General features: G+C 45.3%; 45 protein-coding genes and 1 tRNA gene (2 of these 46 cut by a window edge). 29 read left to right on the top strand and 17 right to left on the bottom strand.

The window, feature by feature from the left end:
• Positions 1-2,413: the 3' portion of a glycoside hydrolase family 9 protein gene (locus DXN04_RS29770; RefSeq protein ID WP_116857067.1), read on the top strand. The gene continues 563 nt to the left of window position 1, outside the view; the window shows 2,413 of its 2,976 coding nt (coding positions 564-2,976); its start codon lies off the left edge, out of view; the stop codon is at positions 2,411-2,413.
• A gap of 43 nt (positions 2,414-2,456) precedes the next feature.
• Here the strand turns inward: DXN04_RS29770 and DXN04_RS29765 are convergent, their stop codons facing one another.
• Positions 2,457-3,443 (bottom strand): YhdH/YhfP family quinone oxidoreductase, encoded by a 987-nt coding sequence (locus DXN04_RS29765; RefSeq protein ID WP_116857066.1) that lies wholly within the window; start codon positions 3,441-3,443, stop codon positions 2,457-2,459.
• Positions 3,444-3,505: 62 nt separating this feature from the next.
• The gene (locus DXN04_RS29760; RefSeq protein ID WP_116857065.1) at positions 3,506-4,447 is read right to left on the bottom strand and encodes an NADP-dependent oxidoreductase; all 942 of its coding nucleotides are present in this window, start codon (positions 4,445-4,447) and stop codon (positions 3,506-3,508) included.
• 98 nt (positions 4,448-4,545) lie between these two features.
• Between DXN04_RS29760 and DXN04_RS29755 the strand changes: the two genes are divergently transcribed.
• Positions 4,546-5,412, top strand: a complete 867-nt coding sequence (locus tag DXN04_RS29755) for an AraC family transcriptional regulator (protein WP_116857104.1) — start codon at positions 4,546-4,548, stop codon at positions 5,410-5,412.
• Between the two features lie 139 nt (positions 5,413-5,551).
• Here the strand turns inward: DXN04_RS29755 and DXN04_RS29750 are convergent, their stop codons facing one another.
• Both DXN04_RS29750 and DXN04_RS29745 read right to left on the bottom strand, forming a co-directional pair.
• The gene (locus DXN04_RS29750; protein WP_116857064.1) at positions 5,552-6,901 is read right to left on the bottom strand and encodes an MFS transporter; all 1,350 of its coding nucleotides are present in this window, start codon (positions 6,899-6,901) and stop codon (positions 5,552-5,554) included.
• Positions 6,898-7,332, bottom strand: coding sequence for a MarR family winged helix-turn-helix transcriptional regulator (locus DXN04_RS29745; RefSeq protein ID WP_116857063.1), 435 nt, complete (start codon positions 7,330-7,332; stop codon positions 6,898-6,900). The genes DXN04_RS29750 and DXN04_RS29745 overlap by 4 nt, the downstream gene beginning before the upstream one ends.
• A gap of 102 nt (positions 7,333-7,434) precedes the next feature.
• Between DXN04_RS29745 and DXN04_RS29740 the strand changes: the two genes are divergently transcribed.
• The gene (locus DXN04_RS29740; RefSeq protein WP_116857062.1) at positions 7,435-8,274 is read left to right on the top strand and encodes a dienelactone hydrolase family protein; all 840 of its coding nucleotides are present in this window, start codon (positions 7,435-7,437) and stop codon (positions 8,272-8,274) included.
• A gap of 121 nt (positions 8,275-8,395) precedes the next feature.
• Positions 8,396-9,661, top strand: a complete 1,266-nt coding sequence (locus DXN04_RS29735; protein ID WP_116857061.1) for a chloride channel protein — start codon at positions 8,396-8,398, stop codon at positions 9,659-9,661.
• Here DXN04_RS29735 and DXN04_RS29730 read toward each other — a convergent pair.
• On the bottom strand, positions 9,658-10,944 hold the full coding sequence (locus tag DXN04_RS29730) for a hypothetical protein (RefSeq protein WP_147320098.1): 1,287 nt from the start codon (positions 10,942-10,944) through the stop codon (positions 9,658-9,660). The genes DXN04_RS29735 and DXN04_RS29730 overlap by 4 nt on opposite strands.
• Positions 10,945-11,109: 165 nt before the next feature.
• Here DXN04_RS29730 and DXN04_RS29725 point away from each other — a divergent pair, with 165 nt between their 5' ends.
• Positions 11,110-11,895, top strand: a complete 786-nt coding sequence (locus tag DXN04_RS29725; protein WP_116857059.1) for a glycoside hydrolase family 16 protein — start codon at positions 11,110-11,112, stop codon at positions 11,893-11,895.
• A gap of 115 nt (positions 11,896-12,010) precedes the next feature.
• Here the strand turns inward: DXN04_RS29725 and DXN04_RS29720 are convergent, their stop codons facing one another.
• Positions 12,011-13,816 (bottom strand): AMP-dependent synthetase/ligase, encoded by a 1,806-nt coding sequence (locus DXN04_RS29720; RefSeq protein WP_116857058.1) that lies wholly within the window; start codon positions 13,814-13,816, stop codon positions 12,011-12,013.
• A gap of 93 nt (positions 13,817-13,909) precedes the next feature.
• On the opposite strand from DXN04_RS29720, the gene DXN04_RS29715 reads away from it, so the two are divergent.
• A tRNA-Glu gene (locus tag DXN04_RS29715) sits at positions 13,910-13,981 on the top strand.
• A gap of 141 nt (positions 13,982-14,122) precedes the next feature.
• On the opposite strand, the gene DXN04_RS29710 is transcribed toward DXN04_RS29715, so the two are convergent.
• Positions 14,123-14,422, bottom strand: coding sequence for a DUF6934 family protein (locus DXN04_RS29710; RefSeq protein WP_116857057.1), 300 nt, complete (start codon positions 14,420-14,422; stop codon positions 14,123-14,125).
• Between the two features lie 410 nt (positions 14,423-14,832).
• Between DXN04_RS29710 and DXN04_RS29705 the strand changes: the two genes are divergently transcribed.
• From DXN04_RS29705 to DXN04_RS29675, 7 genes are all read left to right on the top strand, one after another.
• Complete coding sequence (locus tag DXN04_RS29705; protein WP_116857056.1) at positions 14,833-16,398, top strand: carboxylesterase/lipase family protein; 1,566 nt, start codon at positions 14,833-14,835, stop codon at positions 16,396-16,398.
• Between the two features lie 451 nt (positions 16,399-16,849).
• A complete protein-coding gene (locus tag DXN04_RS29700; RefSeq protein WP_158569232.1) occupies positions 16,850-18,736 on the top strand; it encodes an NHL repeat-containing protein in 1,887 nt (628 codons plus the stop codon).
• 555 nt (positions 18,737-19,291) lie between these two features.
• A complete protein-coding gene (locus DXN04_RS29695) occupies positions 19,292-20,194 on the top strand; it encodes an ADP-ribosylglycohydrolase family protein (RefSeq protein WP_116857054.1) in 903 nt (300 codons plus the stop codon).
• Between the two features lie 490 nt (positions 20,195-20,684).
• Complete coding sequence (locus tag DXN04_RS29690) at positions 20,685-21,479, top strand: SDR family NAD(P)-dependent oxidoreductase (RefSeq protein WP_116857053.1); 795 nt, start codon at positions 20,685-20,687, stop codon at positions 21,477-21,479.
• A 149-nt stretch (positions 21,480-21,628) separates the two neighbouring features.
• Positions 21,629-22,210, top strand: coding sequence for a Crp/Fnr family transcriptional regulator (locus DXN04_RS29685; protein ID WP_116857052.1), 582 nt, complete (start codon positions 21,629-21,631; stop codon positions 22,208-22,210).
• Positions 22,211-22,315: 105 nt separating this feature from the next.
• Positions 22,316-24,265 carry an LTA synthase family protein gene (locus DXN04_RS29680; protein WP_116857051.1) on the top strand — a complete coding sequence of 650 codons (1,950 nt, stop codon included), beginning with the start codon at positions 22,316-22,318 and terminating at the stop codon, positions 24,263-24,265.
• 157 nt (positions 24,266-24,422) lie between these two features.
• The gene (locus DXN04_RS29675) at positions 24,423-24,875 is read left to right on the top strand and encodes a hypothetical protein (protein WP_116857050.1); all 453 of its coding nucleotides are present in this window, start codon (positions 24,423-24,425) and stop codon (positions 24,873-24,875) included.
• 90 nt (positions 24,876-24,965) lie between these two features.
• Here the strand turns inward: DXN04_RS29675 and DXN04_RS29670 are convergent, their stop codons facing one another.
• Positions 24,966-25,421, bottom strand: coding sequence for a MaoC family dehydratase (locus tag DXN04_RS29670; RefSeq protein ID WP_116857049.1), 456 nt, complete (start codon positions 25,419-25,421; stop codon positions 24,966-24,968).
• 378 nt (positions 25,422-25,799) lie between these two features.
• On the opposite strand from DXN04_RS29670, the gene DXN04_RS29665 reads away from it, so the two are divergent.
• Positions 25,800-28,943, top strand: a complete 3,144-nt coding sequence (locus DXN04_RS29665; RefSeq protein ID WP_116857048.1) for an AsmA-like C-terminal region-containing protein — start codon at positions 25,800-25,802, stop codon at positions 28,941-28,943.
• A 191-nt stretch (positions 28,944-29,134) separates the two neighbouring features.
• On the top strand, positions 29,135-29,671 hold the full coding sequence (locus DXN04_RS29660; RefSeq protein ID WP_116857047.1) for a YciE/YciF ferroxidase family protein: 537 nt from the start codon (positions 29,135-29,137) through the stop codon (positions 29,669-29,671).
• Positions 29,672-29,773: 102 nt separating this feature from the next.
• Here the strand turns inward: DXN04_RS29660 and DXN04_RS29655 are convergent, their stop codons facing one another.
• Positions 29,774-30,283, bottom strand: coding sequence for a hypothetical protein (locus DXN04_RS29655; RefSeq protein WP_147320097.1), 510 nt, complete (start codon positions 30,281-30,283; stop codon positions 29,774-29,776).
• 135 nt (positions 30,284-30,418) lie between these two features.
• On the opposite strand from DXN04_RS29655, the gene DXN04_RS29650 reads away from it, so the two are divergent.
• Positions 30,419-30,763: a hypothetical protein gene (locus DXN04_RS29650; protein ID WP_116857045.1), complete on the top strand. Its 345-nt coding sequence runs from the start codon at positions 30,419-30,421 to the stop codon at positions 30,761-30,763.
• Between the two features lie 31 nt (positions 30,764-30,794).
• Here DXN04_RS29650 and DXN04_RS29645 read toward each other — a convergent pair whose 3' ends face one another.
• The gene (locus DXN04_RS29645; RefSeq protein WP_233525720.1) at positions 30,795-31,451 is read right to left on the bottom strand and encodes a sterol desaturase family protein; all 657 of its coding nucleotides are present in this window, start codon (positions 31,449-31,451) and stop codon (positions 30,795-30,797) included.
• A 52-nt stretch (positions 31,452-31,503) separates the two neighbouring features.
• Here DXN04_RS29645 and DXN04_RS36015 point away from each other — a divergent pair, with 52 nt between their 5' ends.
• Entirely contained in the window at positions 31,504-32,040 is a 537-nt protein-coding gene (locus DXN04_RS36015; protein WP_116857044.1) for a hypothetical protein, read from the top strand.
• A gap of 32 nt (positions 32,041-32,072) precedes the next feature.
• Here DXN04_RS36015 and DXN04_RS29635 read toward each other — a convergent pair whose 3' ends face one another.
• Positions 32,073-32,510, bottom strand: coding sequence for an Hsp20/alpha crystallin family protein (locus tag DXN04_RS29635; protein ID WP_116857102.1), 438 nt, complete (start codon positions 32,508-32,510; stop codon positions 32,073-32,075).
• 245 nt (positions 32,511-32,755) lie between these two features.
• On the opposite strand from DXN04_RS29635, the gene DXN04_RS29630 reads away from it, so the two are divergent.
• Genes DXN04_RS29630 through DXN04_RS29615 form a run of 4 tightly spaced genes read left to right on the top strand, consistent with a single transcriptional unit; the run spans position 32,756 to position 39,131 of the window.
• The gene (locus DXN04_RS29630) at positions 32,756-32,950 is read left to right on the top strand and encodes a hypothetical protein (RefSeq protein ID WP_116857043.1); all 195 of its coding nucleotides are present in this window, start codon (positions 32,756-32,758) and stop codon (positions 32,948-32,950) included.
• Between the two features lie 40 nt (positions 32,951-32,990).
• Positions 32,991-34,409 (top strand): hypothetical protein, encoded by a 1,419-nt coding sequence (locus DXN04_RS29625; RefSeq protein ID WP_116857042.1) that lies wholly within the window; start codon positions 32,991-32,993, stop codon positions 34,407-34,409.
• Entirely contained in the window at positions 34,402-36,528 is a 2,127-nt protein-coding gene (locus DXN04_RS29620) for a hypothetical protein (RefSeq protein ID WP_116857041.1), read from the top strand. Before DXN04_RS29625 ends, DXN04_RS29620 begins: the two co-directional genes overlap by 8 nt.
• A gap of 17 nt (positions 36,529-36,545) precedes the next feature.
• Positions 36,546-39,131, top strand: a complete 2,586-nt coding sequence (locus DXN04_RS29615; protein ID WP_116857040.1) for a hypothetical protein — start codon at positions 36,546-36,548, stop codon at positions 39,129-39,131.
• A 50-nt stretch (positions 39,132-39,181) separates the two neighbouring features.
• Here DXN04_RS29615 and DXN04_RS29610 read toward each other — a convergent pair whose 3' ends face one another.
• Together DXN04_RS29610 and DXN04_RS29605 are read right to left on the bottom strand one after the other, a co-directional pair.
• Positions 39,182-41,581 (bottom strand): PAS domain-containing protein, encoded by a 2,400-nt coding sequence (locus tag DXN04_RS29610; RefSeq protein WP_116857039.1) that lies wholly within the window; start codon positions 41,579-41,581, stop codon positions 39,182-39,184.
• Positions 41,582-41,608: 27 nt separating this feature from the next.
• Complete coding sequence (locus tag DXN04_RS29605) at positions 41,609-42,055, bottom strand: response regulator (RefSeq protein WP_116857038.1); 447 nt, start codon at positions 42,053-42,055, stop codon at positions 41,609-41,611.
• A gap of 268 nt (positions 42,056-42,323) precedes the next feature.
• Between DXN04_RS29605 and DXN04_RS29600 the strand changes: the two genes are divergently transcribed.
• The 5 genes from DXN04_RS29600 (at position 42,324) to DXN04_RS29580 (ending at position 48,868) form a co-directional block, all read left to right on the top strand.
• Positions 42,324-43,721: an ATP-binding protein gene (locus DXN04_RS29600; RefSeq protein WP_116857037.1), complete on the top strand. Its 1,398-nt coding sequence runs from the start codon at positions 42,324-42,326 to the stop codon at positions 43,719-43,721.
• A gap of 24 nt (positions 43,722-43,745) precedes the next feature.
• On the top strand, positions 43,746-45,437 hold the full coding sequence (locus tag DXN04_RS35710) for an FAD-dependent oxidoreductase (RefSeq protein ID WP_116857036.1): 1,692 nt from the start codon (positions 43,746-43,748) through the stop codon (positions 45,435-45,437).
• A 6-nt stretch (positions 45,438-45,443) separates the two neighbouring features.
• The gene (locus DXN04_RS29590) at positions 45,444-45,710 is read left to right on the top strand and encodes a UBP-type zinc finger domain-containing protein (RefSeq protein WP_116857035.1); all 267 of its coding nucleotides are present in this window, start codon (positions 45,444-45,446) and stop codon (positions 45,708-45,710) included.
• A 110-nt stretch (positions 45,711-45,820) separates the two neighbouring features.
• Positions 45,821-47,953: a type IA DNA topoisomerase gene (locus DXN04_RS29585; RefSeq protein WP_116857034.1), complete on the top strand. Its 2,133-nt coding sequence runs from the start codon at positions 45,821-45,823 to the stop codon at positions 47,951-47,953.
• A gap of 27 nt (positions 47,954-47,980) precedes the next feature.
• Positions 47,981-48,868 (top strand): DUF4349 domain-containing protein, encoded by an 888-nt coding sequence (locus DXN04_RS29580; protein ID WP_116857033.1) that lies wholly within the window; start codon positions 47,981-47,983, stop codon positions 48,866-48,868.
• 39 nt (positions 48,869-48,907) lie between these two features.
• Here DXN04_RS29580 and DXN04_RS29575 read toward each other — a convergent pair whose 3' ends face one another.
• Both DXN04_RS29575 and DXN04_RS29570 read right to left on the bottom strand, forming a co-directional pair.
• On the bottom strand, positions 48,908-50,041 hold the full coding sequence (locus DXN04_RS29575; protein ID WP_116857032.1) for an acyltransferase family protein: 1,134 nt from the start codon (positions 50,039-50,041) through the stop codon (positions 48,908-48,910).
• Positions 50,031-52,229 (bottom strand): alpha-N-acetylglucosaminidase, encoded by a 2,199-nt coding sequence (locus DXN04_RS29570; protein ID WP_199415169.1) that lies wholly within the window; start codon positions 52,227-52,229, stop codon positions 50,031-50,033. The genes DXN04_RS29575 and DXN04_RS29570 overlap by 11 nt, the downstream gene beginning before the upstream one ends.
• 345 nt (positions 52,230-52,574) lie before the next feature.
• Between DXN04_RS29570 and DXN04_RS29565 the strand changes: the two genes are divergently transcribed.
• Together DXN04_RS29565 and DXN04_RS29560 are read left to right on the top strand one after the other, a co-directional pair.
• Positions 52,575-53,051, top strand: coding sequence for a MarR family winged helix-turn-helix transcriptional regulator (locus DXN04_RS29565; protein ID WP_199415168.1), 477 nt, complete (start codon positions 52,575-52,577; stop codon positions 53,049-53,051).
• Between the two features lie 3 nt (positions 53,052-53,054).
• Positions 53,055-54,065 (top strand): phosphotransferase, encoded by a 1,011-nt coding sequence (locus DXN04_RS29560; protein ID WP_116857029.1) that lies wholly within the window; start codon positions 53,055-53,057, stop codon positions 54,063-54,065.
• Positions 54,066-54,119: 54 nt separating this feature from the next.
• Here the strand turns inward: DXN04_RS29560 and DXN04_RS29555 are convergent, their stop codons facing one another.
• On the bottom strand, positions 54,120-54,836 hold the full coding sequence (locus tag DXN04_RS29555) for a 3-ketoacyl-ACP reductase (RefSeq protein ID WP_116857028.1): 717 nt from the start codon (positions 54,834-54,836) through the stop codon (positions 54,120-54,122).
• A gap of 151 nt (positions 54,837-54,987) precedes the next feature.
• Between DXN04_RS29555 and DXN04_RS29550 the strand changes: the two genes are divergently transcribed.
• Positions 54,988-57,258, top strand: coding sequence for a GH92 family glycosyl hydrolase (locus tag DXN04_RS29550; RefSeq protein ID WP_116857027.1), 2,271 nt, complete (start codon positions 54,988-54,990; stop codon positions 57,256-57,258).
• A 100-nt stretch (positions 57,259-57,358) separates the two neighbouring features.
• Here the strand turns inward: DXN04_RS29550 and DXN04_RS29545 are convergent, their stop codons facing one another.
• Positions 57,359-57,671 carry the final stretch of a phosphocholine-specific phospholipase C gene (locus DXN04_RS29545; protein WP_116857026.1) on the bottom strand. 2,099 nt of this gene lie beyond the right edge of the window, so 313 of the gene's 2,412 nt are visible here — the last part of the coding sequence; its start codon lies off the right edge, out of view; its stop codon occupies positions 57,359-57,361.

Below are 57,671 nucleotides of genomic sequence, written 5' to 3'. Positions count from 1 at the left end.
GGAAACTGCTGCTGCCATGGCGGCTGCAAGCATGGTATTCAAAACTGATGATCCCACTTACAGCGCAACGTTGCTCACACACGCCGTCCAGTTGTATAATTTTGCTGATACCTACCGTGGGGTATATTCTGCTTCCATCACTGATGCTGCAGGTTATTACAATTCCTACAGTGGTTACAACGATGAACTGGTATGGGGCGCAATCTGGCTCTACCGCGCTACAGGCGATGCTGCATGGCTCACTAAAGCTGAGACTTACTACGCCAACCTTTCTACGGAATCACAAACAGCGATCAAATCTTACAAATGGGGACTTGCATGGGATGATAAATCTACCGGCTGTTATGCCCTGCTGGCCAAGCTTACAGGCAAAGCCCAATACAAAGAAGATATTGAAAGGCACCTTGACTATTGGACAGATGGCTACAATGGATCACGCATTACATACACTGCCGGCGGCCTTGCCTTCCTGGATGTATGGGGTGCGCTGAGATATGCTATCAACACCGGTTTCCTGGCTGCTTACTACAAAGATGCGGCGACTACTACCGCCAAAGGCAGTAAGTACTACTCTTTCGCACAGTCACAAATGAACTATGCACTGGGCAGCAATCCCAACAACCGTAGCTATGTATGTGGCTTTGGTAATAATCCTCCCGTAAAACCACACCATCGTACGGCACATGGTTGCTGGACTAATAACCTGACTGGTCCTCCGGCCGAATCAAGACATACCCTGTATGGTGCACTGGTAGGTGGTCCTAACAACGATGATTCTTACACCGATGACCGTGGTAACTATGTGAATAACGAAGTAGCTACCGACTACAATGCAGCATTCTCCGGTCTGGCAGCAAAGCTGGTACAGGAGTATGGTGGTACGCCGCTGGCCAACTTCCCGGTGGCGGAAACACCTACAGGCGAATTCACCATCGAAGCTAAAATCAATGGCAGCGGTACGACCTATACCGAATGGTCCGTGTGGGTAAACAATCATACCGCATGGCCTGCGCGTATTGCATCCAAACACGTATTCCGCTTATTTATTAACATTTCAGAAGGGCTTAGCGCCGGTTATAAGCCTACTGACTACGTCGTTTCTTCCAACAATGCAGATGTAACTTTTACACAATTACAAGCCTGGGATACGGCTCAGCATCTCTATTATACAGAGGTTACTTACAACCCTGCGCTTAAGATCTGGCCGGGTGGTCAGGGTGAGTCTAAAAAAGAATCCCAGATCCGTATCCGTCTTCCTTACGAAGCCCCTGCCAGTGCATGGAGTGCAGCAAACGACTGGTCTTCACAAGGTGTAGATGCTACCCTGAAAGAAGTCAGCAATATTCCGCTATATGTAGATGACAAACTCGTATATGGCAGCACACCTACACCAGCTGTAGTAGTGCCTGTGACAGGCATCACCGTTACACCGGCTACCGATACACTGAATATCAATACCACTGCACAACTTACAGCCACTGTACTGCCATCCAATGCGACCAACAAGTCCCTGACCTGGTCATCTGCCAACACTGCGATTGCAACTGTAAGCAGTACCGGCCTGGTGACGGGCCTCACATCTGGCAGCGTAGCCATCTTCGCCACTACCGCTGATGGCGGGTTCCAGGATACCAGCTATGTGTATGTGAGGAATGTGGTAGCACCTAAGCAGTATTCAATTACTACAGCAGTATCAGGAACAGGTAGCGTGACCCTCAGCCCTGCAGGCGGCACTTATACGGAAGGTACTGTAGTGACACTGACCGGAACAGCAGGTAGTGGTTATGTGTTCAACAACTGGAGCGGCAGTATCTCTGACACGCTCAATCCTGTTACTGTTACAGTAAATGCTAACCTGTCCATCACGGCCAACTTTAAACAACGTGTTAATACAGGCAGCTGTGATAATCCTTCTGTCGTAACATTGCCATTTGCGAAAGATGGTGCGGGTGAGTTCTGTTATGTGATATCAGGCAATATTTCTTATATCAATTCATGGAACCTGGCTAAACTGGAGATCAATGGTGTGGATTATACCAATACATGGTTTAACAGCATGCCGGCAAGGGTGAATGGTAATTACTATGTGCATTATACAGGCTCTTATGGCTGGTCACATTTTGAGGCGGCAGGTACTGAGACCAATGCCAGACAGACGATGGTTGCAGCTACCACTTCAACTATCTATCCTAACCCTGTCACCCGGCATAGCTTTGCCATCCGTGTAGCAGATAAAGCAATTACGGATGTAATTGTGACTATCACAGATATGTCTGGCAGAGTCCTGTTGAGAAAATCAGCGAAGGCAAATGAAACAATAACCCTTCCCTCATCAATACCTACAGGTATTTACAGCGTGGAAGTAAGCACTAAAACAAAGAAAGTGATGAGCACTAAACTGATGATTCAGTAAAAAAAAGAGCTTCTGCTGTTAAAGGCAGAAGCTCTTCATTCTTTTATGCAAGACGTACAACAGTTCTCCCCTGTACCTTTCCTGCCAAGATCTGGTGGATGCTTTCTTCTAATTTCTCCAAAGGAATTTCATTCGCCAGTTGGGTTAACTGTGCAGGTTTCCAGGTAGTCGCCATAGCTTCCCATACTGCTTTTCTTTTAGAAATTGGATACGCTACAGAGTCTATACCCAGCAACTGTACACCTTTCAGAATGAACGGGAATACTGTCAATGGCAGTGGTCCGCCATTCACCATACCACAGGCTGTTACTGCAGCGCCATACTGAAGGCTCTTTACTACGGTAGCCAATACATTGCCACCTACGGTATCGATACCACCTGCAAATTCCGGTTTCAGCAAAACCTTCCCGCTGGCATCATCCATTTGCGCGCGGGGCAATACTTCTACTGCACCCAGTGATTGCAGGAATTCGGCCTGCTTGTTACTCACAGCTGTTACCTTGTAACCCAGTTTGCTCAGGATGGCTACGGCAATAGACCCTACCCCACCACTGGCCCCTGTCACCACAATCTTACCATCGGCAGGCTGTACACCTGTTTTTAGTAATGCCTGTACGGACAATGCTGCTGTGAAGCCTGCTGTACCATAGATCATGCTTTCCAGGAGTGAGAGTCCCTGTGGCAGGCGCACTATCCATTTGGCAGGTACACGGATGTACTCCTGGAAACCTCCGCTTGTATTCATACCGAGGTCGAACCCGGTTACAATTACCTGGTCACCGGGTTTCCAGTTCTCATCAGTAGAGGATATGACCTCGCCGGCAGCATCTATACCGGGAGTGTGCGGATATTGCCTGGTCACGCCTTTGTTGCCTGTAGCAGATAAGGCATCTTTATAGTTGAGCGAGGAATAATGTACTTTGATGGTGACATCGCCCGGAGGCAGGTTGTCTATAAGTTTATCAACAACAGATATAACAAATTTCCCGTCGGCTTCTATCACCTGTAACGCTTTGAATGGTTCCGTCATAATGATCCTTTTTTACAAAATACGAAATGCGGCTTAGCCATTCTATGACGGTGAACAGTTGGCTATTTAATTGATACCACAATTTTTCCGCGGGTTCTGCCTTCCAGCTGTTGCTGATGAGCCAGTTCCATCTGGGAGAAATCGTACAGGTTCAGGTTAGGTTTCAGGATACCTTTGCCCAGCCAGTCTGCCAGTACTTTCATATCTGCACCATTGGACTGTACGAGATAGAAGAAGGCGTTTACATCATTTTCTTTGGCCAGTTGTTGCATCGGCTCCGGTATACCATTCGGAATTTTAATATAGGTCCCTCCTTTCTTTACCGTGCGGATAGTAGCAGCAAAATCCTGGCTACGTACATTGTCCATCACGAGGTCGGCATCTTTGATTATCTCGTCTTCCTGCTGAGATTTGTAATCGATATGCTCGTCAGCACCGATGCTAAGAATATAATCTTTATTGGCAGCAGAAGAGGTGCCGATTACATATGCACCCAATTGTTTAGCAATCTGCACAGCAAAATGACCAACCCCACCAGCAGCAGCCGTAATCAGTAATTTCTGGCCTTTGCCCAGTTTGCCTTGATGCAATAATGCCTGGTAAGCAGTGAGGGCGGCCAACGTAGTAGCAGCGGCAGCTTCATGGCTCACATTGGCGGGTTTCAGGGCCAGGTGGGCAGCCGGTGCCGCTACATATTCAGCATAAGCCTTGCCATGGCCCGGGAAGTTCACCATTCCAAATACTTCATCTCCTACCTTGAATTCTTTGACATCATCTCCAACAGCGGTAATCACCCCACTGATATCCCAACCCAGGATCACAGGCAGCTGGTCCTTCAGTCGACCCGCAATACCAGTACCTCTATGTGTCTGAACATCAACAGGATTTACACTCAGTGCTTTTACCTGCACCAGCACTTCGTCTGCTTTGATAACCGGCACAGGCAGTTCAACATAGGTCAATTTTTCACTCTCATTAAAACCGTTGATTATGATCGCTTTCATTTTTTCTGTGTTTTGGATTAATTTACAATGCAAAGATGCCGCGAAGTGAGGGGCCAGGCATTGTAAAATTCAAGGTATTAAAAGTATGTTTTGAGGTTATGTTAATAGAAAATACCATACATCCATTTACAGTAAGTGTCGAAGCACTCGAGGCATGGAGCCGCCGGCCGCATAAACATAACTTTTTTGAACTGGTATATATAGAAAAAGGTACAGGCAGGCAGTGTATCAATGATCATAATATTGCCTATGCCGAGGGAAATATCTTTTTATTACCTCCGTTTGACTGCCATTCTTTTCAGATCCATACCCCCACACGGTTTGTATTCATCCAGTTCAATGCCCTCTTTTTTCAGAAAGACAGCAAGCAGCTAATGGACTATTCTGACTGGTTCAATAACCTGCATTACATAATCAGCACTTACAACCGCCTGCCGGGAGATATTATTCACAGTGCGAGTGACAAAGCGCTGTTGATTAACCTGATTAAAGGGATAGAACATGAGTATCTTTCAAAACAGGATCCATACTGTTCGATTATCAGGGCGAATATGTTTGCCTTACTAAACATATTAATGCGGAATTTTGAAAGTACATACAGGGAGAATAACCCGGTGGGTGATAAAGTAGCCGGAGACATGCTGCAGTATATACAATACAACCTGTTTGACAATGATAAACTGCGGGTAGATGCGCTGGCAGGTGAATTCAATCTCTCCGCCAATTATGTAAGTGAATATTTCAAAAAGAAAACGGGAGAAAGTCTGAAAGAGTTTATTCTCAAATCCCGTGTGAACGTAGCTTATAGTCGTATACAGCATTCCGGTCAGTCCATGAAGGAAATAGCCTGGGACCTTGGCTTTACGGATGCGAGTCATCTGTCTAAAATGATTAAAAAATACTTTCCCCCTGGAAATCAGAATGCAGCCGACAATACTGCCAGCTGCATCCCTTCATCATTATAAATCCCCTGTCCATTCATCGACCGTCTTAATAGTTGCCTGGCGGGCGAAGTTCTTTTTCATCAGCAGTGCCACTTCCGGATGAATGTCTGTGCCTTCATGTGTTTCTGTAAAGAGGTATCCATTACCAGTAATACAGTGTTCATATTCGTTTCATTTTTTTGAAGATAGCCGGTAGCATAAAGAGAATGATGATAGCGCAGGCCACCAGTCCATAGACAGTGAGCTGGTGCAATCCCTGGTCTGTAGCACCATTATGAAACTCATGCTTGAGGCGGGAACCGGCTACAATAGCACCGATATACCCTACGGTGCGGAAGAGGCCAAAGCTCGTCCCTGTCTGATTAGCGGGTGCCGCAGCATATAATGTACCCTGGTTGGCAATGGTAAGGAGCCCGATAGCTGTGCCAATCAGCACGGCAGTCCCCATTACACTTATTACAGGGCTGTTATGGTTCAGAAAGAACAGGCCACAGGTGGCAGCAGTAATACATAAGGTGCCGAAGATGAGTAAGTGAATGTACTTCGATGTCTTTGATATGAGCAAACTCACCACCATTGCTGCTGCGGACATGGGGAGCATCATGAGTCCTACCCTGGAAGGATTGATCTTCTTAGACTGCTCCAGCCATTGAGGCAATCCGTACAACACGAGGTATAATATAAAGTTGATGGCGATCTGCCGTAAAAATGTTGTGCTGAGAGACAGGTTGATCGCCAGCAACCGTACATTGATAAAAGGTTGCTCGTGTTTTAATTCAACATAGATACACGCGAGTAGTAATAAAATTGTCAGCGGTAACTTGATATATAAATAAGTAGGATAAAGCAATGTAAGTAACAGCAACATCAGGAATGCGCTGAAGAGTGTAAGCCCGGGTACATCCAGTCCTGTCTTTGCTTTGGGCGATTCAGGATAATTGTTATTATTGTAGGAAAGAAGCAATGCGATGATGACGAAGGGAATATTGACAGCAAAGATTCCCTGCCAGCCGAAGCTTTCTGTGAGGATTCCACCCAGGAAGGGGCCCAGGGCAATAGAGACCTGCGATGCCATGGCGACGGTGCTCAAAGCCACGCTGGGCACCTGCTGGCCCATGGCGGCATAACGCTGACGGATCATCGTCATAGCAGAGGGATAGGCTGCAGAAGAACCTAGTCCCATCAATATCCTGGATACGATCAGCCAGTTGAAAGAAGGTGCATAAATACCAATAACAGCTGATACCAGAATTAGCAGAAAGCCGAGGATATTAATCTTTTTAGCACTGAAGAGGTCTGCCAGCCGGCCCATCAACGGTTGTCCTATAGCAGAGGTAAAGTAAAGCGGTACAATCAGCAATGCACCTGATCCAAGGTTTTGTTTAAAAGCACCCGTGATCTCAACAATCGCTGTTGCCAGCATTGTAGAATTCAGGGGGTTGAGCATATTGCCCAACACAAGCGGTGCCATAAAACGAATGGTCTTTCCGCTATTATTTTCAGTAGTCATAATTCTGTCAATGCAGAAAGCAGGTCCAGAGCTTTCTTAATCACATCCTTTTCTTCCTGTGTATATTTTTCCGATACCATGAGCGCCAGCCATTCTTCTCTTTCCCTGCGTGACAATTCTACTTTTTGTTTACCTTGTTTGGTAAGCGTAACCAGTGTTTTGCGGCCGTCGGAAGGAGCGCTTTTCCTGGAGATGTATTTCAGGCTTTCCATCCTGTTCAGCACCTGGGACATGAATTGAGAGGATATGCTTAGCTGGGCACCCAGTTCCGAAGGAAATGCTTCTTTCTGGATCATGAGGATGCTCAGTACGTTAAATTCAGCGATGGATAATTGTTCCGGATTGCTCATCTGCTTGCGCAGCCGCTTGCTCATGATAGTCACCAGGTTGCGGATTCCGTAAGCAATTTCTTCGTCCTGTTTATTAAACATATGCCTATTAAATTAACTTTGCAAAGTTACTTTGGTACTTTCAAATAAGCAAGGGGAAATGCCTACCTTGCATATCCAATTACTCAACTCAAATACTATCAGATGAAATTCACACTTGGAACTCTGCTTGCCATCCCGGCAGCCGCGCTCTTCATGACCGCATGTAACAATGGCTCGTCGACCACTGAAACCAAAGACAGCACTAAAACGCCTACCGTACAGGTAACTGACCTTACCATTGAGGCCAACGGCGTACCCTTGAAAAGCGTAGTCGCTTTCAATGACGATACGGCTACAAAGAAACCAGTCATCGTGATAGTACCGGAATGGTGGGGACTTGATACCCATGTTAAGAATGTAGCACAGCGCCTGGCAGAACTGGGCTACTTTGCTGTAGGTCTGGATATGTATGGAAATGGTAAACTGGCTGACAATCCGGATTCCGCTAAGGCATATGCGACTCCCTTTTATGCCAATCCCAAAATGGCGTATGAGCGTATTGCTGCTGCTGTAGCAAAAGCAAAGACTTATACACAGGTAGATACTTCCCGCATAGCAGCTATCGGCTTCTGCTTTGGTGGTTCCTGCGTACTAAATGTGGCACGCCTGGGTATGCCACTGAAAGGAGTGGTAAGCTTCCATGGCGGTCTGGCTACTTCACTGCCTGTTTCTAAGGATCAGTTCACAGCAGCTGCTTTGATCTGCCATGGTGCTGCTGACAAATTTGTATCACCTGAAGAGGTAGCTACATTCAAAAAGCAAATGGATTCTGCAGGTGTGAAATATGTGTTCAAGGAATATCCAAATGCTACCCATGCATTTACGAATCCTGCTGCAACCGCAACCGGCAAGAAATTCAATATGCCTATTGAATACAATGCCGCTGCCGACACTGCCAGCTGGAATGATATGAAAGCCTTCCTGGGTGCCGAATTAAATTAATTGCGAAGGGCGGGTTCATGTGAGCCCGCCCTGATTATCTATGCTAATAAATAAAGTCTATCGCTGACAGGTCATTATGCCCTAACTTTGCATCGCCAATCAGGACTAAAAGATCAATTTCATGCGCGATAAGATTATTAGGGTCAATTACTACAAACTGGTAATTGCCTCGTGTTTTGCTGGTTTACTTTCCGCCATTCTGGCCAGTGTTTTGAAACATATTACAGAGTACTACGAAGACCATTTCTTTGAATCGATCAGACCTTACTCCTTCTTATTTATTGTTTTCCCGCTGATCGGTCTGGTATTGATTCACGTATTACGCAAATACGCTTTCCGAAAGAAACCCAATAAAGGTATTAAAGAGATCTATCTCACTATTGATACCCGTCGTAATGAACTTCCTGTATATAAAATTCCTTCTCACTTTATCAATGGTTTCCTGACAGTCATCTTCGGCGGTTCTACCGGTGTAGAGGTATCCACTGTTGTATCTACAGCTACGATCGGTGCTGTTACCAGGCAAAAGGCCGGTATTGCGAACAAATTTAAAACAGAACTGATTTGCGCGGGTGTAGCAGGTGGCTTAACAGCATTGTTCGGTAGCCCCCTGGTAGGGATGCTCTTTGTGCTGGAAGTGATAGCCAGGAAGGTAACCAGGACTATACTGATCAGCAGCGGTATCGCTGTGACTATAGGCTGGGGCTGGCTGTTCTTATTCCATGAGCAAGCTTTGTTCGGATTGAGTGCATTTCCATGGAAATGGCAGGCAGTGCCTTATATGATTGGTATGAGCGTGATTGCTGGTGTGATCTCCGTATTTTTTACGAAGACAGTGATTGGTATCAAACATCGCTTTGGTATCATGAAGAATGAATATATGCGTATTGGTTTGGGTGCTGCCATAGTAGGTGTGGGTATCTTCCTATTCCCTCACTTATTTGGCGATAGCTATAGTGGTGTAAAAGATATGATTGAACAATCCAGTCATGCTCCCCTCTCCTTTACATTTGCGCTTACGATCCTGGGCATTGTATTGCTAAAACCAATCATCTCCTCCGTGACACTGGGTGCAGGTGGCGATGGCGGCGTATTTGCGCCAAGTATTGTAGTAGGAGCCTTGCTGGGTCTGCTGGTAGCGTTGACATGTAACCAGTTCTTCCACACTCACTTGATAGTGAGCAACTTCATTATCCTGGGTATTGCTGCTGTATTAAGTGGCGCTATTCATGCACCACTTACTTCATCTTCCCTGGCAGTACGTTTATCCGGCAGCTTCATACTGACTTTCCCCATCCTGGTAGCCAGCCTGGTAGCCCGTTATACCGCCGGGAAAATATATCCTTACACAGTATATAGCTATAAGGATCAGCCACCACATCACTAATAGCCGTAGCCTAACTGATCGGAACGCCGCTCACCCAGTACGCGGTAATCCATTTTGTCCAGGGCTTCGGTTACTTTAGGTCTGTCTTTGTAAATGGATTTGTGCTGGAAGTTGTAAATGCCCAGCCCCATGTGAAAGAAGAAACCGCAGCAGACTACGACTTTCAATACTTTCAGCGCCACTGCCTTTTTTGAGATCAGCCATTCATAACAATAGAAGCTGTAGATCATGGGCAGGGGCAACAATAAATAGAAGGTATGTGAAGATGGCCCCTTGATAGAAAAGAAAAAGCTGAAAAACAGTAATGCATAAGAGCAGATATTCAGCCAGCGCATTTTTTTCCACTCCTCATTCTCAGTCCTGATAAAGAACCCAATAATCAACAATCCTACCTGCAGGAAACCGATGATCAACAGGAATACGATAAACGGAATCATCCAGTATTGAGTGTGCATGATGATGTCCTTGTCAGTAGAATCCCCCAATACATAAGGCACTTCGTAAGTAGCAAAAGATAGGTAGCGTAATAATATCGTGACGATGTTACCGAGATTACTCCAGTTGAATACGATGTTCTCACCTACTTTACCAGCCATCGGATCCGGATGTAACCAGGTAGGTATCAGGGTCGCTAAGCCCAGTAATCCTCCCAGGATATAAAACAGGATCACCTTTCTATTGCCTGTCTTCATAGTGAAGGCCATGGCGACCAGGGTATATGGCACCATCAGCACCCATGACATATGTAGCTGCATGATGAAGGTGGTGGTAATTCCCATGATAAAATAAGCAAGTCCTGGCTTGATAAGCTTCTCAGTATAAACAGGCAGCAATTCCAGCACCGCAATAAAAAACGGGATAGAAAAGACCAATACATACGAAGGGTTGACCACCCGGGTACTATAATACAAGGTCCAGGGAGTAGTCATACAAAGGATCCATACCAGCCAATCCGGCACGCCTTTTACCCTTTTGGTAATGTACCATGCCAGCAAGCATAAACTACTGAATGACAGTACATTTAGAATAAATGTGGGCAATTCAGGCAATTTCCAGAGGTAAAATGGAAGTGCCACTAAGAGGCCCTGGAGGGCACCGGGGATCTGTGTGTGAGTATATACTACATCGGGACCGTAAAAAGGCCAGGTACCGGTAGTATAGGACTTCAACCCAATCAGATAGATCTGCAGTTCATCTGCAAACCAAAATTCCGCACATAGGCCATAGATCAGCCTGAAAATGAATAGACCTGCCAGCAGCAGATATAATTGCTTTTTTCCCATTGTTATTAACAGCGTGGGGGTCAAACTAATAAGGATGAAGAATAGGGATTGCTTAAACCGGTAAACCGGATTTTTTTTTGATTTCGCATCAAAGTAACACATTTCTGCGGTGTCATTATATAGACCATATTAAAAAACCTCTTTTCCTCATCAAAATAAACCATCATGAAGCACACATTCATGACGCTGGCCGTAACGCTCATTGCTTTCGGCAGCTGCAAAAAAGAATCCACGCAACAGGCAGCGACCCCTGCCACGGAAACGGCTGCTGGTGCCAAAGTAAGCGCTGCAGCATCCACCATTTCATTTAGCGGGTATACCTGGACGGTAAGAACTGAAACCGGCACCTCTGGTCCGGGTCCTAATTACTGGAGTAATAGTTCCAGCAACGTATGGGTCGATGCCAATGGCTACCTGCACCTGAAGCTTAGAAAAGATGCCGGCACTGGCAGATGGCTTTGTTCAGAAGTGTATACCAATCAATCATTTGGCTACGGTACCTATGTATGGCAGGTAGAAGGCAGGGTTGATTCACTGGACAGGAATGTCGTTTTCGGATTATTTAATTACAAATCCGGGGATGACGGGCACCATGAAATGGATATTGAATTTGCCCGCTGGGGGAACAATGCATGGCCTAATTATAACTATACCGTGTATCCTCAGACAGGTAGTGGCAATGCTAATTATACTGCGGAGCTGAAGCTGAATGGTAGTTATACTACCTACCGGTTTATCAGGAATAGCAGTAGTGTATCTTTTTCCGGTTTCCACGGACATACGCAGGCGGCTGCAAATGCCTTTTTCCCCTGGACGACACCTTCAGGGTATAATGTGAGTACAGTAGCAATGCCGGTGCATATGAATCTTTGGCTATTTGAGGGTAATGCGCCTTCAAATGCGAAGGAAGTGGAGCTGATCGTTCATTCATTCACTTTTACAGCGCTTTAGTAGTAATAGGATCAAAACCAGGGCCGGCCTTCAGACAGCCGGCCCATTTATTTTTCAGGCTACCAGGGTGAATTTAAAAAACCCTTACCGCTGATATTGCAATTGTTTGCTTCCATTAATGGTCTCCTTTCTGCACATTGTAAATACCCTCTATCACCTCCTTGTACTTTTCCAACACCACCTTTCGTTTCAAACTCATTTTCGGGGTCATCTCCCCTCCTTCCACACTCCATTCGTCCGGCAACAGCGCCAGCTTTCTCACCTGCTCCACATGGTTAAACCGGGAATTGTACCCTTCTATGACTTCCTGGTATTTCTCCAGCACTTTGGGCTCCTTAATAGCCGCTTCATGGGTCGTAAAAGGTATTCCCTGCTGCTGCATCCATTGTTTTAAGTAAGGGAAGGCAGGTACAATCAGGGCACTTACAAACTTCCTGTCTGCCCCTATCACCATCATCTGTTCGATGAAGGGATTCTCCTTACATTTATTTTCTATCGGCTGAGGGGCCACATATTTACCCCCACTGGTCTTGAACAGTTCTTTTTTACGGTCGGTGATCTTCAGGTACTTACCGTCCTGCAGGATACCGATATCGCCGGTGAGTAACCAGCCATCTTTCACTACTTCTGCTGTCAGGTCGGGTCTTTTATAGTACCCTACCATCACAGATTCGCCTTTTACGCAGATTTCCCCATCTTCTGCCAGCTTTACCTCAAGACCTTCCAAAACGGGGCCTACGGTGCCAAATCTGACCTCTTTTCGGGTGTTTACACTAATTACGGGACTATTCTCTGTTGGACCGTAACCTTCGTATACGGGGATCTTAGCGGCCCAGAAAATGCGTAGTAATTTTTCCTGGCAGGCAGCACCACCTGTCACGATGAAATCTACCCGGCCTCCCAGGGCAGCTCTCCATTTACTAAAAATGAGTTTATCGGCCAGCGCGAGTTGCAGGTTGTACCAGGCACCGCCACTTTTTATGTTGTCATATCGGGTAGCCAGGCCTACGGCCCAGAAAAATAAGGTCTTTTTGATGCCGGTCAGTTTATTCCCGGTGGCAAGGATCTTATCGTACACCTTCTCCAGCAGCCGGGGTACGGTGGTAAATCCGTCGGGTTTTACTTCCCGCAGGTTATCGGCGATGGTATCGAGGCTTTCAGCGTAGTAAATGCTGGTGCCACTGTAGAAGTAGATATAGGTGACGCATTTCTCGAAAATATGGTTCAGCGGAAGGAAACTAAGCGCTTTTTTAGTCGGATCGTCGTAGAAGGGGAACGAGACCTTGCCCATAAAGGCATCACTCACAATATTGTGATGGCTCAGCATCACACCTTTAGGCGTACCGGTGGTACCAGATGTATAGATAATAGTTGCCAGTTGTTGGGGCGAGATGCCTTCTTTCACTTCCTGCACTTTCTGCAGCAGTTCAGGTGTCGCCATATTCGTGACTGCCGACCAGTGGGACGCGCCAGGTACCTGGTCAAAGGTATAGATCCCTTTCAGGTACGACAACTGGGGGCGAATGCTACAGATCTTGTCATATAATTCCTGGTTGCCAATGAAAATGTATTTCACTTCGGCATCATTGAGGATAAATTCCAGTTCCAGGAGGCTGGTGGTGGGATAAAGGGGTACGAGGACCGCCCCTGTCTGCTGAACGGCCAGATCGGTGAAGATCCATTCTGGTCGGTTCGAGCTGATAATGGCAATTTTGTCTGCCCCGGAGGCAGAACCATCATTGCCACTAACGCCCAGTTGCAGTAACCCGGCACTGAATTTATCAGCGATTTCTCTTACAAAAGCAGTGCTGTAGCGGGTCCAGGTACCATTAACCTTGGCTGCCAGCATGTCTTCTTTAGGGAACTTTTCGAGTTGATAATCTACGGCATCGAAGAGCCGATCCTTACGTGAATGCTTCATAAAACGTGAAAATGCGAAAATACACCTGACTTTTTTGAAAAAAATTTTGAAATAATGATTAATTGATTACCTTTGCAATCCCAATCGCGAAACGCCGCGTTGGTCAATCGGCTAAGACGCCTCCCTTTCACGGAGGAATGACGGGTTCGACTCCCGTACGCGGTACGAAGAAAAAGGAACATCGAGTGATGTTCCTTTTTTGTTTTATAACCTACCTGTAACACTCCCATCTACCATTTATATTGTCTATATATTGTGTATAGATTTACCATAACCATGAAATACTCTTTCCTTTGCCTTGCATTCCTACTGCTGACAGCTACCTGCGTTTTTTCCCAAACTACAAAAGATAGCACGTGGATTGAACATTACCTTTTTTGTTTTGCGTAACATAATGACCTCTACATCCTTGTTATCACTTATGACTGTATCTGAAATATCACCGGTCACTGCATCCAAATCACCCAATCCGAAATTATAAAGATCTTCTCCGATAAGATTAAACTTTGCAATTTTCTGTATTGCACCATTAGGGCCATTACTAATAAAGTGATAGGCCATGAATGTCTTATCTGTGGAATATTGGTATTTATCAAGCCCGAACATATATGCAATATACAAGAAAAACAGCCTCAAAAATCAGTATAAATGTTTAATAATCAATCTGTAATAAAATTAACAATATACTTATCAAATTTAAATCCTGCATGTAATAGTTCGACATCCATTCTCTTCCCCGTACTCTTTTATAAGGTTGTTCATTTGAGCAACCTTTTTTATTTGAATAAGCCTGTCAGGTTACTCAGAATCTCAAAAATGATCACGATACCTTACGATCGGTCAGGCCCAATTTATCACAGCCTCCTCTATAATTAAGTTGTAAATTAATGTATCAATAGTCAGACAGGATAAGAACTCTAATGTGTTTTTGCATTTCATCAATTATTTCCTACCAGTCATATTTCTATTTATTTCAGGTATCAAATAATCATTTTTTTTGTCCTTAAATTACCTTTATGAAAACATTCCTGTATTCATTACTGCTGATCCTGCCCCCTTCTGCAATCAGCACCCACTCCAACTTGTCGCATGTATTACAGAGTGATCCACCTCTAGTGCAAACAACTGCCGGACTTATTTCAGGTATGACAAATGCCAGCGGTGATGTACATATTTTTAAAGGTATTCCCTTCGCAGCAGCTCCGGTAGGTAATCTCCGCTGGAAGGAACCGCAGGCTGTTACGCCATGGAAAGGTATTCGTAAATGCGATAAATTCGGGCCGAATGCCATGCAAAACAGACCTATACCTTCCGGTGCTTATGGGCCAGAGATATTGATACCCGAGGATGTTAAAATAAGCGAAGATTGTCTTTATTTAAATGTATGGACACCTGCCAGACAAACAGGGGAAAAAAGGCCGGTTATTGTAGTGATACATGGAGGTGCCTTTTCCGGAGGATCCGGTGCAGTTCCTGTATTGGATGGAGAAGAAACTGCTAAGAAAGGTATTGTCGTAGTCACCATCAATTATCGCCTCGGAATCTTTGGCTTCCTTGCGCACCCGGCATTATCTAAAGAATCACCTCATCATGTTTCTGGCAATTACGGTATATTGGACCAGATCGCCGCAATGAACTGGATTAAACAAAATATTGCTGCCTTTGGTGGCGACCCTGAAAATATAACCGCTAATGGTGGTTCTGCCGGTTCATGCAGCGTACTAATAATGATAGCTTCACCTCTTGGCAAAGGATTGTTCAAACGGGCAATTTCAGAAAGTGGCCCTATGTTCGCACCGGATCAGTGCCTGACACTGCAACAGGCAGAAGAAGAAGGTATGACAACAATGAGCAAAAATAATGCGGATGATCTTTTAGCCATGAGAGCTATACCTGCCGAAGTCTTACTCAAAGACACTCATTTCCGTTCGCCCATAGTGGATGGTTATGTATTGCAAAATCAAATCCTTGATATATTTACCAAGGGACAACAAAATGATGTAGATCTACTGATCGGCTATAATACAGGTGATGCCTTCATCACAAATGAACTGCTGACAGCTGCTGCTTTTAAAGCGGAAGCACAGAAGAATTACGGAGCAAAAACAGATGCTTTTTTGCAACATTATCCCGCTCATACAGATGAAGAAGCGGCACAGTCACAACTTTATATATCCAGAGACAAAACATTTGCATTGGGAAACTATACCTGGGCGAAATATCAGGTCAGTCATACGAAATGCAAAGTCTGGTTTTATTATTTCAGCCACGCAGTACCAGGCAACCCGAATTATGGTGCATTTCATGGTGCACAAGGTGCTTATGCCTTGCATAACCTGGATAAGTGGGATAAACCGTTTACGGATTGGGACAGGACATTAAGTAACAAGATGAATGATTACTGGATAACCTTTGCCGCTACGGGCAATCCTAACGGTAAAGGCCGACCCTACTGGCCAGCGTTTACAATAAAGGAAACTAAAGTGCTGCAATTCGGTGATCAGATCTCTACAATACCATTACCCGCTATACCAACATTTGAATTCTTTACAATCCATAACGATACACCGGATAACCATTAGACCCGGCATGAGGATTCTAAATTTTAACAATAAACCTTTTGAAAACATTCATATCATCGATATAATAGGTCGATATCTGTCGCGCTTCCTGTACGAAAAAAAAGGTTGCCCAATGTGCGACCTTCTCTATTTATCTTCCTACTCTCCTTTCCGTCACGGCAATATCCCTACATTCTCGTAATCAATATCTATGAATGAGCATAATCATTTCAATAAAACAGGTTGGCCATTTTTGATACTCAGAAACTGTCCATAAACATGATTTACTCATATAATTTAACTTACTTTTACTGCTTTTAAGCCTATACGTATGACTCCTTTTCGCCCCCGTATTCTGTTGTTTTTGTTCGGTGTAACTATAATTTGGTCTTGTTCAAAAAGCCCGGTGTCTGATACAGAACCGCCTTCCCCAGAACCGCCAATTACCGGTCAAACTGTAATAGTAAGTACTATGGCAGGTGTTAACACCGCTGGTAGCCTGGAGGGCATCATGAATCCGGTTGACCTGGCATGTGACCCCGCAGGTAATGTATATATATCCGATCCATTCAATAACATAATTGCAAAACTAGATACAAAAGGAAAGCTATCCCTACTGGCTGGAAAATATTCCAAATACCAGGGCGGTTATGCAAATGGCACAGGAGCTAATGCCATGTTTAACTATCAGCAGGGCATTGTTGCTGATGCTGCAGGGAATGTATTTGTAACTGACTATTCCAATAGGCGGATCAGGAAAATCACTGCTGATGGTGTAGTAACCACAATTGCCGGGAGCGGAAAATTGGAAACGACTGATGGAGTTGGTGTGAATGCTTCCTTTTCATTCGTAACAACGGCATCAATAGATGCAACCGGGAACTTATATGTTTTGGATATGCATTCAGATCCCCTAAAGGGAACTGACATCCGTAAAATAACTCCATCTGGAGAAGTTACTACAATTGTTAGTGGAATCTCTTATTCCGGAACCTTTGGAGGCATGTGTCGTAGCGCTGAGGGCGATTTTTATATTGCCAACCGGCTTTCACATCTTATTTATAAAGTGACTAAAGCCGGTGTTTTAAGTGTATTTGCCGGCTCTGGTAGTAAAGGATCTGATGATGGAAAAGGAACTGCCGCTTCTTTTAGTTTTCCTACAGGGATAACCTCTGATGCAGCAGGTAATATTTACGTATCAGATCAGGGCACATTTCTTATACGTAAAATAACTCCTGATGGTACTGTATCAACAATCGCAGGTAGTGGCGAAGGAAAAGAAAAAGACGGTTTGGGTCGCCAGGCCTCTTTTAACTTTCCTTCAGGAATGGTAACAGACCCTGCGGGAAATATATATGTGGCGGATACAGATGTAGGTACTATTAGAAAAATAACTTCGGACGGAATGGTTACAACTGTTGTCGGCAAAAGAGTGATTATTGATGGTGACGCAAAAAACGCAACTTTTAATAGACCTACAGATTTGGTAACAGATGCTGAAGGAAACCTTTTCGTTGCAGATGCAGGAAATAATGTAATACGGCAGATAACCACAGCCGGTATTGTTAGTACTTATGCAGGAACAGGCCTACCCGGTAATTCTGACGGACCATTAAAAACGGCTTCTTTTTCCTGCCCGCTTGGCATCGCTCTGGATGGCTCAGGTAACCTCTTCATAGCTGACTCTGCCAACAATCTTATTCGCAAAATTTCTAATAGAGTAGTAAGCAGTATTCCATTGTTTGTAGCCGCAAACGGAGAAAGTGGTCCTGACAATTACCCAACTGGTGTTGCTGTTGATCACAATGGATATATCTATTATTACAATAGTACCTGGAACACGATTTGTCAGATTAAACCGGATGTTATCAGCACCTTTTCTGAAGGAAGTAATTCAGGCCCTAACAATGGAATGGCCTATTTAAAGGCATTTGGTGTAGAAACAGATAAACAAGGTAATGTCTATGTAGCAGATGCCGGAAATAGCAGGATAGCCAAAATATTTACAACAGGCTTTGGAATTCCACTCGCCGGGGCTGTAACTCCAGGTAATTCCCCAATCGTCGGCAATAGTAACGGTACTGGTACGAATGCATCTTTCAACCACCCTAAGGGAGTGGCAGTGGATACTGCTGGCAATGTATATGTGGCGGATACCGACAACAACCTGATTAGGAAAATTACCCCCGAAGGGGTAGTGACAACAATTGCAGGTACAGGAACAGTCGGTAACACAGATGGCGATGGTAAAACTGCTACTTTCAACAGACCTTCAGGCGTGACCGTAAATGCTGCCGGTACTGTTATTTACATTGCCGACACAGGAAATAACCAGATCAGAAAGATCGAAATAAAATGATTCGCATGAAAGATAAAAAGTTCTGAAGATAATAGTTCGACTCCCGTCCGCTTTCCTGTACGAAGAAAAAGGAACATCGAGTGATGTTCCTTTTTTGTTATTTATAGCTTACACTATCCATTTCCCAACTTCAGCATTAAGTCCTCACAGCGCAAACAAAACGAGCTTTTTAATACATTCATTTTATCGTTTCCCGCACGAAATCCAGAAATTTCTCTAGAATAAGAACCATTAGCAATTATATTGCTATTCCATCCTCATTGTTATTTGCGCAAAAAAACCAAAAAACAATTTCTAAATCTATCAGTTCTGATTACGACACAGCCTATATGATTCATTACCGTTTTTTGGAGGGAAAGCTGAAAATCCCAAAACACCAGGCCTTTCACTGGATGCATCTTCTATAGGTATCACAACTGTTTTGTTCGACATAAGTGCAATGATGGGCAGAGAAGAAAGACCTCCATTTAAAATGATCCCGGATACCTGAAAATATTCTACTTTTAGAGAGTAATAACCACTTCCCATATAAGCGGGAAATAGACCTCAGATTATATGCATGCACCCTTTCTCTATACCATGGCGCTGGGCGACAGCTATGGCATGAAATATGAATACCTGCCCCACCCTACCAATGCCGACCTATCTGATCTCGTACATGCGGATCATCCTAAACTGACAGCTTATAAAAAAGGCGATTATACAGATGATACACAGATGTCACTGGCAAATATGGAACTGCTACTCGCAAAGCAATCTTTTGATATTACAGCAGAGGAATTTGTAAGCGCCTGGCTGCATACATTTAAACGTGATCCTCACGTAGGATATTCAAGACACATGCAAAAACTATTAGCAACATGCGAAACTCCGGCAGAATTTGTAAGCCAGCTTGCACCGTCCAGCAGAACTACCAGCGGTGCTGCAATGCGCGCAGGTGTTTTTGGAGTGATTGAAGATCTTGAAGAAGTGAAACGACTGACACTGCTACAGGGCCGTATTACACATAATAACCTCGCAGGGACTACATCTGCATTGGCAGTAGCACTGTCTGTGCATTTTTTGCATCACGGCGGTACCCGCCAACAATTGGAAGCGTTTTTAACTGCGCAGTTAGGCGAAGGATGGGAACAAAATGGTATTGAAAATGATCCCGGAAATGCAATGCTGATAGTGACACAGGCACTCTCCGCATTCAAGCATGCCAAAACGATAGCAGATGTATTTTTGAATGTGGTAAACCAAATTGAGAATTCGGATACAGATACTGTGTGTGCAATAGCCGCAATTATTGCCTCCCGTTGTACTGAACTCGAGGATAATGTGCCGGAGACCTTGAAGAAAGGATTAGAGAATGGTAAATATGGAGCTGATTATCTTCGTAAGATTGATATCCAGGTAGAAGCAATGTTTCCGCGGACAATACTTTATTCAAACCCGAACACACATGCAATGTAGAAGAAAACCCAACGCCAAACAACACAATCAATTGATTATCAAAAAAATCATTTCAACGACGCTGGTATCAAATTAAAATCCTGCATATAATAATTCGACATCTGTCGCCCTCCCTGTATTAAGGCAACGATACGAAAGTATTGTTGCCGTTTTTGTTTTTAGGCTAGTTCGTTCGCCTGTTCGGCAATAAAACCCGCATAATGGAATTATTTCGCATCCTATCACCCTTTTAGTTCTATAATCAGTAAACTGCCAGCATATACCCTCTCTCTAATCGTGACATTTATCACATACAAATTATGTCAAATGCCCTCACTCAATACAACCGGGTGGACGAACTTTGATAAAAATTAAATCATGTATAAGAAAGTAAAATGGCCCGCCGATCAGTATCCCAAAGTATCTGCGAGCATTTAAAAATCACAGCCGAACTTTTTATTACCGGCAAATAATTCCCAATAGGTCAAAATCATATTAAAAAAATCAAATCATGAATCTCAATTTAAAAGATAAAACTGCTCTTGTCAGCGGATCAACTACAGGAATAGGCTATGCCATCGCGAAGTCTCTGGCAGCCGAAGGCGCAAAAGTTATAGTAAACGGAAGAACTTCAGAACGCGTAACAACAGCTGTTGAGAAGATCAAATCCGAAACCGGCAACCCCAATATATTCGAAGCGATTGCAGACCTTGGATCCCCTGAAGGTGTAGAACTCATTGTCAGCCAATACCCTACGGTTAATATTTTGGTTAATAATCTCGGCATCGGGCAGCCGAAAGCATTCAAAGATATCCCCGACCAGGAATGGCTGGATACTTATAGTGTTAACGTGCTGAGCGGAGTACGCTTATCACGTGCCTATTTTGAAAATATGCTGAAAGAGAACTGGGGACGCATCATTTTTATCTCAAGTGAATCTGCCGTACAAATTCCCGCCGAAATGATTCAATATGGTGTTTCGAAAACAGCCCAACTGGCTTTATCCCGGGGTCTGGCGGAAATGACCCAGGGCACTGCTGTAACGGTAAATACAATATTGCCAGGGCCAACCTCGACTGAGGCTATCACCAATTTTCTGCAGGTGACTGCGGAACAACAGGGCCTCAGTGAAACAGAAATGGAAAAGGTATTTTTTACCAACATGAGAGGTACCTCAATTCTTAAACGCTTTATCAAGCCAGAAGAGATCGCCAGCCTGGTAACCTATCTCGCCAGTCCGCTTTCTGCTGCCATTAATGGTGCTGCCTTACGTGCCGATGGCGGTGTGATCAAATCGGCATTTTAAACAAAGCCTTCCCTTTTAAGTAGTTGAATGAATACGCTTTTTATAAGTCCCGGTTGCTTGTAGCAACCGGGACTTTTTATCGGCATTAGTGTCCCAAATTTTACTGTTTACCTCTAAAATTTAGATATTTTTGTCAAAATAGCGTTTCTATGTTCGAAGTTTTCGCAGCGTATTTAAAGGAAAAAGCTGGACTCACAGAGGAAGAGCTGGAAGAGGTGCGCGCTGTGACAATCAATAAGCATCTTCGCAAAAGACAGTATTTGCTGCAGGAAGGCGACATCTGTCATTACAACTGTTTCGTCGCCAAAGGATGTCTCCGTAATTATCGGGTCGGCGAGGACGGCGTAGAACACATATTGCGATTTGCCGTCGAAAACTGGTGGCTTAGCGACACCGAAAGCTATAATAACGGCACCCCCTCCAGGAACAATATTGATGCACTCGAAAACAGTGAGCTGCTGCTAATCGAAAAAGAAGATTTCACCCGGCTTGTCAACACCATTCCTCCGTTTAAGGAATTCATAGACAGATTGATGGCTAGAAGCTTCGATGCCAGTCAAAACCGCATCATGAGTAATATTAGTCATACAGCCGAAGAACGATATATCAACTTTATGAAATCATACCCGGATATTTTAAACCGGGTTCCACTTCATATGATCGCTTCCTATCTCGGTGTCTCCAGGGAAACACTCAGCCGGATCCGAAACCAATATGCCAGGGCAAATTAATACATTAAAACTGCAGATCCTGACAATTCCACCTATTCCCCCTCCCTTTAAACCCCACTCAGGATTTCTACAGATTTCGGGTCGTACTTCGGGATTTATTCCGCTATGAACTCACGTAAGACACGATATTCCGTACTGATTAATTTTTTCATTTTCTTCCTGATTGTCTCTTTCTTAATAAGAACAATCTTCTTAGTACTGACCTGGCAAAAAGCAAGTATCACACTTCCGGCAATTTTAAATATTTATGCAAAAGGACTTGTCTTTGACAGCATGGTCGCCTTATTTTTCAGTGCCGCCTATTCGCTCTACTTATTATTGTTACCACAAAAATGGAACAATACCCTTTTGAACCGTATTATCACCTTTACCTGTTTTTATATTGTCGTACTGATTGTCATGTTCTCCTTCTTTGCAGAACTCGCATTTTGGGACGAATTTGAAAGCCGGTTCAATTTCATTGCAGTCGACTATCTCATATACACATTCGAGGTAATTAATAACATTAATCAATCTTACCCGCTACCCTGGCTAATCAGCAGCATGGTCCTGCTTACATCGCTGGTATTTTTTATATTTTATAAAAAGAAAATCTTCCTGCAAAGTTTTCAATCCCATACACCCCTTAAAAAGAGGTTTTTAATGACAGGGTCGGTGTTAACGCTCACCCTGGCGGGTTACTTCCTTGTCTCCAATTCCTGGGCTGATAGCGGTAATAACCGTTATCAGAACGAACTCGCCAAGGCCGGTATCTTTTCATTCTTTGCCGCATTCAAAAATAACGAACTGAATTACTACGACTTCTATGCAAAAGAAGAAGAAAGGGAAGCTTTTGCTATAACCCAAAAACAGTTGCAGGAGCCATCCATCCAGTTCGTCAATGGCAATAATAGCTTACGCAGAATCGTCACAAACCCCGGTCAGGCCCTCCGACCCAATGTTATACTGGTGACCATCGAAAGTTTAAGCGCAGAGTATATGCACCATTTCGGTAATGATCAACACATTACTCCTATTCTCGACTCCCTGGCCAATTGTGCTATCCTGTTTACCAATATGTATGCTACCGGTACACGCACCGTTAGGGGAATGGAGGCCCTTTCCTTATGCGTGCCTCCTACCCCGGGCAACAGTATCGTAAGGAGAAAAGACAATGGCCATCTGTATACTGTAGGCTCAATTTTCAGAAAAGCAGGGTACTCCACTACCTTTTTTTATGGAGGGGATGGGTTCTTCGACAATATGAATAACTTCTTCGGAAACAACGGATTTGACATTACCGATAATGGCGAACGACTATTACCTAGTGAACAATTAGCTACTACCCGCACAACGATTCCTGCACAAGCTATTCACTTTAAAAATGCCTGGGGTATTTGCGATGAAGACCTGTATGATGCAGTCATCCGCCATGCAGATACCCAATACAGTCACCAACGGCCGTTTTTTGATTTTGTAATGACTACCTCCAATCACAGGCCCTTTACTTACCCATCCGGAAAGATTGATATTCCATCCGGTTCCGGTCGTGAAGGAGCAGTCAAATACACTGATTATGCCATTGGTGAATTTTTAAAACATATACAGTCCAAGCCATGGTTTAAAAATACAGTGATCATATTCGTCGCCGATCATTGCGCCAGCAGTGCGGGTAAGAACGAAATCAATGTTTCAAAATATCATATTCCCTGTCTTGTTTATAATCTCAAAAACGACACTTTAAAAACCATCAGTCAGCAGTGTTCACAAATTGATCTTTTCCCCACCCTATTTGGTTTACTACACTGGCAATATGAGACAAACTGGTACGGACAGGATGTTTTGTTACCAACATATCAATCCAGGGCATGGCTTGCTACTTATCAAAAACTGGGGTATCTCCAACATGATACACTGACTGTTTTAAGTCCGCAACAACAGGTGGGCGAATTTAAACTGGACAAACAAACCGATGATTTACTATCCATCCCTGATGATAAATTGCTTATAAAAAAGACAATTGCTACTTATCAAACGGCTTATTATTTATATAAGACGGGAGGTATGAAAGAATAATTGAAAATACTCTATCCAATAGTTCCCTGTGCAAAGAAAAGGGACATCAATTGATGTTCCTTTTTTTGCTTATAATAGTCCTGGAATCGTTTTTACGCCCCCAACTCATTCTGGTATAATTTTTATTGCCCTACAATTAAGCAAGACACAATTTTATATGCAGAACTACCTCATCATTATCATCGCCGGTATAGCAGGTACCCTATTAATGACAGGCGCAGTATACCTCCTCTCCGCCCTTACAGGAAAAAACTATAAAGTAGTAGGCATCCTGGCGACCATGCTCGCCAACCATACTACAAAAGAAAAAGGACTAACCCGATCCACCCCCGATATCCTATTAGGAATTGCCGTCCACTACCTGATAGGAATCTTTTTTGCCTTCATTTATTACTTCCTATGGCAAATGGGATATTTAGCCCTTACCATAAATTCCAGCATCCTATTCGGACTATCCACAGGCATCGTCGCCATCATTTTCTGGTCATTATTTATCCGCTTCCATCCCAATCCACCCCTTATACCAGTGTTTACATACGTGCTATCCATAGGCCTGGTACATATTCTCTTCAGCCTGGGCACATACCTGGTTTTTTCCCTGATGTATTAAACCCGGTTTTTAAACACAATAAAAAAGAGCAACACAGCCAAGCTGTATTGCCCCTTTTTTATTTGCAGCCCTATAGGCCTCTTATCTTTCCTAGAAGTGATACAAAAACACCACATCACCCACATAAGCAGGTTTGTTCTTCCCCTTAATATTAAGCGTAGCCGTAATTACCACCTTGGTAACCCCTCTCAAATCAATGATAGATTTGAGCTTCGCATTCAGCTGCACCTCATCATTCACCAATACCGCCTGGCCAAATTTAAAACTCTCGATACCATAGTTGATCTCCATCTTCACATTGCGGATATCTGCAATCTGCTTCCAGAGATAAGGAATCAATGACAATGTCAAATAACCATGGGCAATGGTAGCTTTGAAAGGTCCTTCATTCTTTGCCTTCTCTTCATCGCAATGGATCCATTGATGATCAAGCGTTGCATCGGCAAATTTATTGATCTGGGCCTGGTCTATTTTATGCCATTCAGAATTACCAATTTCTTTACCTTCAAATGCTTGATATTCTGCGAAACTATTGACGATTACCATACTTCCTTTTTATTATTAAAAGTTTTAAAAAGACCCTGACAGTTCAAAACAGGCTGACAGGAAAAGCGAATTTATAACATTCGTATTATTTTTTCATAATGTCTTTCTGAAAGAAAGTGTATCAATTGAGCCGGCCACATACTTTAACGAATCACAATTAACTTTTTTGTCAATTATTCCCCAAAAAATACCCCCGCCAATACACAAATAATTGCTACCCCCTTTCAAATGAATAACTAATTCTATTTATACATCCACTACTCAGGCAAACACATGCAATTTAATTAATATAACTTACTGGTATTGAGCCTATAACCTATCGAGCTCATGAAAATCTACTTACCTTTACACCAGGTCTAAAAAATACCGGTCGCTTATATGAGCTTCCTCCAAATCAAAAGAACAGCATTAAGAACACTGAAGATTGTTTCCATCACAATTGCATCACTTTTATTACTGTTATTTCTCCTCCCCGTTCTCTTTCCTACCACAATCAGCAATAAGATCAAGACGTGGACCAATAACACCATTACAGGTGATCTCAACTTCTCTAAAGCAAGACTTTCCTTCTTCAATCACTTTCCATCCCTTACCCTTACACTCTATGACTTTAGTCTCAAAGGGGCCGCTCCCTTCCAGCATGACACGCTCATCGCCGCTGATGAAGTAGCCCTCGGTGTTAACCTTGCCAGCGTATTTTCCAGTGCCGTCAGGATTGATGAGATCTACCTCACCAAAGGAAATATCCACATAATGGTTGATGCCGCAGGCCACCCTAACTACAACGTATACCAGTCTACACCGTCTTCCACCAGCACTCAGACAGACAGTAGCAGCGCATCTCTGAAAATAGCACGCATCCAGCTGGAACAATGTAATATCATTTACAATGACCAGTCCCTCCCCCTCCTTGTCAAAGCCCAAAACATCGATTATCTGGGTAAAGGAGATCTCAGCAAGGCACAGTTTGATCTGTATTCCCGCCTCCGGGCATCCTCTTTCGACCTTTCCTATGGCAATACACCTTATATCCAGAATAAAAAGCTGGATGGGGAACTGATCACTAAAGTCAATACCAATTCCCTGGACCTGGTGTTCGAAAAGAACGATCTTAAAATAAATGAACTCCCCGTTCAATTGAATGGGAAATTCGGGTTCCTGAAGAACGGCTATGCGATGGATTTCAAACTCCTTTCAAAAGAATCCAGTCTCAACGCCATTTTCAGTGCCCTTCCCCATGAATATACCACCTGGTTAGAACAGACACATATCGAGGGCTCAGCGGATGTAAATGCTACCCTAAGCGGCCAATACATTGCTGAAACGAACACCATGCCCGACCTGACCTTTAATGTACAAATCAGGAACGGCATGATCTCCAACGCAAAAGCCCCAGCCCCCGTAAAAAACCTGTTCCTCAACTTCCAGTCACAGCTACGACAATTAAATACCGATAGCCTGATCGTGAATATCGATTCTGTTTTCTTCAATATTGACAAGGACTATTTCAGTGCCATTATGCAATTAAAAGGCCTGACCACACCCGAGGTTCATGTAAAACTAAATACCGACATTGACCTTGAAAAATGGAGTAAAGCCGTAGGCCTTCAATCATTTGAAATGAAAGGTCGATTCCAGGCACACCTGCTGGCAGATGGGAAATATGCAAAATCGGTCGTCTACCATGGACTGCAAAAACAGGCGGATACTGTCATTAGCAGTATCCCTGTATTCAGTTTACAATCCAGCTTCCATAACGGGTATGTAAAATATGCCTCCCTGCCCAAAGCCGTTGACAATATCAACTTCAATATCCAGGCATCCTGCCCTGATAGTAATTATGCACATGCCATCTTTGCGATCAAAGATATCAATGCAAATGTGCTGAACAATTATATCAAAGGCTATTTCCAGGTCAGCAATGGCAGCAGCCCGCTTGTAGATGCCAACCTGGAAGGAATCCTTCACCTGGAAGATGTGAAGCAGTTCTACCCACTGGATAGCACTTCCCTGGCCGGCGACCTGCATATTAACATCGTTACTAAAGGTAGCTATGTGCCCGTAAAGAGATTATTCCCTGTCACCACCGCTACCCTGACCATGAACAATGGTGCTGTGCAGACAAAATATTATCCCAGCCCCCTGGAGAAAATCAATATCGATGCCACTATTACCAATACTACGGGTACTTTCCAATCACTGGTCGTAAATCTCAAGCCAGTCTCCTTTGAATTCGAAGGTCAGCCATTTGTGCTGAAAGCAGACTTCAACAACTTCGACAACCTGCGTTATGATATTAGCTCCAATGGTACGATCGACCTGGGCAAAATCTATAAAGTATTTGCTCAGCAAGGCTATGATGTAAAAGGACTGATCAAAACAAACCTGTCTCTGCGCGGTACCCAAAGCGATGCTATGGCCGGGCGTTACAACAAACTGAACAACAAAGGAAGCCTGGTTGTAAAAGATATCACCCTGTCATCAGACCTCTTCCCACTGCCATTTTATATTTCCAACGGGGTATTCCGTTTTGACCAGGACAAAATGTGGTTCGATCAGTTCAATGCCCGTTATGGTAAATCCAATATTCGCCTCGATGGTTATTTAAGTAACGTGATCGGATATGCGATGCTAAAGAACCAGGTCCTGCATGGCAACTTTGACCTGAAAAGCGATTATATCCTTGTAGATGAGCTGATGGTGAACGGCGCCACGACTTCCCCTACAAGCACCACCACTACATCTCCGGGAGTCGTGATGGTACCGGCCAACTTATCGCTGACCCTGAATGCCGATGCTGCGCGCATTCATTTCAATGGGATCAACATCACCGGCTTCCATGGCCAGCTGGTCATTGACAGCAATTACCTGCAGCTGAATAAAACCGGCTTTACCATGATTGGCGCACCTGTGGAAATGGATGCAAAATACACCAGTCTCTCCCCGAAGAAGGCTACATTTGATTACCGGATCAGCGCACAGGAATTCGACATCCGGCGGGCTTACAAAGAAATAAAAATCTTCCATGACATGGCCAGCTCCGCAGCCAGCGCAAGCGGCATCGTAGGACTTGACTACCATTTAAGCGGACGACTGGACGAGCACATGAACCCGGTCTATCCTTCCCTGAAAGGAGAAGGTGTCTTGTCCGTGAAGAAGGTAAAAATGAAAGGCTTCCGTTTGTTCAATGCAGTTAGCAGCGCTACAGGCAAAGAAGATGTGAGAGACCCTGATCTTTCTAAAATCAATATCAAGTCGAAGATCAATAATAACATCATTACAATCGAGCGGACTAAAATGCGGGTAGCAGGATTCCGTCCCAGGTTTGAAGGGCAGGTCAGCTTTGATGGAAGACTGAACCTGAAAGGCCGGCTGGGCTTGCCGCCATTCGGCATCCTGGGCATCCCCTTCAATGTAACGGGTACACAAAGTAACCCGGTAGTGAAGCTGAAAAGAGGAAGTGACAAAGACACGCTCGAAGAAACGGAAGATGCGGATGACCAGGACAATGCAATGAAATAATCAGGACAATGCATGGAATAATAAGGAACATCTTCGGGTGTTCCTTTTTTTTTGGAAAATTCTCCGGTACGGGATTTATTCCCACTCTACTGGCACCTCCTTTCCACAAAATCTTCTGAAAAAACGGCCAGAGACCCATGGCATATTTTTTCCCTCCTTATTAATATGCTTAACCTTCAAAAACTTTATACATGGAACTTCTTAAAGGATCATTGATTCACTCCAAACTGGACGATTTCTTTGCTACCATGCTATCTGAAATCTACTGGTCAGAAAAGAACCTGATAAACGTATTGACAACTATGGCCAATGCTGCCTCAGAAACAGAACTGCAGGAAGCATTTAATGCACATAGAAGCGAGACTGAAACACATATCCAGCGCCTGGAACAAGTGTTCACCCTGTTGGGTATCGCCGCAGAACCAGTTCCCAGCATAGGATTACAGGGCCTGTTTGACGAAGGCTGGCAGGTAATCGATGAAACAGAAGAAGGCTCGGCTCAAAGAGATGTTGCGCTCATTATCGCTGCCCAGAAAGTTGAACATTATGAAATGTCCTGCTATGGCAGCCTTGTCACCCTGGCCAGAACCCTGGGGCAGAAAGAAGTAGCAGACCTGCTGGCCCAGACCCTGCTGGAGGAAAAAGAAACTGACGCAAAGCTGACGATTATTGCGGAATCACATATTAATGAGGAAGCTAGTCAGGAACCCGCAGAATCAGGGCTTTAAAGAAATGAGGTTGTAGCAAAAGTAAATTTCCGGAATTTAACCCGGATTCCTGATGGAAAGAATTTTCTATGCCGTCAATTTACTTTTTCTACAACCTCTTTTTTATAATTTCTTAATTGAACTGATTTCAATCCCGTTAAAACAATCATCCGCACAATTCTTTTCTGCATACCCCGCCGTTGATATCATCCCATCATTCTTTGCCTCAAAATACACATAAGCATTATCCCTCTTCTTCAACCACTCCTTCGCTGCAAGCTCATATACCTCATCCAGTGTCTGCAAGGCCGCCCCTTCTGTATGCGATCCCAAGGATCCTGCATCTTCCGCCCACTCCTTCATAAACACGATGGCATAACCCGTGTCCGCACTTTGCACTGCAACAAAAGATCGTGCTACAACTTTTCCTTTCTGAATTGTAAGCGTTGTCTCTGTACGATACCGCGTCCAGCTATTAGTTGTCACCACATACTTGTAACTATTATCTGAAGCCGCCTTAAAAGCAATATAAAACTCTTTACTCCTGGATAAATCATCCTGGTACTCCACCTTTTTACAGGCACCAAAAAGGGAAACGATTAACAAAACCACAAACGGGCAAACATTTTTCATTTATATAGGTTTCAGGTTTAAACGTTGCATAGGTCACAGAAGTTACACCCCAACCTGAAGCATTGCGTTCAAACAACCTTCCGCACAGGAACCAAATAAAATTCTTTATTAAGATTTTCTCATATTTTTGTCGCTATGAAAAATATACCCTACATCTTGCTCTATATCCTCCTGCTTGCTGTATGGAGCATCCTGTTCTATAATGTGTTCATACCCGAAAAAGGTGGTTTCGCCATGCTTGCATTATTCGGCGCGGCTGTATTTTTCAGCGGTATCTGGGCGGTGCTGGCTTCCCTCTCTCATAAGTGGATTGGATGGAAAGGATATGGTATGTTATTACTCCCCCCTGTCATTCTGATCGTATTCATCCTGGGCGTAGATCAAACTACTTTTAAATATGCACTGGGCCTCACTGCCATCAGCGAACTGGTCTCTTTCATCAAGATACTGTTCTACAGAAGAAAGCTGCTCCGCAATTGATTTAATACAAGGTTTCAAACGGCGTAAGCACCTATCTGTAAGTATTAAACAGCCTGTCCCATATACTGGTGTAAAAACCAAAATTATGCTGAAGATCCTGGTGGTGATCGTGATGAAACGTAGATGTGCCCAGGTACTTAATCACCGGCCATTGCCGCAGCTTCTCCGGCAACGGCTCAATGCCCAGATGTCCCGCCAGGCCAAAGATGACATTCACTACCAGATAAATAATGATTGCATAAATATTAAACCCATACACCATCAATAGCGACAACCACAAACTCCCAAATCCTATGGTCTCCACAGGGTGCAGTACAAACAAATCTATCGGCCTGGGGTCTATTGCCTCGTGATGCAACTGGTGCACGGCCTTATATAAAAACGTCTTGTGAATAATGATATGAAAAACATACATCAACAGATCCATCGCCACAAACAGGAATATAAAATCAACTAAAATCTGCCACGAAGTCTCCAGCCCAATCACAATCCATCCTTTCGAAAACAACCAAAACCCTACATACGTCACCACGGTATTCAGTACATTGGTAATTAAACAAATTCCCCACTCCCTCGCCGTATATCCCCCCTTATAAAAATATCGGCCTGTTAACAACACCGCACAGGTGATCATCACATTTTCTATAAAGAAAATGAGCCACACAACTCCAATCGGTAGGTGCAACAAATATTGTAGTAAGTTATTTATCCTTCAAATATAAAATTTCTAAATTTACCCCATGAAAAAAACCATACTTTACCTCTGCCTACTGTTGGCCACCCACACCGCTTTTGCAGTCACCGACAGCAGCGGCACCTGGATCGACCAGGTCAGAACCCTCAGGGACGCTATCTACAAGCGTGATAAAGAAACCACCAAAACCTTCTTTACTTTCCCTTACAACAATCCCGAATTCTGGTACATCTTCAGCGTTCCCAAACTCGCTGAAAAAGAAGCCCCTGTCACAGCGCAATCTTTCGATCTCTACTTTGACAAGATCTTCGATAAAGCATTCGTGACTTCCTTCCTGAAAATAAAAACAAAAGACCTGTACGAAAAAGGCTCGGCTAAAACCGCCGAATTCACAGATAACCAGGAAGAATACTATAGCATGGAAGCTACCTACGACAAGGCTGAACAAACAGTTACTCTCCAGCTCAGCGGCTACAATAAAAAAGCCGATCCTGAAATGGGTGGCGGGGAATATGCTATCTTTTATGTCTTTAAAATAAAAGACGGCAAACTAAAATTTGATAAAGTTCTCATGGCAGGATAAAAAAAGGCAGACCAGGTGGTCTGCCTTTTTACTTAGCCAATTTCAATCAGCCTTGGCCCCTGCTTCTTAGCTTCCTCTTTCTTAGGAATTGTCAGATGCAATAACCCATTCTCATACTTCGCATTTATTTTATCCGCATCTACCACATCTTTAGGTAACTGGAAGCTGCGTTTGAATGACTGATAACTAAATTCCCTACGGGTATAATTTTCCTCTTTCTTCTCATCCTGGTGCTGCTTTTCAGAAGAAATAGTCAGCATCGTACCATCCAGTGTAATATTAAAATCTTTCTTATCCATACCAGGTGCCGCTACCTCTACTTCAAACGATTCTGCAGACTCCTTAATGTTCACAGATGGTACTGTGGTATTACTTGCTGAAAAGTTGTTATTACCCCAGTTAATCAATTCACGGCTGAAAAAATCATCAAATACTGAAGGAAACGTGTGATTTCTTTTAATGATAGACATAGTAAAACTCGTTTTAAAAGTTAAACAATACCAATTTTTCAACACCCTAAATCCTTCAAACCCGGTGCCAGTCAGCACAACCTGAATTTTTTTCAGGGAATCTGACATTTTTATCAATAAAATGTGAAAATATTTCAGTCCTCACCAGGAAGGTTGTTATTAAATCAAACTTCCTTACTTTTGAGCCTGTTAATGTTCGTACGCAATTATAATGTTGCCTCATTTTTCATATAAACGGATCATCCATGCCATCACCCATATTCATATCCTTACTTGAAAGCAGCCGCCTGGAACAGCAACAAATCAGTATCTACATCACCCACGCTATACTGCAAGGTATCGTGAGCAACCTGTACCCGGAAGCCGTAGAGCTCAGGACGCATGATGGTAAAAGATGTGTCGTAGACCTGGAAAAGATTGAGGCCATCATCACATTGTAAGCTCCCTTTTTATATCAGCATATCTTTAATTGAAAACATTATGGACAAAACCCAACAATCCCTACCGGGACTGATCAGACAGGTACTGGGTAGCCTACACGCAGAAACAGTGATCAAAGCACAGATTCTGCAGCTGGCCAAAAGCCACCTGCATGAACCGGCAGTTATTACCGCCCTGCTACAGGTATTACCTGATGTCAAAGACAAGAAGTTGCGGGATGAGATCATGTTCTTCCTATCCTCCCTCAATACCTCCCGGTTTCCCGAGCCACGCATTCTCTTCGATGCCCTGCTTCAGTTCTTCAGACAGGAAAAGGAAAGAGACACCCGCGTTGCCATCCTGTTCAGATTACAGGATAGTATTCACCAGGACCAGCAACTGGTAGACTTCTTCATCGAACTCTCTGCCACTCCTAATCTTAGTGAACCCGAAATGGTAGCTATCCAGGATACCCTGGCAAGCCTGCCCCTCATCACGGAAGATATGGCCGTTGCTGCCCTGGAGAAACATCGTAATTCACCTACCCTGCTGCAATCACAAGCCCTCACCCTGGCAGAGAAATGCACCCGCTGGGGCGATAAACTCTTTGCCGCCGCACAGCCTTACCTCGACATCAAAAACGATCCGGATATCCGCCTTCGCGTGATGCGCCGTCTCGCAGATAATAAACAAATGAGTGATGCCCAGCTCATTACCTTAGCTACAGCACTCTCCAATACCGGCACCAATGGTATTCGCTATGAACTGCTGGAACTCATCAAACCATCCATGCGCATTCCGGAAATCAGGCTGGCCCTGGCCAATGCTTTCGCTGCCAACCCTTCCGTGTATGACGAGGGCGAATTTGCTGCCATCACCGATATGCTGGCCCCTTACATGGGCAGGGATGCGCACATCAGCAATATCCTGCTGGAAAGTATTAAAGACCTGCCGCTGGCAGAACATAGAAGAAAGATACTTTCACTCATAACCAGCCGCCTGAAAACAGAACAGATCCTCGACCCGCTCATACACCTCTTCAACCGGGAAAGAGACGAGCGGATCCGCGAAGTATTGTTCAACCAGGTGAAAGCCCTCTCCGTAGCACGTCATCCGCAACTGGTCGATGTATTTGCTGCCGAACTTACAGAACCCGGTTCTCCGTTCAGGGTTACCTGTGCCAGCCTGCTGGCCAATGTAGCAGAGATCTACCCACAAGTGATCCCTGCACTCGAAGATGTGCTGCTCTATGATACCGACAGGGAACTGCTGCGCCTCTGCCTCGATGGTTATCTGCGCCCCGGCGTTCCCCATCGCTTCGATGTACTGCTTACGGTAGTACGCAATGAATTAATTGATACCCTCTCCAGACAAAAAGCACTGGACGCTATTGTTAAACTGGACCTGGATGCCACTCAGCAACAATCACTCGCTGATGCCCTTTCCGGTATTAAACCCAACGTATTAAAATATGAGTAAGATCACTGATGAGATCCGGGAAAGACGGGCAGCACTTACCTCCCAGAGTTTAATGATGCTGGATCTGGTGCCCCACTCGGATACTGATGCAAAGTATTCTCTGTTATCAGGTGCTACCCCTTATCTCCACGACCCCGCCATTGCAGAGAAATGGCTGTCACTGATTGCCACTGAAACTGATAGCACCCTGAAAGCGGATATGATCCGACAGCTGGCAGGCACCGGCCTTCGCCAGCTGAGCAATACCACAGAGCTGATCAACATTATGATCGCCTCCCTGGCTCAGGATGAATCGAGGGACCTGATCCTGCCTGTCCTAGGCCGTTTGTCCATCACAGACCCAACAGCCAGGCAACACCTCATTCAATTTTATAAACAACAGGAGAATGCTGACACCAGCCGCCTTATCCTCTCCTGGCTTCTAATACCTGTTGATGCCAGCCCTGCAGACATAGCTTTCTACAAAGAGATCATGAACCAGGCAGATGAAACTGATAAACTGGTCATTGTAAACAGGCTCTTACTACAGGATACCTTGGACCTGGAAACAATTACCAAACTATTACAGCCGGATGAACCGGTAGCCATCAAAGAAATGGTACTCCGTTTCTGCTTCGACCGCTCCTTCGTTCCCGTAGCAGCACTGGTTAAATTGATAGCAACAGATACAACCCCTTTTATCCGCATCTGGTGCATCCAGTTACTGGCCGTACATGGTATAGACAGCACAGAGCTGACAGACACTATCCTGCACGCCTATACCCAGGACCCGGATCAAAGTGTAAAACAGGCTGCTTTAAGGGTATTTGAATACAGCCTCCTACTTACACCCGCTATCATTGCCCACCTGTGTGCACAACTCGCTACTGCCCAAAATCTGCAACTGTTATATCTCTTAGCCCCTTACACGGCTAAAAATGAAACGCTTGTAAATGCCCTGCTGGAGCTATCATCACAAAACATCAGGGCAGATCTCGCTGTCGCCATTTACAATATTCTAGGAAAACTCATCGCGCAGCGCCCTGCCCTCTTCGAGCGCTTCGTTCAGGCTTACGAACAGGAACAGAAAGAAGAATGCCGCACGGCTATTTTACAGGCTATTACAAGCTTCACGCCTAACGATGATAGCCTGAACAGTTTTTACAGCAAAGCACTTCAGGCCCCTTCCGCTGCCATCAAAGAAGCCGGCATCAAAGGCATCCTCCTCATTCCTCTCACAAAAGCAAACACCGAAGTAGTGGAAGCTGCAGCTCCCGTGCTGCTTCATACACAACTGAACAGGGAACTCCGTCGCCTGCTGGCAAAGAAGATCAGTATGATTCCACTGCTCAGCCCTGCCACTGTGAAAATATTCAGCCAACTGGCCGATCACGAACAGGACCAGACCATCAAAGAGATCTGCACAAAGGTGCAGGAGAACGCCATCTCACAGGCAGGCAGCTCCAATATCAACTGGGAGCAATGGTTGCACAAGGCAGATGTGGAGCATAATTTCTCAGGCATCTTCCCTCATATATGGATGTATTATGGTGAAAACCCGGAAATGGCTAACCGTATTCTCTGGGCAGCACTCACACCGGGAAATAGCAGCAGCCTGTATCAGGAAGGCATCAGTGATATTGAAATACTCCGCTTCCTGGCGGTGCACAAAGGCATGGATGATCAACTGAGCAGGTATGCACTCACACAGCTACTGACCATTGACCTCGGCAATGAATCCAAATTCAATCACTACCTGCTGGCACTAAAAGGTAATCCTGGCTTCGCTGAACTGAGAGAAGGTCTCTGGCAATTGCTGGAGAAAAGAGGCCGCTACATCAACCTCATTTTGCTGGACGAAGTATTACAACCCAACGAAGCCGAATTCAGGCAACAGATCGACAAGCAGCAAACACCTGCCGGCATTATTCCATACATCAGTTACCTGCAGGCAAACTGTAGCTGGGCACCCGTTCCGGACCTGCTGCAGCACATCATGGCAAAGCCTTTTGTATCACAGGACAATGATGCCATGAGAGCAATGAAAGATGCCTGCCGCAATGCCTGTATAGATGCAGAGGCTTTACAACGTAACGTAGCCCCCACTACCAATGATGATGGACCCGGATTTGCTGATTAACCTAAACTAATTTGAAGATGTCAGAAGCACTTGCTTTATTCGATATATTAATTTCCGCAGAACGATCAGAACACGAAAGACTGGAAGCACTCAATAGCCTGCAACCATTTCTTGAAACTGATGAAGCGGTGGAAAAACTGGCTGCTGCCGCCAGGGCGGAAAATACCCTTTCTGTGCGGGCACGTATGCTGGAATACTTAGTGAACATACCTCTTACCCGCCTCAGTCAGCGGGAAGCACTGACCGATACACTGAGCTGGTTTGCCTGCCTGGAACCTGAAAGACCATTGCGCCTGCTGGCAATTGAAGCCCTCAGCAACCTTGCAGCGCACCTGGATAGTGTACAGGAAATACTTGCTGATACACTGGTGAATGACCTGGATCCTGTTATTCAGCAGGTATGCCTGGATGGACTGAGTAAGATTGTCAACATCTCTGCCGACACCATTACCAAAGTAAGCGAATTTATTGCCCTGGCACCTGCCAGCGTGAAACCCGGCTTATTCAACCTGGTGAAACGCTTCCCGACAGATGCTGCTGCCACACTGGCTTTACAATTCCTCTCTCCGTTGGAGACACGGCATACAAGAGAAGCTGCAATTGCCTTCTTAGCCAGCTTACCAGCTCCTTCTGCCACCGTGATTGAAAATCTTTCGGCCAGATTTATATCAGAAACTGACCTGTCTATAAGAGCAGCAATCATACAACTATTGTCGGATCTCCGTGAGATTGACACTACTTTGTTCACCGGCATCTTTGCCGCCCTGCAAAAAGCACCTGATCAGCCGGAACTGCTGGCATTGATCAGGGACAGGCTGGTAGCGCATCCTGAGTTACAAACAGCCTTAACGCAACTGTTTGCTCAAACCCCTTCTGCCGGTCTGAAAATACGCGTGCTGTCTTTATTAGCGCATTGCGAAGTGCCGGAATTACTGATCACCGCACTCAATGATAAGAATCCTTATGTAAGAGAAGCAGCCATTTCATACCTGGAAAAGAAGTTTGTACTGCACCAGGATTTGTTAGAACCAGCCCTGGCAGCTGCTGTCAAACAAGAGCCCTTACTTGCATTGCGTGGTGCGCTGATCAATGTACTGCTCAACAGTGGCCGTAAATCAGCAGCGACCCTGCAACTGCTGACAGAACTTGCTGTCGCAGAAACAGATCATTTCCTGAAAACACAGCTGATCAATGCCGTGCTGGAAGTACCTGTTACCCCTGCCAATAAAGCCGCTTTATTACAGTTGTTCAGAGAAGTACTGGAAGCTAACTGGTATCCTGATCACACGCGCAATGCAGTCATAGAAAGACTCAAAACCTTCTCCTACAGCGATTCTCCCGACCTGAAACGCAGCCTGGGATTATTGCTGGAGCAGTCCAAAGATATCCGTGAACTGGCAGCTACCTACGGCCTGCTCAAAACACTGGAAGCAGATTTCAGTGAATTAGCACCCGCCATCACGACCTCCCTGTACAGGCATATCGCCTACTATCCACAGTCTCCGCTGGACGAATGGGTACAGCTGCTGGGCAAACTCGCAGCTACCGATGCCAGCGTAAGGGCACAGCTCCCGCATATTGTCTCCCTCACAAAAGCCAACTGGCTGCTGAGTGACACCGACAAAGCTGACCAGACAGGTGCTTTCCTCCCTGCCTTCAGGCAAACCCTGATGAAGAAAAATGGTATGCAGACCTTCATGGAAGCAGAAAGAATGCTCCAGGATGCATGGCAGAACCGCACTATTAAAAAGGCAGAAGTAATTGAATTATATAAGCTGCTGTTAAGCATGCCTAAACCCGGTGGCATTCTCCACCAGTTATTACAGATCATGCAGACGGGCAAACTGGTAACTCCCGAACTGGTGCAGATCAGCCTTGACTACCTGCAGTATGCTTCTGACAAGGATGCTCAATACATGGTGCGCAAATACCTCGAAGGCACCGGGTTTATAGATCCTGCATACAGGGCACAACTGGATCGTTTATTTACCCCGGAGAACTATGCAAAGCATATTGCCTTCAGCATGCCTACCCTTCATTCCAAGAGACGATATGCTACTTTAAATGACTGGGAATATCAGGGCTGGGCAGCATTGTATAGCCAATGGCCCATAGCAGAACTGCTCTTTGCGCTGGAACCGGGCGACCTGATTAACCAGGTATTCAGTCATGTCACAGATGCTGCAAGACCTGAAGCCACGCTACCTTATGTAGTATTAGAACACCTCTTCAGGCAGTCAGGTGGTAAATGGGCAAGAGCAATCTACAACGACACAGCGCAGTTACAGTCCTTCTTAACCCTGCTGTATAACAATATCAGGCAACTGCCCGGGGGCAATGCACTAAGAGATAGAATGGTGTATGTATTCTGGAAAAAGTGGAATGACTATGCAAGACAGGCCGAACCTACCCGGGAACAGGCTATAGCAGCCGCTGAAGTATATATAGAAGTATGTAAAGTGCTGAAGCGCCTGGAACCAACATTTGCAGGTAAGCAATTCCCACTTGTATTAAACAAAATGGACAAAGAAACACTGCAACAACAATGGCCCTGGGGCCAGGAAATATGGGAACTCTTCGAAGCTAAGCTTCCCAAACAATAATAGAAGAACGCTTTTGCCGCATACTGGCAAAAGCGTTCTTCATTAAGACATTATGCAACCGGGAATAACAAGGTAAACACCGATCCCTGATCCGGGAACCCTTCCGCCGTTATCACGCCCTTATGATTATCCATTATCTTTTTACAGATCGCCAGGCCGATCCCGGTGCCCTCAAACTGGTTCCGCACATGCAATCGCTGGAACACCTGGAAAATCCGCTCACTAAACTGCGGATCGAACCCAATCCCATTATCAGCTATCGTGATTTTATGATGCGGCAGTCCACCCACCAGCGTGTACACATTGTCTTCCATCTTCACTTTGATCAGGGGCTTCACGCCCTTCCTCGAAAACTTCAATGCGTTGTTCAGCAAGTTCATAAACAGTTGTTCCATCTGGTAAGGGATCGCTGACAATACCGGCAGTAAATCATACTCTATCACCGCCTCCTTCTTATCTATCTGATCACTCAACTGCTCCTTCACCCTCAGCAATACCTGCGTCAGATCTACATATTCAAACAGTTGCTCCCCGTTATTACTAGTTCTTGAAAACGATAACAGGTCTTCTATCAGCTGCCGCATCCGCTGCGCTGCCGCCTGCATACGGTTGAAATAATCCTTCCCTTTATCTGAAATGTTTTTATACTCTGTTTCCAGCAACCGACTGGTAAAAGTCTGGATCTTTCTCAAAGGCTCCTGCAGGTCATGACTCGCCACATATGCAAACTGCGCCAGCTCCTCATTGGAATTTCTCAGGTCATCGTTGGATTTCTGCAATTCCTTTGTTCTCGCCTGTACTTCCGCCTCCAGTTTGTCAATAAACATTTTGCCCTCATGAATATCAGTCGTAGAGCCTACCCACATCTTCACATTGCCTTCCGTATCTTTTTGCGGTACAGTACGGGTCAGGTGCCAGCGGTAAGTACCATCCGCTTTTTTCATCCGGTGTTCAATCTGGTATTCTATCCCTTTTGCAACAGCATCTTTCCATACAGGTAAGTTCCTGATCAGGTCTTCAGGATGTATTACAGTGAACCATCCTACCCCATTCAATTGCTCAAGCGTCATTCCTGTAAATTCGAAATACCGTTTGCTCGCATAGTTTAACCTGCCTTCAGGGTCTGTGGTCCAGATCATCTGCGGCAGGGTTTCGCCCAGCACCCTGAATTTTTCTTCAGACAGTCGCAGGGCCATATCCTGCTCCTTCCGCTCCGTCACATCGTATACGGTGGCCATGATGCCATATACGTTTTTTTCCAGGTCAAACAGCGGTGTATATTCAAAGTCCAGGTAAAACCGTTTCATACCATCCGGACCATTTACATATGCTATGGCCTCTTTCTCCTTGTGAGCAATACCGCTATCAAATACCTGTTGTAATAATGCAGGAAATTTCTGTCCTTCCAGTTCCGGAAATACATCCAGCAGCGTGCGCCCGGTCACCTCTTCAGAACTTCTGCGCCACAAAGTTTTCAACATGGTATAGTTTGCCATATCAATCACCATGTCCTTGCCTTTAAAAATAGCCATCGCTATAGGTGATTGCATGACCAGGTTGCGGAACTGGATCTCACTTTCCACCAGGGAATGCTTGGCTTCTACAGCCGCTGTCACATCGGTGGCAGCTACCATTACACCATCAATTTCCCCCTTAGTATTTTTTAGTGGCTGATAAACGAAATTGAAATACACCAGCTCCGGCACCCCATGCCGAAGAAGGGTAACTGGAAATTCATTGCCATAGTGTGGGGTGACAGTATCCCATACATTGTCCAGCAGCGGCTTTACTAACTCCCTCACTTCAGGCAGTACATCGTAAAGCGACCTGCCCACCACTGCCTCAATCGGTCGCGTGATCAATTCCAGGTACATGGCATTCGCCATTTCAAACACCATATCCCGCGTCCTGAAAATGGCAATCCCTACCGGTGCCTGTTCTACACTTTCCCTAAAACGACTGTCGTCGTAAACAACATCCTTGCGGATGCCTTCCCTGATATGTTCCTCCAGCTGATTCACAGATTGATATAATGTTCGGAATTCTTCAATTTTTTCCCCTCTATTCTCTACGACCAGATCGTCGTTATTTTCAGATGATAATATTTGGGTTTCTACCCCCGCCAGTAAGTCCATCAGTTCATTGGCTATTCCTTCCATATCTGTCAGCCCGGACCTTGCAGCTTCGTGGCTGCCGCTGTCATACAAGCCTATTAATTTTTGCGCACACCGATGTATGGCTGTATGTACCTGCTCCAACTGCTGCATTTCCGGCAGATGGCTGTAACGCGGTAAAACGTGGTCGTGCATCCATTTCCCAAATGCACATTCATGTTCGGATAATATAGGCACCTGATCTACTGCTCCTCCATAGAGAATCGATCGCAACTGTGCTTTAAAATGCAGATGCATCGATCTTGCCTGGTCAAATTCAAGCCTGGTCAAATTCATTGTCTTCGCCAATTGAAAGCGTTGTTCTTAAAATGAGATAAAGAAATTGTCCCGTTTAGGAAATCTCTCACTGGTATCCCAATCAATAGACAACATTTCTGCTATTGCCTTCATAAGCTCCGAAAAGGAAGAAGGCTTCCTGATATATCGGTTTGCTCCTGAAATGTACACCTGTTCGATAAATTCCGGTTGAGATGAGGTTGAAAAGATAATTACAGGAATGGACTTGAGACGTTGATCTGTCCTGATTTCTCTCAGACATTCAAAGCCATTTTTACGAGGCATATTCAAGTCCAGAAAGATCATGTCCGGAGGCGGGGGGACGCGCTCTTCCAACATATCCATGAGTTCTATACCATCCGAAATCGTAGTCAGTGTAATGTCGTCTGCCACTTCTTTGAGTGCGTCTTCAAAAAGCAGACAATCGTCGGCGTCATCATCGGCTAAAAATATATTCTTTCCACTTTTTGACATCGTCTTACATTTTTCACTGAAACAATTACTTAGACATAAATTTGTGCTTTTATAGGTCAATAGGGATGGCGCTAACGCGCTCGTCATTTAAACTTACGCAAAATACACCAAAAGCCCTACTGAATTTTTATTAAGTTCCAGTATTTAATGTTATTATAATGCAATTAGTTGTATTTATCATTGTACATTTCATCGCTTCTCTGGTCAATCCTTTCCGGAACGCCTTTTGATCTTCTCTTAAGGGCAAAATATCTTTAACTTTAAGGTTATGGTAAACATTTCCACCGAATGGCTACAATCAGTCGAGGCGTTTAAAGACGTACCCGTGTCGCAACTCCAATGGCTGGCTGAAAACAGTGAACCTAAAACCCTTCAGCCAGGGGAGTTCATGTTCAAACCTGATGAACCACTCAATGCTACTTACATCCTCATTTCAGGGAAACTTCGCCTCTACTACCTGCAGAACAATGATCCTGTAGAAATACTGGTCATGGAAGCCGGTACCATTAGTGGCTATCTTCCCTTTTCCCGTGGGTTGAAAGCAACTATCTACAGTGAAGCGATCGAGGAAACACAGCTCATGTGCTTCCCCATCGCGAAGATAGATGACATGATCCACACCCAGTTCGAACTGACCCAGGCACTGGTCCATGTCATGACAAACAGGGTGCGGGATTATACCACCCTGATGCGGCAGAATGAAAAGATGATGGCCTTGGGAAAACTCTCCGCCGGCCTGGCGCATGAACTGAACAATCCCGCTGCTGCTATCGTACGCGGAGCCTCCTCCCTGAGAAAACACCTGCAACTAATGCCGGATACCTTCCAGGAAATCATGGCCATACAGATGACCCCGGAGGACGTAACTTTCGTGAAAGACAAAATGTTCGCCATCCTAAAATCGGCCGACAGACCCAAACTCACCATGATGGAAAGAGGCGAAAAGGAAGATGAAATGGTGGACTGGCTTGAGGAGCACGATGTAAACAATGCCATGGAAATAGCGGAAAACTTCGTGGAATTCGGTTTTACCATCGATATACTGGAAGAATTCAAATCTCATATGTCACCAGATTCACTGCCAGCTGTACTCAGCTGGATTGAAAAAAACCTGGTGACAGAAAGAATGGTACTCGATATCGAAGAAGCCTCCGCACGCATCGTAAAACTGGTAGGCTCTGTCAAGACCTTTACCCACATGGACCAATCCCATGACAAGCGGGCCTCCGACCTCCGCGATGGTATCAAAAATACCCTCAACATCATGGAGTACAAACTACGCAAAGGCAATGTGCAGCTGATCGAAAACTATGATACCACCCTTCCCCCTGTCAACATCATGATCGGGGAAATGAACCAGGTATGGACCAACCTGATCGATAATGCACTGGATGCCATGCAAGGCAGGGAAAACAGTATACTCGAAATAAAAACCGAGAAAGATGGTACCTGTGTAAAGGTCTCCGTCATCGACAACGGCCCCGGTATTCCCGAGAATATTATCTCCCGGATCTTCGATCCTTTCTTTACTACCAAAGAAATTGGCAAAGGTACCGGCCTCGGTCTGGACATTACTACCCAGATCGTGAAGCAACATCATGGAAATATTAAAGTAAATTCAGTTCCGGGAAGGACACAATTCTCTGTGTCTATTCCCATCCATTAATTCACTAAAAAAAACGGTGGGCTTATGCCAGACAAAGACACTGAGAAAAATACGAATCAACCTATTATTCTTTGTATTGACGATGATCCGCAGGTATTGCGGGCCATCGTGCGCGACTTAAAAAACAAATACAGACAGTATTATAAAATCATCAGTACAAGCGATGTGCAGGAAGCACTCAGCAGCCTGCTGGAACTGAAGAACAAAGGTGAAACCATTGCCATGTTCATCAGCGATCAGCGGATGCCGGTGATGGATGGCGTAACATTCCTGGAAAAGGCACTCAAATTTTACCCGGATGCAAAAAGGGTATTACTTACTGCTTATTCTGATACGGATGCTGCAATCAAAGCCATCAATACTGTTCAACTGGATTATTACCTCGTAAAACCCTGGGACCCACCAGAGGAAAAGCTCTACCCGGTGATAGATGATCTGCTGGATGACTGGAAGAGTGATTACCATCCGGAATTCAAAGGTATCAAGGTAGTAGGATACCAATACTCCCGCAGCTGCCATGCCATCAAGGATTTCCTGGCCGGCAACCTCATTCCTTACAAATGGTTGGATGTACGCACCACACAGGAAGGTTGTAACCTACTGGCACTGAATGGACTGGATGAAAAAGATGTACCCGTTATCTTCTTTGAAGATGGTTCTTACCTCTCCAATCCCTCCATCCAGGATACTGCCCGCAAAGTAGGCCTAAACCCCCAGATCAAACATGAGGTATACGATGTGGTGATCATTGGTGCCGGCCCTGCAGGACTGGCGGCAGGTGTGTATGGAGCCAGCGAGGGGTTGAAAACCCTGCTCATTGAAAAGCGAGCACCCGGCGGACAAGCCGGCACCAGTTCCAGGATTGAAAACTACCTGGGCTTTCCGAAAGGCCTGAGTGGTGCTGATCTGGCCCGCAGAGCTATCTCCCAGGCCCAACGCTTAGGTACGGAATTCATCACCCCACAGTCGGTGAAAGCCATCGAGCAAAAGGACGGCTACAATAAGATCATCATGGAAGACGGCACTTTTGTAAACAGCAGAAGTGTGGTCATCACCACAGGTGTAGATTACCGCACCCTGGATACAAAAGGGGTGGCCGACTTTACAGGTGCCGGTATTTACTACGGTGCTGCCATGACAGAAGCACCTGCCTGCAAAGACAAAGATGTATTCATCGTAGGAGGCGGCAACTCTGCCGGCCAGGCGGCCATGTACCTTTCCAAATTTGCCAGGAATGTAAGTATCCTGATCCGCAGGGAAGATCTATCCAGCACCATGTCTGCCTACCTGATAGACCGCATCGTGGAAACACCTAATATTCATGTACGCGCATATTCTGAAGTAGTGGAAGCCAGGGGCTCTGACAGGCTGGAATGCCTGATCATCTCCAATATCAAAACAGGCGAACAGACCCAGGAACATGCAGATGGCCTGTACATTTTTATTGGTGCAAAACCATTTACTGAATGGCTGGAAATGAATATCATCAAGAATGATAAAGGCTTTATTGAAACGGGCAGGGACCTGTTTACACATCCTGAATTTGAGAAGATCTGGAAACAGGACAGGGATCCATACCTGCTGGAAACCAGTTGTCCCGGCATCTTTGCAGCAGGCGATGTAAGGGCCAATGCAATGAACCGGGTAGCGGCAGCAGTAGGAGAAGGCTCTATGGCAATCAGTTTTGTACACAAATACCTCGCTGAGGTAAAATAATTGACTATGGCAGAAATCTGTTCACATATTACATCGATTAAAACACTGAAAGTGGATGAAGAACATGTGTGTGAGGAATGTGTAAAAATAGGATCTGACTGGGTGCATCTCCGTACCTGTCAAACCTGCGGTGCAACCTTGTGTTGCGACCAGTCGCCGGAGAAGCATATGACGAAGCATTTTCATAAAACACAGCACCCCGTAGTCATATCGGCAGAGCCGGGAGAAAGGTGGTTGTGGTGTTATGTGGATGAGCAATTCGCTGAATATTAATACGGTTTTCATACCCGGGCATAAGGCCCGGCCCCACCCGGAAAAATCACTTTTGCCATAGGCGAAAGTGATTTTTTCACTGGTTTGTTTTCCCTACATTTGCCCTCTCTATGAAGGTTTGCATTGCAGAAAAACCAAGTGTCGCCCGCGACATCGCTGAAGTAATCGGCGCTAAAACACGCAAAGACGGGTACTATGAAGGAAACGGGTACCAGGTCACCTGGACCTTCGGGCACTTTTGTACCCTCAAAGAACCGCATGATTACACGGAGCAATGGAAATTCTGGCGACTGGAAGATCTGCCCATGATCCCCTCCCACTTCGGTATCAAACTCATACCCAACGGAGGGGTCGAAAAGCAATTCAAAATCATAGAATCCCTGGTACAAGCCTGCGATGAGGTCATCAACTGTGGGGATGCCGGGCAGGAAGGAGAACTCATTCAACGCTGGGTATTACTCAAAGCCCAATGCACCGCACCCGTAAAAAGGCTGTGGATATCTTCCCTGACTGTACAAGCCATCCAGGATGGCTTCCAGAAACTGAAAGATGCCAGCCAGTACGATAACTTATACGCCGCCGGCAGCGCCCGCGCCATCGGCGACTGGCTGCTGGGCATGAATGCCACCCGCCTCTTCACCAAGAAATTTGCCATCGGCAAAACCGTCTTGTCCATCGGCCGTGTGCAGACACCTACCCTCGCCATGATCGTACAAAGGCAAAAGGAAATCAACGCCTTCGTATCCGAAGAATACTGGGAACTCAAAACCATCTACCGCGAAACAGAATTCACCGCCACTATCGACCGTATCAAAAACCTGGATAGGGCCAATAAAGGACTGGAATACCTGAAGCAACACCCTTTCGAAATCACCAGCTTCGAAAAGAAAGAAGGCAAGGAAGGGAACCCCCGCCTATTTGACCTCACCGGCCTGCAGGTAGAAGCCAACAAGAAATTTGCCTTCACTGCAGACGATACCTTAAAATATATCCAGAACCTGTACGAGAAGAAACTGACTACCTACCCAAGGGTAGATACCACCTACCTCTCCGAAGACCTGCATCCAAAAGTAGCAGGCATCTTACAGGACCTGAAACCATATGCGAACCTGACCGCCCCCATCCTGGCGAATCCGATTCCTAAACTTAAGACCGTCTTCGACGACAAAAAGGTGACAGATCACCATGCCATCATTCCAACAGGTGAATATCCCAGCAACCTGCCCCTGGAGGAAAAGCGCATTTATGACCTGGTAGCGAGACGCTTTATCGCTGCATTCTACCCTGAGTGTAAGATTTCGAATACTACCGTACTGGGCGTAGTAGGCCAGGTAGAATTCAAGGTAACCGGTAAGCAGATCCTGGAACCCGGCTGGAAAGAAGTGTATGCCAATGATGCACCTGCTCCAAAAGAAAACAAAGACGGAAAAGAAGAAAACGAAGAAAAAGTACTGCCCGTGTTCGTAGTCGGTGAAAGCGGCCCCCATACCCCCAGGGTACACCAGGGTAAAACCACTCCACCCAAAGCCTTTACGGAAGCGACCCTGCTCCGTGCTATGGAAACCGCCGGTAAGCAGGTAGACGATGAAGAAATGAGGGAATTGATGAAGGACAACGGTATCGGTCGCCCTTCTACCCGTGCAAATATCATCGAGACCCTGTTCAGACGTAAATACATAGAGAAGAGAAAAAAGAACATCTACGCCACCCAAACCGGCATAGACCTGATCGATACCATCACCTCAGACCTGCTGAAAAGTGCAGAACTGACCGGGCAATGGGAACGGAAACTAAGACAGATAGAAAAAGGTGAATACCAGCTGGACACCTTCAAACAGGAACTGATCCAGATGGTCGTAGACCTGACCCGGGAAGTGAAAAATGCTTCTTACAAAACCATCGTTGCCGTACAGGCTCCCACACCGGCACCTACTCCTGAAAAGGAAGAAAAGCCGAAAAAAGCCCCTAAACCCAAACAGGAAATTGCCAGCCTGCAATGCCCCAAGTGTAAAGAACATCCTTTGATCAAAGGAAATACTGCCTATGGCTGCTCCAATTTCAAAGTGTGTGGATTCAAGGTGCCTTTTGAAACCCATGGCAAGAAATTGTCCGATAAACAACTAAGCGACCTCCTGACAAAAGGCAAAACTACCAAACTGAAAGGACTGAAATTGCCCGATGGGACAGAGGCAGAAGGGAAACTGATACTGGATGCAGCATTCAACCTTGCAGTAGAAAAATAACCTATATTCACATTATAACTTTACACTATGCAAACCTCAATTAAGACCAGGTTCTGGCGACTCTTCCGCTGGGGGGTGGGAGTATTCATGCTAATGTTTATTTTCAGATTGATTTATGGTTATGTAGCGTCGCATACAAACAGCAGCGGGGACTACTATGAAAATTACTTTGATCAGGTGAATGGATTAAGAAGAAACTATGCTACTTCCAAACTGGATATGGGCTCGAAAATGAGCATGGCACCTGCCGGAAATCCACAACCGGATTTTTCCACCAGCCAAAAATATGAGAAGACAGCCATCGTACGCACCACCACCAGTGATTTTACAAAAGATGAAGCAGATCTGAGAAAGAAAATCGAATCCTATAAAGCCATGATCCAATACGAAAAAGCACTGGGTAAAAAAGGAAATCGTGAACTACACCTGATGATTGGTGTAAATCCTGAAAAATTCGATTCCTTCTATCATGAGATCCAGGGCCTCGGCGCTATCAGGTCAATGTCTATTACCAAAGTAGATAAGACGAATGAATACAGGCAACTCAATGCAAAGAAGGTGTCGCTGGAGAAAACAGTAGAGTCACTGGAGAAACTGAAAACAACTGCGGGCGCAAACCAGGACTTATTATCTATCTATGACAGGCAACTGGAACTGGAAGACAAATTACAGAACCTGGGGGTCGATTTAGGGAACTTCAATACAGAAAATGAATTCTGCACGGTCAAGTTATCCCTCTATGAAGGGGCTACCGCCCAATCCATCTCGTTTATCCACAGAGTGAAGATTGCCTTGCAATGGACTATCCACTATTTCACTTATACCGTGATCGGCTTTACAGCACTTTCCATTTTTGTATTTGCATTATTATTGATTATAGACAAGCTAAATGTCTTAGGCATTTTCAAACAATAAAAAAAGAAGAGGGTGTACTTTTGGTACACCCTCTTCTTTTTAGATCTTCAGGAACAACTTATTCCTATACAAAACATATAACAGGCATAATTGTACAAAGGTGACCGACATCGCCGCAAACACAGGCTGCCACAATAAAGGCGCATACTGGATCAATCCATTAAACACAAATCCAGCCGTATACTTAAAATCTACCATCCCCTCTGCCGCCATGTAAATCAGGATAGAATTCGTGCCTATAATCACAAAAGGAAACGCCCATTTTCTATATCCCCACACGTCTATTACCAGGTAAAACACTGCCAGGAACATTACGCTGAATCCTCCTGCATATAACACAAAGGAACTTGTCCACAGTCTTTTATTAATAGGAAAGCCGAAGCCCCACAGGTAACCGGTCAGCACCAATGCAGCACCAAAAGCAAACAGCAACCCACCTTTCCGCAAGGGAGTCTGAACACCTCTTTGGATAAACGTACCTACCAATGTACCCAGCAATGCTGTTCCAATAGCCGGCAGGGTGGATAATACACCCTCCGGATCATGCACCTTATCATGCAATCTGCCCGGCACCAGCACTCTGTCAATATAAGACTCCAGCGATCCATCCATCGTCAGTACACCTGCTCCATATCCCGGTACAGGCACCCACATCATCAAAGCCCAATACCCTAACAAAATACCAATTAACCAATACACCTGTCCTTTCACCGAAAAGTTCAGACTGATCAATCCTGCAAAGAACCAGGCCAGGCCGATCCTTCCTAACACACTTGGGAAGCGGGTATTCTCCAAACCATTAAACTTCAATAGTCCATTCACGATAAAGCCCAGCACCACCAGGATCAAAGCACGCTTCAGCATTACCTTATACAATTTCCGCTTCTCTTCTCCCGGCAACAGGTAAGTATACTTTACCCCCGCTACATCCATTTTCTTCTGCAAAGACAAGGGCATCGTCACCCCGGCAATAAACAGGAATAGCGGAAAGATCATATCATAAAAGGTAAACCCATTCCAATCTGTATGATTCAGCTGTGCGGACATCCATTCTACCGGTCCCCACTTTGTAGCCTTGGCCAGGGTATGGATAATGTGCTCACCGCTCATGATCCAGAACATATCAAAACCTCTCAGCGCGTCTAAGGACTGCAATCGTTGATTATCTTTCATAAGCTGCAACTATAAGGTCATGATATTTAGCATACATTTGTTGTGACACCACTACCGGGTCACCACTCGTCACCAAAGGATAATTTTTCTGCGTCTTCACAAACTTCCACTCCCATTGGCTGATCTTCTTATCAAAGGCTTTGAAATCAGGTTGCTCCTCCGTCACCAGGAAATCGAAAAACTGCTCCCAGCGTACCTTGTAAAAGTCTTTCAGCAAGCCGCTCCACTGCCTGTTTGCATACTCATGCAATGGGCTTTCCGCATCTCCCCATAAGGTGATCAGGTCACGGGCATTCTGCTCATACAGCGCTTTTTCAGCAGGTGTAGTACCCCAGCTCCTTGCACTCGCGATCCATGGTCCCAATAGAAAATCTTTTCTCGTTGCCAACAGGCGATCCATATCATCTATCAGCTCCAGGTATGCTTTGCTATATTTCTGAAACGCCGTCATGTTGTGCGCCTTATAAGCCCTCACCCACTGCTGTTGCAAAGGAGTCGCATAGTTCGCCATCACCTGTCTTGTCACATCCACCAGGTCATAAGTAAATCCATCCGTACGCACCCCTTTTTTCGATGCATGGATAAATAAATCCCATGCAGGCACTAAATCCAGCGGTGCATAGTTCAGCTTCGTCCTTGTCCAGATGGTGGTGCTGTCAAAAGTAGGCCGGCCGGTGATGATGGATTCAGCACCATCGCGTATAGTCTGTCCGTTATAAGCCGTCTTACGCAGTACCTGCCATGCCTGTACCAGCGAATCATTGTCCACACCATAACGGTTGCGCGCATATTTCCTCAGCCACTCATCCAGTTGAACAGGTGTTGTTTGCCAGGTATGCTGCATGGTCAGTTCATAGATCACAGGATTGTTCTCTATCGCTTCCATCGTCAGGCCAATCCCTTTCAGGTTCTTTGAATTTGGATCGTTCAGTGCCAGTGCAGGTCCTGCAGCTACGCCTTCCAGCCGCCCAAACAGATTCACATTTCCACCGAAGTTATTCAGCTGGTTCCAGATCCAGGGCTTGCCGTAAAATGCATCTGTCCTTTTCCATACAGGTTCTATTTCAGCAGCCAGGTCCAGTAAGATCATTTTATTATCCGGCACTGCTTTTAACAATGCCTCGATCTGTGGGGCCTTCCAGAATTTACGATCACTGTAAAATAGCCATCCCTGCATCACCCATACAGCACTGGTATCCGCCTGTCGCATACCTTCATAAATCCTTGCACTCAGTTTAGACAGGAACTCAGGATCATCAGATGGAGGTTCATTCTCATTGAATGTATCTGCAGAATACAGGTGGTCTGTTCCGAACAATTTAGCCTGTGTTTCCAGGAATTGCTTGCCGATCTTCGCAAACAAAGGATCTTCTGAATCCAGGATATAAGTATCTGCAAAACCATTGTTCCAGTTAGTCGCTTTCAGTTTTGCCTTTGGATATTTCTCTTTGAAAGCTGCGGGTACATGTCCTGTAAATGCAGGCAATACAGGAGTCATACCCAACTCACGCTCCTGCTTTACAATCTGCTGCTGCAGGGTCTTATGACTCTTCATCCAGCTGAGTGGCAAGGGACCACCCCAGCCGTCTAAATTGCCCATCCAGAACCAGGAGAAATAAGCGGGTCCACAAAAGAAGCCCTCCAGTTCCTTGTCCGTAAAGCCCATTTGTTTATAGACTTCATACCAGGTATACTCTTCGCCTGTGATGGCCAGGGGCATATTGATGCCATGCATCGCCATCCAGTCTATTTCCTTTTGCCAGCGCTTCCAGTCCCACCAACTCATGCTGTAATTGAAAGTGCAGTAGTTCAGGTAATAGCGGTACTGGTAAGGTGTGGTCTTCTTTATCGTTGCTGCCGGCATCGGTAATTTCGCCGGTAGTTTCAGCTGCGTGCCATTCCAGGTAATCTGGCAATGGGCATATTCAGTCAGGTAATAATACAGGGCAGAAGCTACAGCAACCCCATTATTCCCCTTCAATAAAATCTTTCCCTGGTGTGGTGTAATTTCAAATACATCCTTTGCTTCAGCAGCGGGCAGTTCCCCTACTTCGAAAAAAGCAGCCCTTTCAGGTAATACACGTTTGATGAGCGCCAGCGCGGCCGGTTTATTCAATTGTGCCGACACCGTTGATTGTGCAAACATGACAATGCTACAGATAGTAAATGCCCTGCTTAAAAATTTCATAGACACTGTTTTCTTGTTTTTGTGTAAACGCAGTAGTTTTTCCAATTCTCAAACTATTCTCTCTTGCCTCTTCTGGTTGAATACATAACGGAAATCATTTGCATGATAGTTCAGGATAAATATAATCCATAAGTGTCACAAAGACAACCTTCATGGAAATAGTTATTGCGGACTGGTCCTGTTAAGGAATTAATTAACACCAAAGTGGGGGTGGTGTATCAATTTATACAAAAATAGTCAACCAGCATCCCTGCGGCCGGCTGCAATAAATTTAAATGATAAACTACCAGGATCAGTGAATTTTGTTTTTTACAACCAAACCCCTACCTTCGCTAAATACTTGACATGTCAAGTATTTTACAACTAAATATTATGACTCCCATTAGTCCATCATTAAAACTCATCCTCAACCTCTCAAAGGCGCATGTCATCCTTTCCCGCAGGTTGGAAACCCGCTTATCCGGCCATGGCATTGGTTATACTGACTTTGCCATCCTCCTTATCCTGCACGAAGCTCCGGGGCAGAAACTCCGCCGGGTGGACCTTGCCGAGAAAATAGGGTTTACTGCCTCGGGCGTTACCCGCATGCTGATCCCTTTGGAGAAAATAGGCCTTGTACAGCGCGAAGCTTATGAAAGAGATGCCCGTGTCAGTTATGTCGGGCTGACCGATATTGGTAAGCAGATCTTTGAAGAAGCCCTTGTCTCTGCCGAAGTTGTAGCCCAGGATATTTTTTCCACAGATACTATCACCACTGCCAAAGCCAAAAAACTGGATGCCTTTTCAGATATGCTCACAGAACTTGGCGGCAACATTATTTAATATATGAATAACGCCCTTCTTTCCATTTTACCCCCGCACAAACTAAAGGTGGTAGAAGCTGCCCTGCAGCAAACTTTTGGGACACCTGCTGTAGAAGCCATTGAACTCATGACCCGGGGATTATCACCCGCCTTGGTCTACAAGATCCAGGTAAACGGCAAAGCCTATATTCTAAGGCTTGTTATGGCGACAAATGAACTGGTAGACCCTGCCCGTGAATATACATGTCTGCGTGCTGCTGCTGATGCAGGTATTGCACCGGCAGTACTGTATGCTGATGCTGATGCCGCTGTTTCTATTTGTGCATTCATCGCCGGCCCGCCAATCTGGGTAGGGCTCCCCGACAAAGACATTCAGCTGAAACGTATTGCTGAAAAAGTAAAAGATATTCATGCACTTCCTCTCTTTCCGCCATTGATCAATTTTATGGAAGGTATGATCGCTTTCAGAGATCGCTTCCTGGAAACAAAGATGTTCCCGGAAAGTGCGACCGCAGAACATTTCAGGCATTTCGAGCGGATACGATCTGTTTATCCTATCCATGATGAACTGGTATCATCACACAATGACCTGAATCCGGCAAATGTGCTGTATGATGGAGAAAAGATCTGGCTCATTGACTGGGAAGCCGGTTTTAAAAATGACAGGTATGTGGATCTGGCTGTAGTAGCCTTGTACTTTGCAGCGAATGAACAGCATATTGATACATTCCTCACTGCTTATTTTGGTGAGGCACCGACAGCTTTGCAGCGAGCGAAGTTCTATCTCATGCGGCAAGTGGTGTTCCTCTATTATGGTACTATCTTCCTGAGAATGGCAGCTGAAATGAAGGATACACATGATCAGGATATGAAAGTACCTACGCTACTGGAAGTGAAGAAAATGATGAGTAAGGGTGAGGTGAACTTAGGTAGTTATGAAGGGAAGATCCTGTATGGGAAGATGCTGATGCAGGAGGCGCTGACAGAGATGCGGCAGCCACAGTTTGAAGCAGCACTGGCATTACTGCATTAATGCTTTCTTTTCTCAATGGGGAAAAAAATGGCGGCCTTACAAGGCCGCCATTTTTTATGGATTGGTAGACCAGATACCCGCTTCTTTCACAAACACTCTCCTGTTCAGCTTCAGCTGACTCACAATCAACTCTGCAAAATCTTCTGCCTGCATCACCTTCTCAGGATTACCATCAGTGAGCTTCAGATCAATCGCCATATCAGTAGCAATGGTGCTCGGTGTCAGCGTAGTTACACGGATGTTAGACTTCCGCACTTCCTGCATCAGTGACTCAGACATTCCAATCAATCCAAACTTGGAGGCGCTGTAAGCACTGGTGACTGCAGCACCATTTTTACCGGCTGTGGAAGAGATATTCACAATATCTCCTGTCTGCCGTGACAGCATACCAGGCAATACTGCCCGTACAGTGTAGTAAGCACCAAACAGGTTTACTTTTACAATATTCTCCCATTCTTCTGGCGTCAGGTCCATGAATTTGCCAAACTTACCCACACCCGCATTATTGATCAGGATATCAATGGTACCCAGTTCTGCGCTGAGTTTAGCAATAGCAGCTTCTACTGCCTGCCTGTCTGCTACGTCAGCCGTAGCATATACGATCTTTACACCAGTACCTGCCAGTTCAGCAGCTACTGCCTGTAAATCTTTTTCCGTACGTGCGATCAGTGCGAGGTTCACGCCTTCTGCTGCAAGCTGTTGCGCCACTGCCTTCCCTATCCCCTTACCCGCGCCTGTGATCAACGCATTTTTACCTTTTAATGATTCCATACTCTAACTGATTTTATTGTTGCAAATATAAGCATTAGGAACTTCCCGATGCCGGCCACTGCTCAGCAGCAGGCATGGGAAAAGCAAACCAAAAACATTGACCTGTGAAATATTTTTAACTACTTTCACGCCTGCTAAAATATCCACGATCATGCTTAAGAAAGGTCTCATGCTGTGCAGTATATTATACTGCCAGTCCCTATTTGCTGACACTAAAGGCCAGGCCGACACCACCGACCGGGTCAGGTACGTCAATACCCTCCAGGGTACCAACTCCAGTTTCACCCTTACCAGAGGTAACACCTATCCAACTACTGCCCTTCCATTTGGAATGCATACCTGGACACCACAAACAGGGGTAAATGGTGACGGCTGGAAATACCAGTACGAAAAAGACAGCATCCGCGGCTTCCAACAAGCCCATCAATGTAGCTCATGGTCCAATGACTATTGTGTATTCTCGCTCATGCCCGTTACGGGCAAATTAGCTGTTAACCAGTTCCAGCGTGCAGCACGGTTCAGTCATAAAAATGAGATCGCAAAACCAAACTATTACAAGGTTACGCTGAACAATCACATCACCACCGAAATTGCACCTACCGAAAGAGGGGCACACCTGCGCTTTACATTTCCCCGCTCCGGTGATGCATGGTTAGTGCTGGACGGCTATACCCGGATCAGCGATGTGCAGATCATTCCTGCGGAAAGAAAGATCATTGGCTATATCAACAACGGACACCAGTTATCCAGGGAACTGCGCAGCCATTTTGTACTGCAGTTCGATCAGCCATTCACTGCCTATGGTGTGTGGGATAGCAAGACCGGTACCACTACAGCCGATACCCTGCATGGTCAAAATGCTTATATCAAATTTAAAAAAGGTGCAGTCGTACAGGTAAAAACAGCCAGCAGCTACATCAGCCAGGATCAGGCGGCGCTCAACCTGCAAAGGGAATTGGGCAGCTTTGCTACTTTCGATCAGACAAAAAATGCCGCATGGAAAGTATGGAATGATTACCTCGGAAAAGTAAAAGTGGAAGGAGGTACGCCTGCACAAAAAGCCACTTTTTATTCCTGCTTCTTTAGAGCCAGCCTGTTCTCCCGCCAGTTTTTTGAATATGATAAAGACGGACTACCGTATTACTATAGCCCTTATGATGATAAGGTGCATGCCGGCTATCTTTATACAGATACAGGATTCTGGGATACCTTCCGGGCACAGTTTCCACTCAATGCATTGCTGCACCCCACCATGCATGGCCGCTATGTAGCAGCTTTGCTGGATGCATATGATCAATGTGGCTGGTTGCCCTCATGGTCATTTCCCGGGGAAGGAGGTAGTATGATCGGGAACCATGCCATCTCATTACTGGCAGATGCATGGGCGAAAGGATTACATACTTTCGATCCGCAAAAAGCATTGAAGGCCTACCTGCATGAGGCCACGAACAAAGGACCCTGGGGGCCGGCAAATGGCCGTGATGGCTGGAAAGAATATTATACTCTGGGCTACTGCCCCTACCCGGGTGTGAGGGAGGCGACTGCCAAGACACTGGAATATGCGTATGATGATTTCTGCGGGTATACATTGGCAAAACAAACTGGTAATACTTTTTGTGAAGGCGTGTTTGGCCGGCAGATGTACAACTATAAGAATGTATATGATAGCCTGACAGGATATATGAGAGGACGGCAGGCAGATGGGAGTTTTAAAGGAGATTTTGACCCGATTGAGTGGGGTGGACCATTCACAGAGGGGAATGCGGTGCACTGGCAATGGTCTGTATTTCACGATATCAAAGGCCTGATCAACCTGATGGGCGGTGATAGTGCGTTTGTGCATAAACTGGATACAGTATTTTCGTCTCCTAACACTTATAAGGTGGGCACTTATGGAGGGCCTATACACGAGATGACGGAAATGGTGATGGCGAATATGGGGCAGTATGCGCATGGCAATCAGCCGATCCAGCATATGGTGTATTTGTATAATTATGCGGGACAGCCCTGGAAGGCGCAGTATTGGGCAAGAACAGTGATGGAGAAATTATATAATGCCACGGAGAACGGGTATCCGGGAGATGAGGACCAGGGGCAAACTTCTTCATGGTATGTACTGAGTGCCCTGGGGATTTATAGTGTGTGCCCGGGAACGGATCAGTATGTGCTGGGTAGCCCGGTGTTTAATAAGACGACGATTGCTTTGGAGAATGGAAAGGAGTTTGTGATTGAAGCGAATAATAACTCTGCCAGGAACGTGTATATTAAGTCAGCTACGCTGAATGGGAAAGTACTGAGCAGAGACTGGTTATCACATACAGATATCACCAATGGTGGGGTGTTGCACCTGGAAATGTCTGATCAGCCGGAAAAATCAAGAGGAACGGCAATGGCGGATAGGCCCTTCTCCCTTACTAAATAGCGGAAAAAATTACGGCCTCCTTTGGAGACCGTAATTTTTTCCGCACCGGCTTCGATCTTCATGGTGGCAGCGCCACCATGAAGATCGAAGCCATCTTTATTTATATGGTACGCCCCATCACCGGGTCCGTAATACTCATCGCCCCTGTCTCCACTCTCCCTGCATACCGCTTTTCACATCCATCTACAACCACACTGAAATCATACCATCCACCGTGATCTGACAATGCATACACCACCTGCTTACCCGCTTTTGCTGCCAAAGCATGTTTCTGCTCCCCTCTCTTATACCCATTATCTCTAATCGTAATTTCCTGCTTTTTTGCAACATCCAGGTTCTTCAGGTGAAACACCAATTTTCCCTTCGCCTCATACTTACACACACATTCCAGCGCCGGGTCATTCCCATCTCCT

This window comes from Chitinophaga silvisoli (assembly GCF_003412465.1).
Lineage (GTDB): Bacteria > Bacteroidota > Bacteroidia > Chitinophagales > Chitinophagaceae > Chitinophaga > Chitinophaga silvisoli.
This window is presented reverse-complemented; position numbering and strand designations above follow the sequence as displayed.

Coding starts and splice junctions, on each gene's coding strand:
- DXN04_RS29590 (WP_116857035.1), top strand. CDS start 45,444: ATGGCAGAAATCTGTTCACATATTACATCGATTAAAACACTGAAAGTG.
- DXN04_RS29570 (WP_199415169.1), bottom strand. CDS start 52,229: ATGAAATTTTTAAGCAGGGCATTTACTATCTGTAGCATTGTCATGTTT.
- DXN04_RS29580 (WP_116857033.1), top strand. CDS start 47,981: ATGCAAACCTCAATTAAGACCAGGTTCTGGCGACTCTTCCGCTGGGGG.
- DXN04_RS29635 (WP_116857102.1), bottom strand. CDS start 32,510: ATGTCTATCATTAAAAGAAATCACACGTTTCCTTCAGTATTTGATGAT.
- DXN04_RS29630 (WP_116857043.1), top strand. CDS start 32,756: ATGCCATCACCCATATTCATATCCTTACTTGAAAGCAGCCGCCTGGAA.
- DXN04_RS29765 (WP_116857066.1), bottom strand. CDS start 3,443: ATGACGGAACCATTCAAAGCGTTACAGGTGATAGAAGCCGACGGGAAA.
- DXN04_RS29670 (WP_116857049.1), bottom strand. CDS start 25,421: ATGGTAATCGTCAATAGTTTCGCAGAATATCAAGCATTTGAAGGTAAA.
- DXN04_RS29700 (WP_158569232.1), top strand. CDS start 16,850: ATGGCAGGTGTTAACACCGCTGGTAGCCTGGAGGGCATCATGAATCCG.
- DXN04_RS29695 (WP_116857054.1), top strand. CDS start 19,292: ATGCATGCACCCTTTCTCTATACCATGGCGCTGGGCGACAGCTATGGC.
- DXN04_RS29655 (WP_147320097.1), bottom strand. CDS start 30,283: ATGAAAAATGTTTGCCCGTTTGTGGTTTTGTTAATCGTTTCCCTTTTT.
- DXN04_RS29625 (WP_116857042.1), top strand. CDS start 32,991: ATGGACAAAACCCAACAATCCCTACCGGGACTGATCAGACAGGTACTG.
- DXN04_RS29550 (WP_116857027.1), top strand. CDS start 54,988: ATGCTTAAGAAAGGTCTCATGCTGTGCAGTATATTATACTGCCAGTCC.
- DXN04_RS29660 (WP_116857047.1), top strand. CDS start 29,135: ATGGAACTTCTTAAAGGATCATTGATTCACTCCAAACTGGACGATTTC.
- DXN04_RS29650 (WP_116857045.1), top strand. CDS start 30,419: ATGAAAAATATACCCTACATCTTGCTCTATATCCTCCTGCTTGCTGTA.
- DXN04_RS29735 (WP_116857061.1), top strand. CDS start 8,396: ATGCGCGATAAGATTATTAGGGTCAATTACTACAAACTGGTAATTGCC.
- DXN04_RS29575 (WP_116857032.1), bottom strand. CDS start 50,041: ATGAAAGATAATCAACGATTGCAGTCCTTAGACGCGCTGAGAGGTTTT.
- DXN04_RS29605 (WP_116857038.1), bottom strand. CDS start 42,055: ATGTCAAAAAGTGGAAAGAATATATTTTTAGCCGATGATGACGCCGAC.
- DXN04_RS29585 (WP_116857034.1), top strand. CDS start 45,821: ATGAAGGTTTGCATTGCAGAAAAACCAAGTGTCGCCCGCGACATCGCT.
- DXN04_RS29685 (WP_116857052.1), top strand. CDS start 21,629: ATGTTCGAAGTTTTCGCAGCGTATTTAAAGGAAAAAGCTGGACTCACA.
- DXN04_RS29615 (WP_116857040.1), top strand. CDS start 36,546: ATGTCAGAAGCACTTGCTTTATTCGATATATTAATTTCCGCAGAACGA.
- DXN04_RS29675 (WP_116857050.1), top strand. CDS start 24,423: ATGCAGAACTACCTCATCATTATCATCGCCGGTATAGCAGGTACCCTA.
- DXN04_RS29680 (WP_116857051.1), top strand. CDS start 22,316: ATGAACTCACGTAAGACACGATATTCCGTACTGATTAATTTTTTCATT.
- DXN04_RS29740 (WP_116857062.1), top strand. CDS start 7,435: ATGAAATTCACACTTGGAACTCTGCTTGCCATCCCGGCAGCCGCGCTC.
- DXN04_RS29665 (WP_116857048.1), top strand. CDS start 25,800: ATGAGCTTCCTCCAAATCAAAAGAACAGCATTAAGAACACTGAAGATT.
- DXN04_RS29600 (WP_116857037.1), top strand. CDS start 42,324: ATGGTAAACATTTCCACCGAATGGCTACAATCAGTCGAGGCGTTTAAA.
- DXN04_RS29690 (WP_116857053.1), top strand. CDS start 20,685: ATGAATCTCAATTTAAAAGATAAAACTGCTCTTGTCAGCGGATCAACT.
- DXN04_RS29710 (WP_116857057.1), bottom strand. CDS start 14,422: ATGTTCGGGCTTGATAAATACCAATATTCCACAGATAAGACATTCATG.
- DXN04_RS29610 (WP_116857039.1), bottom strand. CDS start 41,581: ATGAATTTGACCAGGCTTGAATTTGACCAGGCAAGATCGATGCATCTG.
- DXN04_RS29705 (WP_116857056.1), top strand. CDS start 14,833: ATGAAAACATTCCTGTATTCATTACTGCTGATCCTGCCCCCTTCTGCA.
- DXN04_RS35710 (WP_116857036.1), top strand. CDS start 43,746: ATGCCAGACAAAGACACTGAGAAAAATACGAATCAACCTATTATTCTT.
- DXN04_RS29760 (WP_116857065.1), bottom strand. CDS start 4,447: ATGAAAGCGATCATAATCAACGGTTTTAATGAGAGTGAAAAATTGACC.
- DXN04_RS29720 (WP_116857058.1), bottom strand. CDS start 13,816: ATGAAGCATTCACGTAAGGATCGGCTCTTCGATGCCGTAGATTATCAA.
- DXN04_RS29555 (WP_116857028.1), bottom strand. CDS start 54,836: ATGGAATCATTAAAAGGTAAAAATGCGTTGATCACAGGCGCGGGTAAG.
- DXN04_RS29565 (WP_199415168.1), top strand. CDS start 52,575: ATGTCAAGTATTTTACAACTAAATATTATGACTCCCATTAGTCCATCA.
- DXN04_RS36015 (WP_116857044.1), top strand. CDS start 31,504: ATGAAAAAAACCATACTTTACCTCTGCCTACTGTTGGCCACCCACACC.
- DXN04_RS29560 (WP_116857029.1), top strand. CDS start 53,055: ATGAATAACGCCCTTCTTTCCATTTTACCCCCGCACAAACTAAAGGTG.
- DXN04_RS29730 (WP_147320098.1), bottom strand. CDS start 10,944: ATGGGAAAAAAGCAATTATATCTGCTGCTGGCAGGTCTATTCATTTTC.
- DXN04_RS29620 (WP_116857041.1), top strand. CDS start 34,402: ATGAGTAAGATCACTGATGAGATCCGGGAAAGACGGGCAGCACTTACC.
- DXN04_RS29725 (WP_116857059.1), top strand. CDS start 11,110: ATGAAGCACACATTCATGACGCTGGCCGTAACGCTCATTGCTTTCGGC.
- DXN04_RS29745 (WP_116857063.1), bottom strand. CDS start 7,332: ATGTTTAATAAACAGGACGAAGAAATTGCTTACGGAATCCGCAACCTG.
- DXN04_RS29750 (WP_116857064.1), bottom strand. CDS start 6,901: ATGACTACTGAAAATAATAGCGGAAAGACCATTCGTTTTATGGCACCG.
- DXN04_RS29755 (WP_116857104.1), top strand. CDS start 4,546: ATGTTAATAGAAAATACCATACATCCATTTACAGTAAGTGTCGAAGCA.